This window comes from Longibaculum muris (genome assembly GCF_004343035.1).
GTDB lineage: Bacteria > Bacillota_I > Bacilli_A > Erysipelotrichales > Coprobacillaceae > Longibaculum > Longibaculum muris.
The window spans coordinates 1-57,671 of the sequence record NZ_SMCQ01000016.1; the positions used below are offsets into that span (position 1 = coordinate 1).

The following is a 57,671-nucleotide window of genomic DNA, read 5'->3' on the forward strand; positions in this document are numbered from 1 at the left end:
GTCTCATTTTTCTTCTTTTTAAGGCAAAAAAGTTGAAAAAGTTTTTGATACACTCTTATTATAGCACAAAGCAAACATTTATCAATTGCTTAAAGTAAATATTTCTTGATGTCAATTCTTAAGAAAGGAATATATAAATAAAAATAAATATCTTATTGCGTGTTTAAACACAATCTTGTATAATTGTATACAATAAAGGAAGGGTGATAGAAAATGAATTTAGCATATAAAATTTTAAATTCGCATTTAAAAGAGGGGAAACTTGTACCAGGAGAACAAATTTGTATTCAAATTGATCAAACTTTGACTCAAGATTCAACTGGAACAATGGCTTATTTACAATTAGAAGCTATGGAAGTTGGACATGTAGCGGTAGATAAAGCAGTAGCATATATTGATCACAATATGTTACAAACAGGATTTGAAAATATGGATGATCATGAATTTATTAGAAGTGTTGCTAAAAAACATGGCATAACTTTTTCTAAACCAGGGAATGGGGTTTGTCATCAATTACAATTAGAGAATTTTTCTAAACCAGGACAAACTTTAGTTGGTAGTGATTCTCATACACCAACTTGTGGTGCTATGGGGATGATTGCTATTGGAGCTGGGGGATTGGATGTAGCAGTAGCAATGGCAACTGGGAAATATTATTTACAATGTCCATCAGTGATTCAAGTGAATTTAACAGGTAAGAAAGCACCATGGGTCAGTGCTAAAGATATTATTTTAAAAGTTTTACAAGAATTAAGTGTAAAAGGTGGAGTGAACAAAATTGTTGAATATACAGGAGAAGGAATAGCAACTTTATCTTTAACTGATCGTGCAACAATTTGTAATATGGGAGCAGAGCTAGGGGCAACAACTTCTGTTTTCCCAACTGATGAAAGAACTTTGGATTATTTAAAACAACAAGGACGTGAAGCTGATTTTAAGGAAATGAAAGCTGGTGAAGATGCAACTTATGATCAAAGATTAGATATTGATTTATCTACTCTCGTTCCAATGGTTGCAAAACCACATAGTCCTGATGCAGTTGTTGATGTGAAAGAATTAGAAGGGATGCACATCAATCAAGTTGTGATTGGTTCATGTACAAACTCATCTTTTGCTGATATGATGCGTGCAGCTAAAATTTTAAAAGGAAGAAAAGTCGCAGAACATGTTTCTTTGGTTATTGCGCCAGGATCGTCAAGTATTTTAGCGATGTTATCAGAAAATGGTGCATTAGCAGATATGATTCATGCCGGGGCAAGAATTCTTGAATGTGGATGTGGACCATGTATTGGAATGGGGCAAGCGCCTTTATCAAAAGGGATTTCTTTAAGAACTATTAATCGTAATTTTAAAGGACGTTCAGGAACAAATGATGCAGGAGTTTACTTGGTATCACCTGAAATTGCTGCTTTATCTGCAATTAAAGGATATTTATCATGTGAATTTGAAGATGATATGTATTTAGATGAAGTGCCAAGCACACCATTTATTAAGAATACAAATTTCTTTATTAATGAATATGATCCACAAACTGAAGTTTATATGGGGCCTAATATTAAACCAGTGCCTAGAGGGGATAAATTAGTTAATGAAATCAAAGGGAAAGTTGTTTTAAAAGTTGGAGATAATATCTCAACTGATCATATTGTTCCTTCTGATTCTAAATTATTGCCATATCGTTCAAATGTGCCACATTTAGCAAAATTCTCTTTCTGTAAAGTTGATGATCAATTCTATAATCGTGCAATTGAAAATGGTGGTGGATTTATTGTTGGAGGAGATAATTATGGACAAGGGTCTTCTCGTGAACATGCGGCTTTAGTTCCTAATTATTTAAAGATTAAAGCAATCTTTGCATTATCTTTTGCCAGAATTCATAGATCAAACTTAATTAATAATGGGATTTTACCATTGGTTATTGATCAACAAGGCTACGATTTCTTTAATGATCAAGATGAATATATTTTATTAAATGTTAAAGAAGCCGTAGAACAAGGAAAAGATGTTGTTGTGAAAAATCAAACAACAAATGAAACAATTACAGCCAAATTAACATTAGCACCAAGAGAAAAAGTCATGATTCTACAAGGTGGTTTGTTAAATGCTATTAAAGAGTTAGGGGGAGATTTTTAATGAAAGCTGTATTAATACCAGGGGATGGAATTGGTCCAGAAATCGCTAAGAGTGTCGAAAATATTACCCAGGCAATGAAACTTGATATTGAATGGGTCACATATCGTGCTGGGGCAGAATACGCTGCCAAAACAAAAGAAGTTTTTGAACCAGGATTGGTAGATGCCATCAAAGAATACAAATGGGCATTAAAAGGTCCAACAGCAACACCAATTGGAACAGGATTTAGAAGTGTCAATGTCGCATTAAGACAACAATTTGAAACTTATGCCAATGTTAGACCAATCCGTTCATTTAAGGGAATCAATTCTAAATATGAAAATATTGATTTGGTTATGATTAGAGAAAATACTGAAGATTTGTATAAAGGCATTGAATATATGATTAATGATAATATGGCAAATGGTGTGAAATTAATTACACGTGAAGCAAGCGAAAAGATTTGCCGTTATGCCTTTGAATATGCTAAAATAAACAACAGACATAAAGTAACAGCTATTCATAAAGCTAACATTATGAAATATACAGATGGACTCTTTTTAGAAGCTTTTAGAGATGTAGCAAAATGTTATCCAGAAATTGAAGCTCAAGAAGTCATTGTGGATAATATGTGTATGCAACTTGTTTTAAGACCCGAAACATTTGATGTTTTGGTTGCTCCTAATTTATATGGAGATATTGTTTCTGATTTATGTGCTGGATTAATTGGAGGATTAGGTTTTGCACCAAGTGGAAATATTGGTGATGAATATCGTATATATGAAGCCGTTCATGGAAGTGCTCCAGATATAGCGGGAAAGAATATTGCTAATCCAAGTGCTTTATTATTAGCTTTTGCATTAATGTTGGAAGATTTGGGAAAATTAGAAGAAGCAAATCGTTTGAGAAATGCTTTAGCTGCAGTTGTAGAAGAAGGTCATACGATTACACCAGATATTGGTGGAACAGCATCAACCAGTGCATTTACCCAAGCGATTATTGAAAAATTATAGGAGGAAAGTCGCATGCCATCTCATAGTCTGTTTGATCAAGTAACACATGGTTCATTGGGAAATAAGATTTTTGATATTTTAAGGGATCGTATTTTAAATGATGAATATGAACATGGACAAAAATTAAATGAATTAGCTTTAGCTAATGAGTTGAAAATAAGTAGAACACCTATTAGAGAAGCTTTAAAACAATTAGAATTAGAAGGTTTGGTTGAAAGTATTCCTAACAAAGGTGTTTATGTAAAAGGTTTTTCACCAAGAGATATTGATGATATGTTTGAAATTCGTTTGGCTTTAGAAGGGCTTGCTATTCAATTAGCCATTGATCGCATGGATGAAGTTCATCTTGCTAAGATTAAAGATGTTTTTGAATTAATGGAATTTTATACAGGTAAAAATGAACAGGATAAAATTAATGATTTAAATATTCTTTATCATGAAACTATTTATCAGGCAACTCAATCACAATACTTTGAACAATTATTAAAAGATGTTCACTATTATGTTTCAGTAACAAGTCGTCACTCTATTACTCAACCAGAAAGATTAGAAACAGCTTTAAAAGAACACCGAGCAATCTTACATGCAATCATGGCTGGGGATAAGGAACAAGCTAAAGAAACAATTCAAAAACATATTCGAAAAACACAAGTTTTAGTTCGTAAATATTATGCACAAAAGAATAAAAAGTAAAAAATAAACCCAAAAGATGAAATACGCTTTTGGGTTTATTTGAAATAAGCTTTTATTTTCACACGATAACTGATATAAAGTAAGATGGCAGCCCCACTCCAGGCAAATACTTCTGCATAATAAATACCATCTTGTCCAATAAATAAAGGAAGAAATAAAGCAATACCAATTCGCATGATTAATTCAACAATTCCTGATAACATTGGAATAAATGTATTTTCCATGCCTTGTAAAGCACTTCGATAAGTATGTAAGACATAAAGAATAGGGAGACATATAGCCATAATTGATAAGTAACGAAAAGCAATAGAAAGGACAACTTCGATTTGATGAACACTACCAGAAATAAAGAGTAATAAGATGGATTTACCAAAAATTAACATCATAATAGAGATAATTAAAGAAGTCGTAAGGGATAATAAATTGGCTTGAAAAACACCATGTTTCATACGTTCATATTGTTTAGCTCCTAAGTTTTGACTATTGAAAGTTGTAATTGCATAACCAAATGATATAGCAGCAACTTCTAATAATCCATAAAGTTTATTGGTTGCTGTAAAACCAGCAACAAATAAGAAACCAAAACTATTCACAACGGATTGAACAACGATACCTCCAGCAGAAATAATGGCATTTTGAAAAGCTAAAGGTGTGCCAATTTGAATGAGTCCTTTCATTGTTGGATAATCAAAAGAAAAACTTTCTTTATGAATTGTAAAAGGAAGTTCTTTTTTTAAAACATCATAACAATACAAAGCGGCAGCCATTTGCGCAATCAAAGTTGCAATGGCAGCACCAGCAATCCCAAAATGAAAAACACAAACAAATAATAAATCTAAAATAATATTGATAATAGCTGCACTCACCATAGCAATCAATGGTGTATGACTATTTCCTAATGCTCTTAAAATACATGAAAAACAGTTATAGAACATAACAATCAATACTCCAGCTGACATAACTCTTAAATAAGTTATAGAACCTTCTATAATATTATCCGGTGTTTTGAGTAAATGAAGTAATGGAGTAATAATAACTTGAACACCAATTGTTAATATAATTCCTAAAACAAAACAAGCTATTAAAATCATTGCCATAATTTTTTCCATACGTTTAAAATCTTGAGCACCATAAGCATAAGAAATACGAATAGAAAAACCTTGAGTAAAACCCATGACAATGCCTAACATAGCCCAGTTAATCCAGTCTGCAGCTCCTAAACTTGCTAAAGCATCAACCCCTAAAAACTGTCCAACAATCATTGTATCAACAAGGGTATAAAGTTGTTGTAAAATATTTCCTAACATCAATGGCATGGCAAATAAGAAAATCAATTTCATTGGTTTTCCAACAGTCATATTCTTCATGTTTCATTCCTCCCGCTTTTTTGTAAAAATAATCTATCATAATAAGAAAACGAAGTCTATAAAAAAATAAAAACAGTTAAACTGTTTTTAGATTTTGTATTGGATTTGATAATTGTGAATGCGCGTATTATAACGGGCATGAGAGACTTCAACGACTTTTCCATAAATATCATGAGAGATTCTCTTTCTACCTAAAACTGGACCATTTTCTAAATGTAAAGCCTTTAAAATATCAAGGGGTGGAAATTCTACAAAGAAATCATCGTTAAAATCAGCAACCGAATGATTATGTTGATAAAGATACATATATAAAGAAAAATCATTCAGTTTTTGTTGATCAGGAACTTGAATATCACCAGGGAGATAATGTGTAAAATGAATATATGGTTCTCCATCCAAGTAATAACAACGACTAATCTTTAAACATTGTCGTCCATAATATTGGAATAAATCATCTTGAGGATTGAGTGTGATATATTCAAATTCAGTATTTTCTTTAGTCACTTGATAACCTTGTTGATTTAAGATTGATGAAAATGATTGTCCATTAGATAATTTATTAAATATACTATTACTAATCACTGTGGTACCTTTACCACTTTTTTTTGTAACATAACCATCATTCTCTAATAATTCAATAGCTTTTCGAATTGTTATTTTACTGACTTTAAATTGCTGTTCAAGTTCAGTTTCAGTAGGTAAAAATGAACCAATTGGGTAGATTCCATTAATAATAGAATCTTTAATCACTTCCATAATTGAATAATATAAAGGGACTTTTTCGTTCATAAATATATCTTCCTTTCACTTAAGTAAACCTATTATAACATAGAAAAATATAAAAATGGTAAAAATTATAAAAAATATAACATTATAATCTTTACAAATAAACATTATAATGTTATAGTGTATACGTAAACAAAATAGGCGAGGAGAAATAGTATGGAAAAGTTTATGAAAATGATTGAAGAAAAATTGATGCCTGTGGCGCTTAAGATTAGTGGGCAGCGTCATATGCAAGCGGTAAGACAAGGGGTTGTCGCAACTTTACCGTTAACGATTGTAGGGTCTTTCTTTTGTATCCTATTGAATATTCCAATTGATGGTTATTCAGAATTTATTGCCCCATATCTTAACATTATTGATGTTCCATTTCGTTTTACTGTAGGGATCTTAGCATTATATGCAGCTTATGGAATTGGAGCTTCACTTGCTAGATATTACAAACTTGATCAATTAGGTTGTGGTATGTTAGCGACTGTTGCTTTCTTGGTTTCAACAGTTGTTCCAGTAAAAGTGACTGCTGGTATGCCAGAAGTTATTGCAGATGGAAGATATTTATCAATTGGTGCATTAAGTGCAAGTTCTTTGTTTGGAGCTATCGTCGCATCATTGGTTGCTGTAGAAATTTATCGTTTATGTAAAGAAAAGAATATTGTGATTAAAATGCCTGATGGAGTACCACCTGAAGTTGCTAATTCATTTAGTGCTTTAATTCCAGCAGCAGTTGTTATTCTTTTATTCTGGGTTATTCGTTATGTCTTTAATTTTGATATTAGTGCAACATTAAGTAATTTGTTAATGCCATTAAAAGATACTTTATCTGGTAACAGTTTAATTGGTGGATTGATTACAGTTACATTAATTACTTTCTTCTGGGTACTTGGGATTCATGGTCCAGCTATCATGTCACCAGTTATTAGACCAATTTGGGATATGACAATTGCTGAAAATATGGAAATCTTTGCTGCCGGAACAGCAGCTAGCCAATTACCAAATATCTTTACTGAACAATTCTTACAATGGTTTGTATGGATTGGTGGTGCAGGAGCAACACTTGCATTGGTATGTTTATTCTTAAGATCTAAATCTCAATATATTAAGAGTTTAGGTAGATTATGTTTAATTCCTGGTATCTTTAATATTAATGAACCAGTTATCTTTGGTGCACCAATTGTTATGAATCCAATCTTAGCAATTCCATTTATTGTCGCACCAATCATTATGACAATTGTTTCTTATTTATTTACAGTTTCTGGTTTAGTTCCATTAATGATGGCCAAATTGCCATTTACTTTACCAGCACCATTAGCAGCAGTCATGTCAACAGATTGGTCAATTATGGCTGGTGTCTTAGTTATTATTAACTTTATTATTGCATTGGTTATTTATTATCCATTCTTTAAAATGTTTGAAAAACAACAATTAGAAAAAGAAGAAGCATCTTTAGAAAAAGCATAGAAAGGAAAGACATTGTCTTTGGTAAAGTAAAATGATTCAAATCTCAACATTTATTGGTATATTAGCTTGTTTCTTTATTACAACATTATTGAGTGAAAAATATTATCAAAAGCATCAAGTTCAAACCAGATTATTAAAAATGATTCTTTATATTATGTTATATATGTTCATCTTATTAACTGTTGTTGTTTTATTCCCACAATGTTTTATTATTCTTGTTTATGGAAGTGTCATTATGGCAAGTTATTTCAATATTTATAATCGTCATCGTAAGATTCCTGGGGAGGTGGAAGCATGAAAAGGTCATTAGGGATATCTATCTATCCTGAACACAGTACTGTAGAAAAAGATAAAGCTTATTTAAAGTTAGCCAGTGAATATGGTTTTACAAGAGTCTTTACTTGTTTATTGTCAGTTAATAAACCAAAAGAAGATATTGTTCGTGAATTTAAAGAGATAATTGAATATGCGACTGATTTAGGATATGAAGTTATTTTGGATGTTGCTCCAGCAGTCTTTGATCAACTAGGAATTTCATATGATGATTTAAGTTTCTTTCATGATATGGGAGCCACTGGGATTCGTTTAGATGTTGGGTTTGATGGAGCCAAAGAAGCTATGTTAACATTTAATCCTTATGAATTAGCGATTGAAATCAATATGTCAAATAATGTTGCTTACTTAGATAACATTTTGACATATCAGCCTAATGCTCCATTTTTATATGGATGTCATAACTTCTATCCTCAAAAAGGAACAGGTTTAGATTATGATTTCTTTGTCAAGTGTTCATCACGTTTTAAAAAACATGGTATTAGAACAGCTGCTTTTATAAATTCTCATAGTGCAACCCTTGGTCCTTGGTCAATCAATGATGGATTATGTACATTAGAAATGCATAGAGATTTACCCATTGATGTACAAGCCAAACATTTATTTGCAACAAATTTAATTGATGATGTGATTATTGGAAATGCTTATGCATCACGTGAAGAATTAGAAGCTTTATCAAAAGTCAATCGTTATCAATTAGAGTTAAGTGTTGAAGTTTTAACAGATTCATCAACGATTGAAAAAGATATTATGTTCAATGAACAACATTTTAGACGTGGTGATATGACTAAACAAGCAGTGCGTTCAACTGAAGTGAGAAAGAAACATACTCAAAGTGATATACCACTTCATGATCATATGCAGACTTTTCAATGTGGAGATGTTGTGATCGGGAATAATAATTTTGGGAAATATAAAGGAGAACTTCAAATTATCTTAGAAGAATGTTATGATGAACGTAAGAATAAAGTGGGAAAAGTTGTTGATGAAGAATTATTTTTACTTGATTTTGTAGATGCATGGACAAAATTTAAATTGAAAGAGAAATGATGAATGTGAAAAATTATGTAATCAAACAAGCAAAATTAGTCAATGGAAAGAGAATTGATATTTTAGTTGAGAATGGAATCATTAAAGAAGTGGCTCCACATATTGAATCAAACTATGAAATCCTTGATTTTCAAGATGATTATGTGAGTGCAGGGTGGATTGATATCCATACCCATTGTTTTGACAAATTTGAAATCTATGGGGATAAGCCTGATTTAATTGGCTATCCTCATGGTGTTTGTACGGTAGTAGATGCTGGGACTGCAGGCAGTGATACAATTGATGAATTATATCAACAAGCCCAAAAGGCAAAAACTAGAGTATTCTCTTTATTGAATATTTCTTGTACAGGAATTTGTGCACAAAATGAGTTATCTGATTTATCTCGTTTAGATAAGAATGCGATTATCAAAGCATATCAAAAATATCCTGATTTTATTGTTGGTTTGAAAGCTAGAATGTCTAAGAGTGTATTAGGCGATTCTGGAAATCAACCATTAGTATTTGCGAAAGAAATGCAAAAGCAAGTTCATTTACCATTAATGGTGCATATTGGAACAGCACCAAGTTTATTAGAAGATGTTGTTAATATGTTAGATGCTAAAGATATGATAACGCATATTTTTAATCCTAAAGATAATGGGATTTTGAAGAATCATCAAATTAAAGATTGTGTATATCAAGCTAAGAAAAAAGGTATTCTTCTTGATTTAGGACATGGTAGTGATAGTTTTTCATTTGAAGTTGCATCAAAAGCTTTTGAACAAGGTATTGAAGTCAATACAATTAGTAGTGATATTTATTTTAGAAATAGATTAAATGGTCCTGTTTATAGTCTAGTGACAACTATGAATAAGATGTTATATGTAGGTTATTCATTGGATAAAGTTATAAATTGTGTGACTCATAATGCAGCAAAGGCTTTGAATTTATTAAATTTAGGTGATATAGAGGTTGGAAAAATTGCTGATTTTACAGTTTTTAAAGTTGTTGATCAAGATGTGAAATTAGTTGATTCAATGAAACATGAAGTGATATCACATCAACAAATTATTCCAACACATACAATTGTAAAAAATGAAATCTATACAATTGGGGAGGAAGAGTAATGAATATTTATTCAAAATATCATGTGAGTCGTGTGATTAATGCTTCAGGAAAAATGACTATATTAGGTGGTTCACGTGTTCAAGATAAAGTCATTGAACAATGTGGAATAGGCGCTGGTAACTTCTTTGAAGTCAAAGATTTATTAGATAAAACTGGTGAATATATTGCGAATTTGTTAGATGTTGAAAGCAGCTATATTGTTAATAGTGCTTCTGGAGGAATTGCTCAAGCGATTGGCGCAGCCATCTGCCAAGATAACTATCAAAAGATTATGAATCTTTATGATCCGACAAACAATAAACGTGAAGTTGTGATTTGTAAAGGACATAATGTGAATTATGGAACAGCAGTTGAGGTGACAATGCGTTTAGGTGGAGCTAAAGTTGTTGAAGCAGGTTATGCCAATGAATGTACATTAGATAGTATTAAAGCTTGTATTAATGAAAATACAGTGGCTTTATTATATATTAAGTCACATCATTGTGTCCAAAAAGGAATGCCTGATGTTCAAGAATTCATTGACTTAGCCCATGCCTATGATTTACCGGTTATTGTTGATGCAGCAGCTGAAGGTGATTTAAAGAAATATTATCAAATGGGGGCTGAATGTGTTATTTATAGTGGAACAAAAGCATTATGTGGTCCAACTTCTGGATTGATTGTAGGTAAGAAAAGTTATATTGATCTGATCAAGAAACAATATGCTGGAATTGGAAGAATCATGAAAGTTGGTAAGGAAAACATTATTGGACTTACTTATGCGATTGAAGAATATATGAATCAACCACAATTAACAATTGAACAACAAAAAGATCGACTTAAAGAGTTTAATCATTTGTTAAATCAATTAGATGGTGTACAAGCTAAGTGTGTACAAGATGGTGCTGGTAGACCAATTATAAGAAGTGAAATTACCTTTACTCATCAAGATGCAAAGAAGATTGCACAAAGTTTAAAAACGGGTGAAGTGCATATTTATACACGTGATTATAAAGCAAATCTTGGACAAATAGAAATTGATATAAGAGATGTTGATGATGAGGAATTGATGATTATTTATCATCGTATTCAAGAAATTTTGGAGGCATAGAATGGAAAAGAAACCAAATTATTTAAATGATCGTATTTGTTTAAATGTTTTAACAAATAGTTTAGAAAATGCAAAAGCATTATATGATATAACAGAAGGACATATTTTATTAGGATTATTATCTAAAAACTATCCTGATAATGCATCAGCAATTGAAGATATGTTAAAATATGCTGCTATTACTGATAATTGTATTTCTGTTGGTTTAGGAGCAGGGGATCCTAAACAATCACAAATGGTAAGTGAAATTTCAAAATATATTCAACCACGTCATGTGAATCAAGTTTTTACAGGAGTTGGAACAACTCGTGCATTACTTGGACAAAATGATACAGTGGTTAATGGATTAATTTCACCAACTGGAACAGTTGGAATGGTTAAGATTTCGACAGGTCCATTAAGTAGTGAAGGACAAGATGCGATTGTGCCAGTGGATACAGCAATTATGATGTTAAAAGATATGGGATGTTCATCAGTTAAATTCTTCCCAATGAAGGGTTTGTCAACAAAAGAGGAATATAAAGAAGTTTGTCTTGCTTGTGTTAGACAAGATTTTATGTTAGAACCAACTGGTGGAATTGATTTAGATAACTTTAAAGAAATTTGTGAAATTGCTTTAAATGCAGGAGTAAAAAAAGTTATTCCTCATGTTTATTCATCAATTATTGATAAAGAAACAAAACAAACACGTAAAGAAGATGTTAAAAAATTATATGAAATCATGAAAGAATTAACAAAGTAGGTGAAGATAATGAAGATATTAGCATTTGGAGAAGTTATGATGCGCATGATGCCATCGGACTATAAAACGTTAACTCAAGTCAATGAATTAGAATTTTTGTTTACTGGAACAGGCGTTAATATTTTATCAGGGTTATATCAAATGGGTGAAGATGTTTCACTTTTAACAAGATTACCTGATAATGCAGTAGGCAAAGCGGCCAGTGCTAATATTCGTAAGCTTGGTATCAATGATCACTATATTGTCTATGGAGATAATCATATAGGAATCTATTTTTTAGAAAAAGGGATTGGAAATCGTGCGAGCCAAGTGACTTATTTGAATCGAAAGGATAGTTCTTTTGGACATAGTCAACTATCAGATTATGATTTATCTTGTTTAGATGGTCAAGATGCACTTCATATTTGTGGTATTTCATTAGCAATGAATAATAATGTTAGAGAAGTTGCTTTTAAACTTGCAAAAGAGGCGAAACGTAGAGGCATCAAAGTTATTTTTGATTGTAACTTTAGACCAAGTTTATGGAATGAAAATGAAAGAAAAAATGTGAAAAGTATTTATGAAGATATGTTACAGTTAGCTGATATTGTATTTGCTGGATATAAAGATGCGACACTTTTGTTAGAAATGAATGTTGATCATAACCTCCCTTTGAAACAACAATTAGAATTGCTACTCAAACAAATGTGTCATGATTATCATATTGAAGCTATCTTAGGAACGATTCGTCAAGATGAAACATTATCTGGTTATATGATGTCAAAAGATGTTTTTACCATGAGTCAAGAATATTCATTAACTGTTTATGATCGTGTTGGTGGAGGAGATGGCTTTGCAGCAGGGGCTATTTATGGTTATCTTCATAATATGCCAAGTGCTAAATTGGTTGATTATGCGACTGTTAGTGGTGTTTTAGCGCATACAACATATGGTGATAGTCCTATTGTTAGTCGAGAACAAATTATTGATTTTATGGAAAATGGAAGATCCGATATTAAAAGATAGCAGTGACTATCTTTTTATTTTTTGATTATAAGTCATTTTAAATGGATATGATGATTATATAAGTTAACGTTTTAAAAATATTTTCAATTGATGAAAATAATGTGCAATTTTTTAATCAAGGCTTTATACTGTAGATGTAAAAAACAAGGAGGACGAATTCAATGGAAAAGAAACCTGTAAAAATTGTAACAATTGGTGGAGGAAGTAGTTATACTCCAGAATTAATGGAAGGATTTATCAAAAGATATGATGAACTTCCAATCAGAGAAATCTGGTTAGTAGATATTGAGGACGGAAAAGAAAAAATGGAAATCGTTGGGGCAATGGCTCAACGTATGTGGGATGCATCTCCATATGATGTTAAAGTTCACTTAACTTTAGATCGTAGAGAAGCATTAAAAGATGCAGACTTCGTTACAACTCAATTCAGAGTTGGGTTATTAAATGCTCGTATCAAAGATGAAAGAATCCCATTCTCTTATGGAATGCTAGGACAAGAAACAAATGGTGCCGGAGGAATCTTCAAGGCATTCAGAACAATCCCAGTAATCTTAAGTATCGTAGAAGATATGAAAGAATTATGTCCAAATGCATGGTTAATCAACTTCACAAATCCAAGTGGAATGGTAACCGAAGCAGTCATGAAATATGGTAAGTGGGAAAAAGTGATTGGATTATGTAACGTACCAGTTGGAGCTATGATGAAAGAACCAGAAACAATTGGAAAGACATTAGATCAATTAACTTATAAGTTTGCTGGATTAAACCATTTCCACTGGCATAAAGTCTATGATGAACATGGAAATGAAGTGACTCAAGATATCATTGATGCAATGTATGAAGGAAAAGATGGAGGGCTACCAGCTAATATCGCTGACGTACCATTCTTCAAAGAACAATTAGATACAATGAAGATGATTCCATGTGGATATCATAGATACTACTATCGTCAACAAGAAATGTTGGCACATGGATTGGAAGAATTCAATGATCCAGAAAAAGGAACACGTGGACAACAAGTAAAACAAACAGAAGCAGAATTGTTTGAATTATATAAAGATCCAAACCTAGATCATAAACCAGAACAATTGGCAAAACGTGGAGGAGCACATTACTCAGATGCAGCATGTGAAACAATCGCATCAATCTATTCAAATGCCAATAGACACATCGTCGTTACAACAAAGAATAATGGAGCAGTCCCAGATTTACCAGCAGACTGTGCCGTAGAAGTTTCAGCATACATTGGAGCAACAGGGGCAAAAGCCATAGCTTTTGGAGAATTACAACCAGCTGAAAAAGGATGGTTACAATGCATGAAGAACATGGAACACTGTGTAGAAGCAGCAGCAGTTACAGGAGATTATGGAATGGCATTACAAGCATTTATCTTAAATCCACAAATTCCTGCTGGAACAAATGCAAAACGTGTATTAGATGAGTTGTTAATAGCACATAAGAAATACTTACCACAATTTGCTAAAAAGATTGCAGAACTAGAAGCAGAAGGTGTTACAATCAAAGATGATGTAGCAAGAGAATTAACTGAAAAAGGTTTATAATAATAAATAACTATTCATAAATAAAACTTATGAATAGTTTTTTTGTTATATAGGTTTTCTATTCACTTGGGATAAATGTGCTTTGAATAACTATTTACTAAATGTAATAACTGGTGTAAGAAAAATCCTTGATATCATCAGTCTTAAGGTTAAGAGTTTTTTCATATGAGTATGTGAATGTGAAAATTGAAATCAAGAGACCCACCAAATGTATGTATTTATAACGGTGTTGAATATAGGACAAATGGGAAAGACAAGATGGAAAATAGAAAACAAAAGTTCTAATGATCTTAAAAATCATGGACATTATTTGAAACATGCATTCAGCTATGATGAAAATGCAGTGAAGGTCCATCTTGCGATAGTCCTCATATCACAGCTGATTATAAAGTTGGTGGAGCATTATCAAAAAAATCAAGATTTGAGACAATAAGACAACTTGGTGAGGAAATAAAAAAAACTTAGAAATGCTTCTAAGTGGAACTGATATAAAACTGGTTGTCCCATGCTGATATTATAGAACATATAGACAAATGATGAATTTTAAAAAAATAAGATTTTTATGTGCTTTAAAATCATAGTTAAATGTAAAAAGAGATGTATGATGAAAAAGCTTGGAAAAGAAAATTTAATCTGTAGTGCTGAGCCCTTTTATAAGAACTTGAAGCATTCAAAATTTAATGCTATACTTGATTAAAGGATGATTCATTTATATTGGTGGTGAAATATTATGTGTATCAATAAGAAAAGGAAAAATAAAGTATGGCTCCATGCAAAGCCAGTATAATGAGCGACATTTGCATGGAGTAAATATAAGTCGCTAATATAATGTTGCTGGCTTTGCTACTTGACTTTATCAATCAAGGAGGAAGCCTGCATATGAAATACATTAATGCAAATACAATTCTGCCTGACGCATTGATCGAAGAATTGCAAGAATATGTGCAAGCTGGTTATATCTATATACCTGCTAAGGACGAACAACATAAATCTTGGGGAGAATTGTCTGGTTATCGAAAAGAACTTTATGAACGAAATGAAATCATCATAAAGAAATATAAAAATGGTGTTTCGATTGAGGAACTTGCGGAGGAATATTATCTTTCGGTATATGCCATAAGGAAAATAATATATCAGAAATGATTATGAAGAGCTGCTGAAAAAGTAGCTCTTTTTTCTACTAATTGTTTCTGTATTGTTTGGTGTATTGAGAATAGTTTTGTTGATGCGTAAAATTATAATATAGTATTTTCAACAGGAGGATTACAAAAATGACGAACACTAAAATTTTATATCCACGAACAGGTGATATGCAGACTATTTATTTAAAAAATGCAATTACCAATTCAAGCATTACCGTGGGAGATTATACCATGTATAACGACTTTGTGAATGACCCTACAAATTTTGAAAAGAACAATGTTCTTTATCACTATCCGATTAACCACGATAAACTCTTTATAGGAAAGTTTTGTTCGATTGCTTGCGGTGCAAAATTTCTTTTTAATAGTGCAAATCATACAATGGCTTCTTTATCCACATATCCGTTTCCCTTGTTTTTCGATGAGTGGGAACTTGAGAAAACAAATGTCATGGATGCGTGGGATAACAAAGGAGATATTGTTGTCGGCAATGATGTATGGATTGGTTATGAAGCGGTTATTTTGGCAGGTGTTACAATTGGTGATGGTGCAGTTATAGGTGCTCGTGCTGTCGTTACGAAAGATGTACCGCCTTATACCGTTGTGGGAGGAGTACCAGCAAAGCCTATCAAAAAACGGTTTAATGATGAAACCATTACAGAATTACTTAAATTGAAATGGTGGAATTGGTCAGAAGAAAAAATTTCTCAGAATATTAAATCAATACAATCCGGAAATATCGAACGAATTAGGAGGATATAATTATGTGTACAAGATTTGTTCATAATGGAAATGATACCATTGTAGGATTTAATTTTGATATAGATCTTACAGTTTGGACACATACCGTTATTAGAGAAAAAGATAGATTTTACATTGGTATTAAAATGCCAGATGGCAATTATCACTCCTTTCATGGAATAAATAAAAATGGAAATGTTGGTACATTGCTCTATGTAAATGGGAATGAGAATGGGAAATATATTGCTAACAAAAAATGCTGTACTATTTCAGAACTGACCGAAAGTTTTATTAAAGGTGCGATTACGCTTGATGATGCACTTAATATAGTGAAAAACAATAAGATTGTATATGCTCCTGATGCCACGATGCAAGCTATGCTTTCGGATAAGTATGGGCGTGTACTTATTATTGAGCCAGGATTAGGATACCGATTAGAACAGACACGATATTCACTTATTACTAATTATTCTGTATTAAGACCTGAAATAACAAAACCTTATATCGTACCTGGTGATGATAGATTTGAAAGAGCTGACGAACAGCTTAAAAAATGTGGAGATAACTTTTCAGTTGTTGAAGCCTTCCACATATTAAAATCCGTAAAACAAGAAGGAATTTGGGCGACAAGAGTCTCTTTTGTATATTCGGTTAGCGAAAACAATGTTTGCTATGTTCTAAATAATGATTTTGAACACATTTTAGAATATCAATTCAAAAAAAACCAGGATTGTTCTGATATCTCAAAGAAAAAGGTTAAATAACAAGAAAGATAACGATGGAGAACCAATGGATAATCTGCTTATATTACAAAGGTAAGACCCATGATAGAATAAGAGAGGATATTGTTGTGATAAATTATCCTCTCTATTGTTCGAAATGCAGGAAGGAAATATTGATTAAAAAGAATTAACAAGTAACAATTATTAACGAGTTAGACACGTTAGATACAGAGTCGATGAACTTGTGAGTAATCATAGTTTGTCAGCTCTTTTTATATAAGAAAGGCCCAAATGGACGCATTTGAGCCTTTGTCCATAAGTTTAGTTTGTCAAAAATATTATAAGTTAGGAATTTATGGACAATATCTATTTTAATAAAATTAGTTTAAATAACAATGAGTTTTTATTTTATTGAATAGTTGTATTCAAAATTTTGTAATAGATATCTTCGATCTGTAATAAAAAAATCAATATCATTATCATCATTAATATAAAAATAAAAGATATTATTTTACTTTTGATTAGTTATTGTCAAATAAAAATTTATAAAAATATAAATACAGCATAAAAAAACCAACCACTTAATCAGCAATTGATATCAAATATATGAACGATATAATGTAAGAGAACATATTGAAAGAGGAGAAAACATATGGATGCTTTTGCTGATAAGCTAGGGCGAATTGGAGCATGGTGTGGCCAAAATAAATATTTAGGTGCCATTAAAAATGCTTTCCAAAATTTTATGCCAGCAACAATTGCTGGAGCAATTGGTGTTTTATGGTCTAATGTTATTGTTAATGCAGATACAGGACTTGGACAAATATGGTCACCAATTATGGGATTAGAATTTCTTAATCCAATTTTCAATGCTATTAACTTTGCAACAATTTCATGTATTTCTGTAGGTATTGTTATGCTTGTAGGACATGAAATTGCTACAGCTAATGGTGAAACTGGAGCTTTTCCAGTGGTCTTATCTTTTATTTCATGGCTTGTTGTTACACCTACAAATTTCTATTTTTGGGAAAAAGTAGGGAGTGAAGGAACAACAATTGCTAATGGAGCTGTTTTACCATCAGGTAGTGAAGCAATTACAAATTTTACAGGAATTGGTTCAAATTATTTAGGAGCTACAGGACTCTTTACAGCTTTGATTGTGGGTATTGTAGCAATGGAAATATTTGGCTTTTTAAGAAAACAAGACGCTTTGAAAATCAAGATGCCAGAACAAGTTCCACCTGGAGTTATGCGTGCTTTTGAGGTATTAATTCCAGCTTGTATTATGTTAGTTATTGTGGGTGCTATTGGACATTTCATTTATTTGGGTACTGGCTTATATTTGAATGATTTAATTAGTACTTATATTCAAGGTCCATTAATGAAAGTTGTTGGAGAGAATATTATAGCTGTTTTATTTTTATATTTACTTGTTTCATTATTCTGGTTAGTTGGAATTCATGGTGCAAATATGATTTCAGCTGTTAAAGATCCATTCTTTAGACCATTACTTATTGCTAATATGACAATGTTTCAAGAAGGTGCTAAATCAGGATATCATACAATTAACGTAACTTTCTTACAAATGTTTGGAGAAATGACTGGTTCAGGAATTACTGGGGCACTAGTAGCTGCTATTATGATTTTTGGAAAAAGAGAGGACAATCGTGCAATTGCTTCATTATCTCTTGTACCAGGTTTATTTAACATTAATGAAACTGTGGTATTTGGAATTCCAATGGTTTTAAATCCTATTTTAGGTATTCCATTTATTCTAGCTCCACTAGCTAGTCTTTTGGTTGGTTATTTCTTAATAACTATTGGATTCTGTCATCCAATAGTTATTGAAGCACCTTGGACAACGCCACCACTCTTATTTGGTTTTATTGCAACTGGTGGAAGTATAACTGGAGCTATTACACAATTAATTAGTTTTGTTACTTGTATATTTATTTATACACCATTCTTAATATTCTATGAAAGATATCAAAATAAACAAGCTAATTTAGTTGAATAAAATGATATCAATATATTTGCAATTGAATGAAATCATTCAAAAGATGCCAGTAATGGCATCTTTTTTTGCATGGAGTAGCTAAGAGGGTGTGACAATATTGATGTCTATTAGCAAGGGTATATAATAATCGTATCAATATTATAAGGGAGGAAAAAATATGGATACTTTTGCTGATAGGCTAGGGCGAATAGGTGCATGGTTTGGTCAAAACAAATATTTAGGTGCCATTAAAAATGCATTCCAAAACTTTATGCCTGCGACAATTGCAGGAGCAGTCGGTGTTTTATGGACAAACGTTTTAGTTAATGATACGGTTGTTCAAGGAAATGCCCAAGGATTAGGTGGTATCTTTAAACCAATTATGGTTTTAGCACCAATCAATACTGTATTCGCTGCAATTTCATTTTGTACAATTTCCTGTATTTCTGTAGGAGTTGTCATGTTAGTAGCCCAAGAAATAGGTGAAGCTAATGGTGAAACAGGGGCTTTCCCTGCAGTACTTGGCTTTATTGCTTGGGGTGTTGTTACACCAACTGCACATGCAGTAACGACTTTAGCGAGTAGTTTAACTGATAGTGCAGGTAATGCAATTGCTATTGGTGATGTTTTAACAAAGGGTGGTGTTGCTGATCTTAGTAAAGTTGGTACTTTCACTGGATTTGGTGCTGATTATTTAGGAGCTACTGGTTTGTTTACAGCACTTATTGTAGGAATTGTAGCATTGGAAATTTATAATGCATTCCGTAAGATGGATTCATTAAAAATCAAGATGCCTGAACAAGTTCCACCTGGTGTATCTCGTGCATTTGAGGTTTTAATTCCAACATTTTTAACTTTGGTTGTGGTTGGTCTTATTGGTTGGCTTGTTCAAATTACAAGTGGTCAATATGTTAATGATTTAATTAAGACAGCAATTCAACAACCATTGTTAAATATTATTGGAGATAACATTGTTGCTGTTATGTTTATGTATGTTTTGATTTCATTATTCTGGTTAGTTGGTATTCATGGTAATAACATGTTATCTGCTGTTAAGGAACCAATCTTCCGTCCAATGTTATATGCCAATACTGCATTATTCACAGAAGGAAAGACAATTGCTTTGACACCTGAAATTAAAGCACATGGATATTACACAATGAACTTAACGATGATGCAGATGTTTGCTGAGTGGGGAGGTTCTGGAGTTACTTTAGGTTTAGTAATTGCTATCTTTATCTTCTCTAAACGTGAAGATAACCGTGCTATTGCAACTTTATCAATTGTTCCTGGATTATTTAATATTAATGAGACAGTAACATTTGGTATTCCACTAGTATTGAACCCTATTCTAGGTATTCCATTTATTTTAGCACCAGTTGTTTGTATCTTTGTTGGTTGGTTATTAGTAACAATTCATTTCTGTCCGTATATTGTTCTAGAAGTGCCTTGGACAATGCCACCAATTCTATTAGGATTCCTAGCAACTGGAGGAAGTATTATGGGTGCTATTTCACAGATTATTGTTATTGTTGTTGCGACATTAATTTATATTCCATTCTTATTGGTTTATGAAAATTATCAAAATAAACAAGCAAGTCAAGCAAGTTAAATCATGAAGAATCTCTCTATTTTTAGAGAGAATTCTTCTTATTAAGAAGTTTTTATGATTATTTGTTGTCAATACAATGAAAAGATGAAATGTTATATGAATATTTCATGATTTATAGTGAATCAAATGTCGTCTATAAATAAGACCCTTAAAATATTTTTGACAAAGATATAAATTTATTTTGATTTTCTAGTTATGATATTTTAATATTCTACCATCTTATCCTTATCATTTTATTGAAGATATAAGATATGATTCATTCTATGAATGATATCTAGCATGAAAGATGTCAGTAATGACATCTTTTTTGCATGGCTAAACCAACAATTTCAAGGAATATTGATGTCTCTATGAGGGGGTATATAATGATGATATCAATATTATAAGGGAGGAAAGATTTATGGATACTTTTGCTGATAGGCTAGGTCGTATTGGGGCATGGTTTGGTCAAAATAAATATTTAGGTGCCATTAAAAATGCATTCCAAAACTTTATGCCTGCAACTATTTCTGGAGCTATTGGTGTTTTATGGACAAATGTTTTAGTTAATGATACAGTTGTTCAAGGAAATGCTCAAGGATTAGGTGGCCTTTTTAAACCTATTATGGTTTTAGCACCAATTAATACTGTATTTGCAGCTATTTCATTTTGTACAATTTCTTGTATTTCTGTAGGAATTGTTATGCTAGTTGCTCAAGAAATAGGTGAAGCTAATGGTGAAACAGGGGCTTTCCCTGCAGTACTTGGTTTTATTGCTTGGGGTGTTGTTACACCAACAGCACATGTGGTAACTGGTTTAGCAAGTAGCTTAACGAATGCTGCTGGAGATGCTATTTCCATTGGAGATGTTTTAACGAAAAGTGGTGTTACTGATCTTAGTAAGGTTGGAACTTTCACAGGATTTAGTGGTGATTATTTAGGAGCCACTGGTTTATTTACTGCACTTATTGTAGGAATTGTGGCATTGGAAATTTATAATGCATTCCGTAAGATGGATTCATTAAAAATTAAGATGCCTGAACAAGTTCCACCTGGTGTTGCAAGAGCTTTTGAGGTTTTGATTCCAACATTTTTAACTTTGGTTGTGGTTGGTCTTATTGGTTGGATTGTTCAGACTATAACTGGTCAATATGTCAATGATTTAATTAAGACAGTGATTCAACAGCCATTGTTAAATATTATTGGAGATAATATTATTGCTGTTATGTTTATGTATGTATTGATTTCATTATTCTGGTTAGTTGGTATTCATGGTAGCAATATGTTAGCAGCTATTAAAGAACCAATCTTCCGTCCAATGTTATATGCCAATACTGCATTATTCACAGAAGGAAAGACAATTGCTTTAACACCTGAAATTAAAGCACATGGTTATTATACGATGAATGTAACAATGATGAGTATGTTTGCTGAGTGGGGTGGAGCAGGAGTTACTTTAAGTTTGATTATTGCTATCTTTATTTTCTCTAAACGTGAAGATAACCGTGCTATTGCAACTTTATCAATTGTTCCTGGATTATTTAATATTAATGAGACAATGACATTTGGTATTCCACTAGTTTTAAATCCAATTCTAGGTATTCCATTTATTTTAGCACCAGTTGTTTGTATTTTTATTGGTTGGTTATTGATTAATATTCATTTTTGTCCATATATTGTTCTAGAGGTTCCTTGGACAATGCCACCAATTTTAATGGGATTCTTAGCAACAGGTGGTAGTATTATGGGAGCTATTTCACAGATTATTGTTATTGTTGTTGCAACATTGATTTATATTCCATTTTTGTTAATCTATGAAAGATATCAAAATAAACAAGCCAATGAAGCACAATAAAAAAGAAGATTTCTCAATATAACAATGAAGCTATAAAGAGAAATCTTTTTTCTATGAAACATTTCTAGATAAAATTAAAGCATATATTAAATCAATAATATATTCACTCGCAAATACTTTATCAATAGGATTAACTTCATGATCCTTGTTTGTAGAAAATACCAAACTATCACTACATATGTCCACTAAGCTATTATCATCTTTACTAGTAATTGAAACTGTATAAGTATGATGATTTGATAAAATTTCTGCTATTCTTATCATACTTTTATTAAATGGTGTCAATGAAATCAGAATAGAAACATTATTTTTAATATCAAGTTTATCAATATAATCAATATTAAATCCATTTTGATAAGAACAGTTAAGACCTAAAGATTGTAAATGAAAGGCCATTTGTTGAGCAATTGTATTAGAAGAACCAATTCCATAAACATGAATAGAAGAAGCACTCATAATACGGTTACATATTCTAATGACTTTATTTTTATCTAATAAAAGATTTGTATTAACCATTGTTTCAAAATATAAAGAAGAAATGGTAGTTTGGGTATCTTCATATGATGAATAAAGATGAGAAGTAAGAGGGGTCGTAAAGTTTAATGTTTTAAAATATTCATTTCTTTCAATCATAAGACTAGTTAAAAATTCACGAAAAGTAATAAATCCTAATTTCTTACATAAACGACTGACTGAAGATTGCGAGGTGAAACTGACTTTTCCTAGTTCTTCACAAGTTAATTGATTAATATAATGGGATTTTTCTAAGAGATAATGAGCAATTTGTTTTTCAGATTCAGTTAAATTTTTTTCATCTAATAGTTTTTCTATTATCATTTTATCACTTCTTTCAAGATAATATTTTTAATCCAAATTTATTATATTCTTTTTTATAGAATTATCTACTTTGATGATTATAAGGTAAGATTTTTTTGTTTTATAAGTGTCCATCTATTGTCTTTTTTAGTATAATAATAAATGGAAATATTGGTAAAAGATGAGGGACTACTATTTAGAAAATGATAAGAAGGGAGTGAGTGAATTGTTGTTTACTTATAAGCAAATTGCAAGTCTTAATGAAACAGAAACACATATCTATCAATATGTAATAAAAAATATTCCAGAAGTTATAAAGATGAGTGTGAGGGATATTGCAGATGAAGCACATGTTTCAACTGCGACAGTGATTCGTTTCTGTCAGAAATTAAATTGTCAGGGGTTTGTAGAATTTAAAACAAAATTAAAGTTGTTTCATGAGGGAATGATATTACCACATACTGATGATGAAATTGATATGATCCTTGATTTCTTTGAATATGCAAAGAGTCAAGAATTTCAAAATAAGATTAAAAAATTTGTTCAATATGTACAAAAAGCCGATTCTATTTTCTTTTTAGGAATTGGAACAAGTGGTTTATTAGGAAAATATGGGGCAAGATATTTTTCTAACATTGGTTATTTTAGTCATGGAATTGAAGATCCTTATTATCCTCCACCAATTGATAATGGACGTAATTTATTATTGATTGTCTTAAGTGAAAGTGGGGAAACAAGGGAAATTATTGATCAATTAAAAATGTATCAAGCTAAGAATATAAAAATTGTAGCAATAACAAATAAAGCTGGTACCACAATTGATCAAATGGCGGATTTTAGTATTTATTATTATGTTAAGGATATGATATTACCTCAAACATATAATATTTCAACTCAAGTACCAGTTTTATATATCTTAGAAAGGGTAACAAGAGAACTACAAAACAGTGAAGAAAAGGCTTTACCACTTAAATTTTCAAGTAGGAATATTTGATTAAAAATAGAAATTGTTACATAAAATGTAACCCGTTACATTTTACTTCTTCCTCATAGTCATAGAAAATATTTTGTGATATTTTATATGTAGATGTAACCGCATACATAAATATATATTGTGATTAGATACAAAGAAGAATTGGCCACTTTTCTTTGCGTCGAAAATAATAGCGGTTGTCAAATATGAGGAAAGGAAGAACATAAATGAAAAGGAAACTTTTTAAAAAGTTAAGTGTATCATTGTTGACATTAACAATGATGGTTGGAATGGTTGCTCAAACTCCTGTTTATGCTGCTAATGAAGCATTAGATATTAAGGATGAAAGCACTTATGCATTAGTTGATGTAAAAAGTCAATTAGCTTTAAATGTAAAAGAAATTGGCTGGCAAACACATACAACTGTAAATGGAGAATTTATTGAAGAAGGCAGCAAGATAACTAATGCTGAATTATTTCAATTTGTCAAAGTTTCTGATCAATCAGGGTTAGAAGCTGATGAAGTGAGAGTTAAGATGAATTATGTTGGACAAGAGAATGCAGTTTATCCAATGAGATCTGAAAGTGAAAATGATTTCTTATTTGCTGATTCAGATAAACGTCAAGATTGTTGTGAATATATTATTAAAAAAATTGGTGAACAATTAGGAACAATCAGAGATACGTCTAGAAATTATTATTTTAGTATTGGTGATGCTCATAAAATTAAGCGTGTTGCTGATGAAAAAGAGGCACTAGTTTTCCGTTTTGTAGAAAATCCTACAGTTACTGATTTTAGTTTATATATTGAACATGTAGAAACTGGAAATTACGTCAAGGCCAATGGCGTTGATACTGCTTTAACAGTGGATGGTAAAAAAGTAGATGGAAAGATTGCTGATGATTTAAGATGGACTCCAGTTTTTGGTAACTGGAATGGGCCAAGTGTCACTTTTAATTCTAAGCAATATCCAAATACTCGCTGGAAAAGTGGAAGTGTTTCTGAAGTTAAACAAATTGCTGGTGCTGAACATGGTGGTTGGGAATCTATTAGAGTTGTACCTAATGGTAATGGAACAATTTCATTTAAAGCAACAGATGATGGAAAATATTTTACTGTTAGCGATAATAAGATTGTTAAAACAGGTAATGCTGAAGAACATGATAAACAAGGTGAATTTATTATTCGTACTGTTGATGCTCCAAAAAAGGTTGAAGATGTTAAAGTCAGCCAAATTACGGATACAGAAGTCACTGTTTCTTGGAAAGACGTTCAAGATACTTTCTATACTGGTTATAAAGTTGTAGCTACACCTTCAGTGACATCTTCAAGTGATGTTGTGACTTCAAAAGAAACAACTGATACATCATTAAGATTAACTGGATTACAACGTGGTGTTGAGTATACAATTACTGTTCGTACAGTGAATGCAGATGGACCTTTTGCAACAAGTGAAAGTGTAAAGATTCAAACTAAGAATGGACCTTTACCAGCACAAGTTGTTGGATTAGATTGTCATAAAAAGGATAATGATATTCAAATTACATGGAATAAGGTTGAAAAAGCAACTGCTTATGATATTTATCGTGCACGTTCAGCTTTTGATAAAGATGGTTATCAAAAAGTTGGACATGTTGAAAATGTTACAGAATTTATTGATAAGACAGCAAATGAAAATCAATATGAAAATTATTATAAAGTTGTTGCAATTAATGAAAATGGTGAATCTGATATTTCAGATGAATACGTTTCATTAGAAACTCAATTATTTGGTGAAAATGTATTTATTTTAGCTGAATATGATGATACAGCTAAGATTGATGCATTAGTACAAAAAATATTTATTCAACAAAATGATTTATCAAAAGATGCACAGTTTAATACAAATAGATATTCAATTTATTATAAACCTGGAAACTATGTTGATACATCTTGTGTACCAGTTGGTTTTTATACACATATTGGTGGACTAGGAAAAACACCTTATGATGTTAAATTAAATAATATTGAGGTACCAGCTTACTTAGATGGAAGAAAAGGCAGCGGAAATTATTGGGATGATGGTTCAACATGGCGTAATGCAACTTGTAACTTCTGGCGTTCTGCTGAAAACTTATCAGTAGTTGGTACTGGAAAAGCAACAACTGTTCCAGAAACAACACCACTTTGTCCAGGTGCTTCAAACTGGTCAGCTGATGCTTTTAGTTGGTCAGTAGCTCAAGCTGCTCCACTTAGAAGGGTTTATTCTACTCGTAATGTGAAATATGATTGGTCTTTTGGATGGGCTTCTGGAGGCTATACAGCTGATTGTTATTTTACAGGTAATGCAGATACTGCATCAGGACAACAATATTTTACAAGAAATTCAATAATTAATGGAACACTTGATGGAACAACATTGAATAACTTTAATATGGGTGTTCAATCAGATAATTTACCAACAACAAGTCCTTTAGTTAAAGGAAATGGTTATTCAAATTGGGGAGAAGGTGAAATTGGTAAAGCTCAAAAAGTACTAACAAATGTCGAAAAGACACCTAAAGTTAGAGAAAAACCTTTCTTATTCTTAGATGATGATGGTGAATATAAGATTTTTGTCCCAGCTATTAGAGAAAATAGTAGAGGTATTAGTTGGGGTGAAGGTAAAGCTAATGACGGTATGGGAGAAGGTAAAATATTATCATTAGAAGAATTCTATATTGCTAAAGAGGGAGATAGTGCGGCTAAAATTAATGAACAGTTGAAAAATGGTATGAACATCTTCTTTACTCCAGGAGTTTATCATGCTGAGGAAGTTATTAAAGTCAATAATCCAAACACAATTTTATTAGGTACAGGAATGGCTTCAATTATTCCTGATAATGGTGAAGGAGCAATGAAAATTGCTGATGTTAGTGGTATCATAGTTTCTGGATTTGTTTTTGATGCTGGGGCTTCTTCTCAATATTTATTAAAAGTTGGTGATGAAGGAAAGCATACAAATCATTCAGCTAATCCAACTTTACTTTCTGACTTATTCTTTAGAATTGGTGGAACGACTTCAGAATTAACAAAAGCAGAAGATGCTTTAATTATTAATAGTGATGATGTTATTGGTGATCATTTCTGGATTTGGCGCGCTGATCATGGTGCAGGTGTTAAATGGTATGGAAATGAATCACAACACGGATTAATTGTTAATGGTGATAATGTGAATTGTTATGCATTATTTAATGAACATTTCCAAAGTTATCATACTTTATGGAATGGGGATAATGGAGCAACTTATTTCTATCAAAATGAAACAGCTTATGATCCAATAAGTCAAGAAGCTTGGATGTCACATGAAGGTACTGTTAATGGATATTCTTCATATAAGGTAGCTAATAAAGTTAATAAACATTATGCTGTTGGTTTAGGTATTTATAATGTATTTATTAATACAGGTGAAGATTATGATTCTTCTAAAGTACAAATTCAATTAGACAATGCAATTGAAGTTCCAAATAAGAAAGATGTATTAATTGAAAATGCATGTGTCCAAACATTTGCAAATGATGGTAGTGCACTTCAAAAGATTAATTCTATTGTAAATGGTGTTGGTAATGGAGTAAGTAGTGGTATTGATAAAGATACAGGAGAAAAAGGAGAAGGTTGGTCTAGACAATTCTTATTAAGTTATCAAAATGGTACTGCTACATTTGGTGCAAAACCAGATGAAGGTCAAAAAGGACAATTTATTGGTCTTGTTACAAAGGATAATATTCCTCAACCAATGAATGAACCTGGTGATGTTGATTTTAGTGTATTATTAAAATTAGTTGATGAGGTTAAAGAAAATTATCATAAAGAAAATTATACAACTGAATCTTGGGCAGCTTTACAAGATGCTTTAGCATTAGCAAGAGTACAAATAGAAGATCGTGGAGAACATTGGGCAATTCAGTCTGAAATAGATGCTACGATAAAAGCTATTCAAGATGCTGTAGAGGTATTAGAATTACTTCCTGTAGATTTAACTGATTTAGAAGAACTTTATAATCAAAATAAAGATAAAAAAGAAGAAGATTATACTGTTGAATCTTGGAAGGTATTCAAGGATGTTCTTGAAAAAGTAAAGGTTGTATTAGCTGATCATGAAAATCTAACAAGTTTAGAAGTTGAAAGTTTATTAAAAGAATTTGAAAATGCAATTGATCAGTTAAAATTAGTAGAAAAAGATAATTCTAATGGAGAAGATCAAGATAAAGAAGAACCTAATGGTGGAAATCAAGATAAAGATGATGATATTAATAGTCAAGTAACACCAAATAACCCTGATAAAAATGAGCCATCAGGAGTAAATCCAGATAAATCACAAGGTGTTGAGACGAAAGATGCAACATTTATTCTTCCATATGCTATTTTAGGAGTATGTGCTGCATGTGCATATGTATCTATTAAAAAATTTGAACACAGATAACAACAAAAACGTGGTGTGATATTACGCCACGTTTTCATTTTTAATGATTGATAGCAATCGATGGAAGTATCACAGCTTATATATTAAATCCAATGAACATTTTATTGAAATTATAAAAAACAAGTATTATAATATTGGATATTTTATCAAATGGAAAGAAACTGGCTGCATGAGCTACTCAAATATACCATGGAAAATAATTTTCATTGTTAATACTGGAAGTTGAACTTATCAAAAAGCACTTTATTCATTAGATGAAAATGCATAGTATACTAATTGACAAGCTATAACAGGTTCTCCAAGTTTTTTGTTATATTATAGCAATTAATGATTTGATATATGGTTAGAATGGTTAAAGGAGGAGTTAAAACATGACTGAATTAGAAAAAATGAAGCTAGGGATGTTGTATGATGCAAATAATAATCCTGAAATTGTAAAGAAAAGATATGAGGCATTTGATTTGTGTTTTTATCTTAATCAAACATTACCAACAGATATGGAAAAGAAAAATAATCTTATTAAACAAATACTTGGTTATTTACCAGAAAATCTAGAAATAGTTACACCTTTTTATTGTGATTATGGGAAAAATATTCATTTAGGAAATGATGTATTTATTAATTTGCAATGTTATTTCATGGATGGAGCTGATATTACAATTGGAAATCATGCCTTTATTGGACCATACTGTGGATTCTATACAGCTGCGCATCCTATAGATTATTCAAATAGAAATAAGGGCTTAGAAAAAGCATTGCCAATTGTTGTTGGAGATAATTGTTGGTTTGGGGCCAATGTCTCAGTGATGCCTGGTGTCACTATTGGTTCAGGTTGTGTTATTGCAGCAGGTTCAGTCGTCACACATGATATACCAGAAAATAGTATGATTGCAGGAGTTCCAGCAAAAGTTATAAAAACAATTATTCAAGAATAAAAAGATATTTTTGTGTCCAGTCTATATAATAATAGAATAATATTTTTTAACCAAAATTGTTCAATAATTGTCAAAAAAATAAAAAAGAACAATGAGATTTTGGTTAAATTATTCATTATTACCAATAGATATTGTTTTGAAGTCAATAATTCACTAGAATATGATTTGTCAATAGAGTTCCCTTAAAATGTTTTTGACACAACTGATATAAAAATAACTTTATTGATACTCCAAATGTTAAACATTTGGTCTTTTTTTATTTTGATTATGAGCCTTTTTTAAATAAGATATTATCTTTCTTATTTGGAAAAGGTTTATAAATTATGATATAGTATATATACTATATTTAAGGATGTGATAATGTGATAACTCCATATCATTTAAATAAGACAATTAAAGGCGATTATCGTATGATTGTTATTAGTGATATACATGGACATTTAGATCGATTTAAATCATTACTACAAAAAGTAAAATATACACCAGAGGATTATTTGATTATTTTAGGTGACTTTGTAGAAAAAGGTGATCAAGTGATTGAAACAATTCATTATGTAGAAAGGTTAAAACAAAATCCTCGAACTTATGTTCTTATGGGAAATTGTGAATGGGCATTAGATGCATTATTGACAATTCCTGAACTTGCTAGTCAAATTCCTCAATATCTGAAACGTATTTCAGCTAATGGTTGTATTAGAGAGGTTTATCATAAACTTCATTTAGATGATGGAAAAGAAACGATGCTTGGTGTTCAAAAGCAAATTGCTGAATATTTAAGTGAAGAATTGAAATTTATTTCTCATTTACCAGTTACTTTAAAAATAAATCAATTTTTATTTGTTCATGCAGGTATTGAAAAAAGAAAAGATTATAAGAATAGTTCATTATCTTCATTGTTAGAGATGCAATATTTTCTTGACCAAGGACATGTCTTAAATGAAATGGTTATTGTTGGACATTTACCAACCTCTAATTATTCAACTCATACAATTGATAATCAGATTATTATAGATGAAAAGAAAAAAATAATATCAATAGATGGTGGAACAGGAGTTAAATCAATATCTCAATTAAATGCCCTTATTATTGAAAGTAAAGATAACCAAATAACCTATCAAAAAGAATATGTTCAACCTTTACCTTATTCCCTTGTTTATCAAGAAATACAACAAGAAGCTCATGATATTCATAAAATATCTTTTCCTTATTTTGAAGTTCAAATTCAAAAAAGAGAATCACAATTTAGTCTTTGTTATCAAAAAGAAACAAATCAAACTTTATGGATAAAAAATGAATTCTTATATCGTAAACATGGAAAAGATTATTGTTTAGATGATTATACTGATTGTATGTTGTCAATACCTAGTCAAGCTAAAGTAAAAGTTATTGGGATTTATGATAAGTATGCATATGTGATTTATCAAGATCAAGTTGGTTGGATAGAATTAAAATATTTATGTATGAAATCATGATTTTGGTAAAAACTATATATGGTGATGAAAATGAATGAAGAAACATGTATAGAAGAATTGTTGAATGGTTTAAATATGGGGATGATAGCAATTGATCATTTACTTGATAAGATAGAAAATGAGAAATTAAGAGAAATTGTTATTCATCAAAGAAAGAATTATGGTGATTTAAAAAATAAGGTTCATCAAACTTATCCTCATGCTGAGGATAAAACAAAACGAAAGTTTATGTTAGAATCAATGATTGAAATGAAAACATTATTAACTGATGATGCAAAAATAGCCAAGATGTTAACTGAAGGAAGTAATCAATCAGTTATGACAATGACGCATTTATTAAATAGAGAACAAGATATTGATCAGACATTAAAGAGTTATTGTGATGATTTTGAAGATATTTCAAAAAAATACATAGAAGAATTGAAAGAATTTTTATAAAAAAGAACAAATTTGTTCTTTTTTTTATTATGGGGTTGTAAAAAATAGTCAATGAAGTACAATTAAAATATAGCCATTGACCAAATGAGTCAAAAAGGAGAAAGGTATGGAAAACAAGTTCTTAGAATTGCCAAAAGAAAAGCAACTTCGTATCATTAATGCTGGAATGGAGTACTTTGGACAATATGGTTATAAGAATGCCAAAACAGATGATATTGCTACAAAAGCAGGGATATCAAAAGGGCTATTGTTTTACTATTTTAAAAATAAAAAGAGTTTTTATTTGTATTTATATCATTTTTGTGAAAAGGTATTGAATGATTATATTGAAGATGAGTATTTGAATCAATTAACTGATTTTTTTGATATTATTGATTATGGAGCAAGAAAAAAATTAGAAATGCTTACAGAGTATCCATATATCAATCATTTTATAATGGAAGCTTTTTATTCACAAAAAGAAGCTGTTAGTGAAGAAGTTCAGCAGTTAATTCAAAAAACTATGAATCAAGCATTTGATCAGTATTTTCATAATGTTGATAAAAGTCGTTTTAAAGATGGGATAGAGTTTAAAGAAATTTATCAGATGCTTGTATGGATGAGTGAAGGTTATCTATTAGATAAAATGCGTACAAATGAAGCTATTGATATAAAATTGATGATGGAAGATTTTAAAAAATGGGAAATCATGTTTAAAAAGATATGTTATAGGGAGGAATATCAATGAGTGTTATAAAAGTGAGTCATATAACTAAGGATTATGGGAATCAAAGAGGTGTCTTTGATGTGAGTTTTGAAATGAATGAAGGGGAAGTCTTAGGTTTTTTAGGACCTAATGGAAGTGGGAAAACAACCACGATTCGTCAATTAATGGGATTTATGAAACCGGACCAAGGTGAAGTGACAATACTTGGAATGGATTGTTTTAATGATTCAGCGAAGGTTCAAGAAAAGGTTGGATATCTGCCAGGAGAAATTGCTTTTATGGAAGATATGAGTGGTTTAGAGTTTATTCGTTTTATGGCTAAAATGAAAAATATGAAAGATATGAGTAAAGCTGAAGAATTGATGAAATTTCTAGAATTAGATGCTCGTGGAAAAATGAAACGTATGTCTAAGGGAATGAAGCAAAAGATTGGTATTGTGATTGCGTTTATGCAGGATACGCCGATTTTGATTTTAGATGAACCAACTAGTGGATTGGATCCATTAATGCAAAATAAGTTTGTTGAATTAATCCAAAATGCTAAAAAAGCAGGCAAGACGATATTGATGTCCTCACATATTTTTGAAGAAGTTGAAAATACTTGTGATAGAGTGGTCATGATTAAAGAAGGACATATTGTTGCGACTAAGACAATGGATGATTTGAAAAAGAATCGTTTAAAACATTATGAAATTCATTTCTTTGATGAAAGTGAAGCAATTGCTTTTAGTCAAAAATATCCACAAAGTCAAAGAGATAAAAAAATTATTCATTTAATGTTAAAAGGACATACAAATCAATTATTACAAGATTTAAGTGAATATGATATTGATGATTTTAATGCAAGACCACAGTCTTTAGAAGAATTGTTTTTACATTATTATGGGGGTGAACAATAATGTCAATGGTATTGTTTAAAAGAGAATGGAAATCTAATTATAAGATATTTTTAATTTTTATAGCAATTATGACATTGTATGAATCAATTATTGTAGCTATGTATGATCCAAAACTTGGAGAAAGTTTAAATATGATGGCAGAATCGATGCCCCAATTATTTGCAGCTTTTGGTATGACTGATCCTGGTTTAACTTTATTAGATTTTCTAACGAATTATTTATATGGTTTTATTTTAATTATTATCCCCCTTGTTTATATCATGATTATGTGTCATCGTTTAATGGCAAGATACATTGATAAGGGATCTATGGCTTATTTACTAGCAACCCCACATAAGCGAAGTGATATTTTTATAACTCAATTATGTGTTTTATTAAGTGGGGTTATAGGTTTGATAGTTTATTCAGTTGTTTTGATTTTAGGGTGCAGTTCAATGATGTTTCATGAATCCATTGATATAGCGAAGTTCTTAATGACAAATGTTGGTTTATTAGGAGTGCATTTCTTTTTTGCTAGTTTTTGTTATTTAACAGCATGTAGCTTTAATGAAGTGAAGTTATCTATTGGAATTGGAGCTGGGGTAGGAGTCATTTCTATTCTTATTCAAATGTTATCACAAGTAAGTGATAAAATAGAATTTTTAAAATATTTCACACCTTTGACATTGTTTGATGCGAAGGGGTTACAGGTTTATGATCAGCAATCATTGCTTTGTATGGCTGGATTATTTGCTTTAGCGGTGATATGTATTGTGATTGGATGTATGAATTTTTCTAAAAGAGATTTACCATTGTAAAATAGCATAACAAATAGGCTATGATATTTTTAGTCAAAAAAACCAGAAGGGAGCTTCTGGTTTTCTTTTGAAAATAAATCACAATAACATCTTATTTAAGAAATAGGATAGAAATAAATGAAAAAACTCCAATGAGGAGTTTTACATATCAGCAATAATTTGTTTAACAAGTTTTACAAGATTTTCTTCAGCATTATTAGCAGCTTCCATCACTTCTTTATGATCAAGTTCACTATTTCCAAGTCCAGCAGCTTTATTTGTGACTAAAGAAATTCCTAAAGTTGTCATCCCAGAATGTCTTGCAACAATAGCTTCAGGAACAGTTGACATTCCTACCATGTCTGCACCAATTGCTTTTAATGCTCTAATTTCAGCTGGGGTTTCAAACATAGGTCCTTTAAAGAAGCAATAAACACCTTCTTTAAGCTGAACATTTGTTTTTTGAGCAGCAGTTTTAGCAATCGCTTGTAATTCTTTTGAATAAACTTCAGTCATATCCTTGAAACGAGGACCAAATTCATCAAGATTAGGACCACGTAAAGGACTAGGTGCCATAAACCCAATATGGTCAGAAATAAGTGTAATTTGACCAGGATTTAAATCATCTCTAATACCACCACAAGCATTAGTAACAAATAAATATTTAATTCCAAGTTTGGCAAATACACGAACTGGTAAAGTGACAATATCCATATCATGTCCTTCGTAATAATGGAAACGTCCTTTCATGGCACAAACTGTTTTTCCAGCAATTTTCCCAATATAAAGCTTTCCTTCATGACCAGGAATTGTAGATTTTGGAAAGAAAGGGATATCTTGATAATCAATAATAACTGGATTTTCAATTTCATCAGCCAAAGGTCCAAGTCCAGATCCTAAAATAATTGCAATATCAATAGGGTGACTGTATTGTTCAAAAATATACTTGTATGCTTCATTAATTTGTTTATACATATATACAAAACCTCCTAGGCTATATTATAACAAAATATTTATATAAAAGAAAAGACCTTTCGGTCTTATTCTGTCATTAAAATAGAAGCTTGTGTATATGTTCTTGAAAGTAATTCATTATTTAATGAATATAAGGATTTAGGATCGTGTCCAAACAACTCAAATTGAGTTAATAAATCAGTCGCATTCTTTTCTTCTTCACCTTGTTCACTGACATACCAATCCAAGAATTTCATTGTACGATAATCTTTAACTTGGTGAGCAGCATCATAAATATTATGAATAAGACTTGTTACATATCTTTCATGTTCTAATCCAAATCTTAAAGGATCATCAAGCTTATCTAAAACTTTATCTGGCTTATCAATGGCTGACAAAGTCACCTCAAAATCATTATCTTGTAAGTATTGTAAAATACCTATAGCATGATCCATTTCTTCTTTTGCCTGAACATTATACCAATTGGCATAACCATTTAAACCTTTATGAGCATAAAAATTCGCAAAATCTAAATACAAATAAGCAGAATACATTTCTTTATTGATTTGATCATTTAACAAATCAGCAACTTTACTATCTAACATATCAAATCCTCCTTTTCTATATTGTACACCTTCTAAAAAATTATAACAATGATAATGCTGTTTCGATAGACTTCTTCCTTATAAGTTTGGTAAAATAGAAGAAAGAGGTGATATTTATGGGCTTTAAAGAATCTTTCTCATTAAAGGATAATGAACTCAATGAAAAAAGAGTTTTTAGAGATGCTATTCATGATTATATTCATGTTGATCATTTGATTATTTGGCGTTTAATTAATTCTCAAGAGGTTCAAAGATTAAGGAGAGTTAAACAATTAGGTGGAACTTATCAAGTTTTTCAAAGTGCTGAACATTCACGTTTTGTTCATTCTTTAGGTGTTTATCAAGTTGTAAGAAGAATGTTAGAAACAGAATGTTTAGATGATGTGCTAAGTGATTATGATAAATTATGTGTGATGTGTGCTGGTTTATTACATGATATTGGTCATGGGCCTTTTTCTCATTCTTTTGAAGGTGTTTTTCAAGGAAATCATGAAGATATGACAGTGAGAATTATTTTAGAAGAAAGTGAAGTTCATGATATTTTAGCATCGGTTGATGAAAGTTTGCCTCAAGATGTTGCTTCTATTATTCAACATACTCATCCTAATCAAATTCTCATCCAAATGGTTTCAAGTCAATTAGATGCCGATCGTATGGATTATTTATTACGCGATTCATATATGACAGGAACAACTTATGGGAAGTTTGATATGTCAAGAATTTTAAGAACAATGCGTATATGTGATGGAAAAATCGTTTATAAAGAATCTGGTGTACAAGCGATTGAGAACTATATTTTAGCAAGATATCATATGTATTGGCAGGTTTATTATCATCCTACAGCAAGAAGCTATGAACATTTATTACAAAGTATTTTTGCGCGTGTAAAGGATTTGTATGCACAGAAATTTGAATTTAAGACAAATTTACATTTTTTAATTCCTTTTTTAGAAAATAATATTACAGTTGAGGCTTTTACAAAATTAGATGAGGCTGTTGTTTTATATTATTTTAGTGAATTTATGAATGAAGATGACTTTATATTAAGTGATTTATCAGCACGCTTTTTAAATCGTCATTTATTTAAATATAAAGAATTGAAAGATATGACTAAATTAGCTAAAATAAAGGCATTAGCTGATTCATTGGGTTATGATTCACATTACTATATTATGAGTGATAATCAAAAACAAGTTCCTTATTTACATTATGGGGAAAGTGGAGAATTAAGTGAAATTGAAATCTTAGATCGCGAAGGTCAACTTTCACCATTACCTAGTAAATCAGAGATTGTTTCAGCTATTTTAAATTCAAAGAAATTTAAGTCAGATCAAAAAGTATTTTTCCCAAAGGAGATTAAAGATGAAGTATCAGTTTTATGAAAATTTACCAGCTCAAGCTAAGCTGATTAGAGAAAAGGTTTTTGTTGAGGAACAAGGCTTTGAAAATGAATTTGACAAAAGAGATTCAGCATGTTTACATCTTGTTGTTTTTAAGGATGATAAGGCAGTTGGATGTGCAAGAATGTTTGATGATCATGGTCAGATGACATTAGGAAGAATAGCTGTTTTAAAAGAAGCAAGACATTTACATATTGGTAGCTTTATCTTGCAAACATTGGAATTAAAAGCGAAAGAGCTTGGTTATCATGAGGTTGTTTTATCAGCACAATTACGTGCTAGTGATTTTTATCGTAAAAATGGCTATATAGCTTATGGTGATGAATATCTTGATGAACATTGTCCACATGTACAAATGAAAAAAGAAATAGCATAAAAAAGCAATCAAATTATTCCGATTGCTTTTTTTGCGAAAAGAAATATTGACTTTGAAAGAGAAGTATTATAAAATATATCCGACATATGTCGGTAATAAGGAGGACAAGAGATGGCAAGACCAAAGCGTTGTCGTAGAGTTTGTTTTGAACCTGTATTTAATCAATATGGACCTTATGGCATGAAGGATAATGAAGAATTGATACTCAATGTTGATGAATTTGAAGTTATTCGTCTCATTGATTTTGAAAAAAAGACCCATGAGCAATGTGCGAAACAAATGGATATTTCTCGAACAACTGTTACTGAGATTTATGAACAAGCACGTTATAAGATTGCAGATAGTCTTGTCAATGGAAAATGCCTTCATATTACAGGAGGACATTATCGATTATATGAAGATTTAATGAAAAGAAAAGGAGAACAAATTATGAGAATTGCAGTGACTTATGAAGATGGAAAGGTTTTTCAACATTTTGGACATACTCAACAATTTAAAATCTATGATGTTGATAATCAAAAAGTTGTAAAAAGTGAAGTTGTTGATACTATGGGAAGTGGTCATGGAGCATTAGCTGGTTTTTTAACAAATTTAAATGTAGATGTTTTGATTTGTGGAGGAATTGGTCAAGGAGCTAAAAATGCTTTAGCATCAATGAATATTAAGTTATATGGTGGTGTATCAGGAGAAGCTGATGATGTTGTTGAAGCGTTATTAAATGATCAATTAGAATATAATGAAAATGTGCAATGCAGTCATCATGAACATGGTCATGATCATAGTTGTGGAGAACATCATTGTGGAGAAGATAAACATCATTGTTCAGGGCATTAAAAAATGAGAGGATTTCCTCTCATTTTTACTTTGTTAGCATTTTTCTAGCTTGAATAATAATAGTTGGTAATAAAGCAAAACTATAAATACATAATAATTGAGTAAAAGAGATTGTATGAATCATAAATAAACTATGCATGAATGGAACAAATAAAATAATGTGTAATAAAGTAAATCCAATAATAAATGCACCAATACTTGCACGATTTGAGAATAAACCGATTTTTGTTAATGGTTGATCACTACGACAATTGAAGCCATGTAATAAACGTGCTAAACAGATTGTTGCAAAAGCCATTGTTGAAGCAGTTAGAGGATCACCTTTTAATCCCATTAAATAGGCACACATTGTACATAAGGCAATAATAATACCTTCATAGCTAATTTGACTTAAAGTTTGTTTATTTAAAATAGAATCATTAGAATTTCTAGGTTTTTCTTTTAAAACATCATTACGACTTGCTTCCATTCCTATTGCAATTGCAGGTAAAGAATCAGTAATCAAATTCATAAACAATAAATGAACAGGGAAGAATGGTGTTGGTAGTAATAATAGTGATGCAATAAATACACAGATAATTCCTGCGAAGTTACCAGACAATAAGTAATTAATTGAGTTTTTGATATTACGATAAACATTACGACCAGTAATAACAGCTTTAACAATCGTTGAGAAGTTATCATCCGTTAGAATCATACTGGCAGCATCTTTAGAAACTTCAGTTCCTGTAATTCCCATTGCCACACCAATATCACTTTGTTTTAAAGCTGGGGCATCATTGACACCATCACCTGTCATCGCAACAATATCGCCACGTTTTTGCCATGCTTTAACAATACGGATCTTATGTTCAGGAGCAACCCTCGCATAAACACTAATACGTGTTAATTTTTCATCTAACTCAGTTTCACTCATTTTTTCTAATTGTTGACCTTCAATTGATAAATCACCATCTTCATAAATACCAATTTTTTTCGCAATACTTCTTGCTGTAACAACATGATCACCCGTAATCATAATAGGTTTAATACCCGCCATTTTACATTTTGCTACAGCATCACCACTTTCTTCGCGAGGTGGATCCATTAATGAAATTAAACCAATAAATGTTAAATCATGTTCATCATCTAAAGTTACTTGAGTTCCCTTATAATCTTTATAAGCAAAACCTAATACACGTAAACCTTCATTAGCATATTCTTGATTTTTAGCAACTATTGCATCCATATGTCTTTTTGAAAGAATTTCTTTATGTCCATTAATTAAAATAGTTGAACATCTTTGTAAAATAACATCAGGAGCTCCTTTTGTATAAATATGATTCAATGAAGAAATACTCATTAATTTACGATCTGAATCAAACGGAAGTTCACTTTTACGAATTGCTGTATTTTTAAAGCTTGTATCATTTTGGGTATGGGCATTCACTAAGTCAATTAAAGCAAGTTCAGTAGGATCACCAATTCTTTGTTCTCCATTAATAACAGAGTTGTTACAAAGTAAGCAAGCTTTTAATAAAACATTATGATCATGATTATGACTATCTAAATCTTTGATTTCTAATAATTGATTATAAACATAAATTGTTTGAGGTGTCATTTTGTTTTGAGTTAAGGTTCCGGTTTTATCACTACAAATCACAGAAACACAACCTAAACTTTCCACTGAATTTAAATTCTTTATAATCGCATTTTCTTTAACCATCTTTTGAGTGCTCATTGATAAAACAATTGTGACAATAGAACTTAATGCTTCAGGAATTGCTGCCACGGCTAAAGCTACTGCTATCATCAATGAATCAAGTAAAGACTGTTTAGCTAAGAAAAGATTTAAGGCTAAAACAATTGCACAAATGAACATAATCGCAATAGATAACTTCCCACTAAATTCATCTAAACTCTTTTGTAAAGGTGTTTTTCTTTCTTTCGCTTCATTTAACATAGAGGCAATTTTTCCAATTTCGGTTTGCATACCAATGCTTGTGACGACATAACGTCCTGTTCCATTTGTTACTAAACTTCCAGAAAAAGCCATATTCTTTTGATCACCTACAACGACATCCTGATGAATGGTATCCGTTATTTTATCCACACTTTCAACTTCACCAGTCAAAGCACTCTCGTTAATTTGTAATGAAGATGATTCAATAATACGACCATCTCCACTGACAATATCACCAGCTTCAATTTGAACAATATCACCAATTGTTAAATCAGTTGAATCAATTTCTTGTAATTGACCTTGACGAATGACTTTAACTTGAGGAATAGAAAGCTTTTTTAAACTTTCTAGTGACTTTTCAGCTTTTAATGTTTGAACTGTTCCTAAGACAGCATTAACAAAAATCACAACAACAATAACTAAGGCGCTTTCTAATTGTCCACTAATTCCTGAAACAATTGCTGCAATAATTAAAATAATAACTAATAAATCTTTAAATTGTTTAAGAAAAATCATTAACGGACTATCTTTTTTCTTTTCATCTAATTCATTTTTACCAAATTGTAAATGACGTTTATCAACTTCCTCTGGTGATAATCCTTGTTTAGATGTTTGACATTCTTTTAATGTCTGTTCAATGTTTTTTTGATAATACATATATATCCTCCTTCATTTAGAACCTCAGCAAACAAAAAAGACAAGCTCGCTAAAGATTCCATTATCTTTAACGAGTCTTGTCTTTAAGATGCACCAGAATAGTTTTCTATCCGCGATTGTTGATGACATCACACATATTGTGAGACTACTCCCTCATTAGCCTTATATTAACATACTCGTAAAAATATGTAAATAGCGAATATTTATCTTTTTTTTGTTTATATAATAATAAGTATGCTCATTTTAACATAGCTAAAACGCGAATGCTGTAAAACGAAAGGAGAATTTTTAATGCAAGATTGGATTATGATGCTGATGGAAGAATATGGTTATATCAGTTTGTTTCTATTGATGATTATCGAAAATGTCTTTCCACCCATTCCTTCAGAAGTTATTCTTACTTTTGCTGGATTTATGACTTCGATGACTTATTTGAGTATTTTTGGAGTGATCATTGTAGGAAGCTTAGGTTCATTTATTGGTGGATTTTTATTATATTTAATTGGGAGATTATTAACTCCTCAAAGGTTAACTCATCTTTTAGAAAGTCCTTGGATTAAATGGTTGCATTTTAAAAGTGAAGATATTTATAAAACACAAGGTTGGTTTGTTAAACATGGGAAAAAAGCAGTATTTTTTGGTAGACTTGTTCCAATGATACGAAGTTTAATCTCTATTCCGGCAGGGATGGCACAAATGCCGGTCATTACATTTTCCCTTTATACGCTTTTTGGAACATTGCTTTGGGATACGATTCTTGTTTTATTAGGAACTTATTTAGGGGCAAATTGGTCTTTGATTTCGATGTATATGAATAAATATGATATGATTTGGAAGGTTATTTTAGTTGCTTTAATACTTTATTGGATATTTAAAAAAGTTTCACGTAAAGATAAATCGTAATCACATAATTTTCACACATTTTACTTGTAGAATAGAAAACATCATGTAAGGAGGAAAGTTCATGAAATTAAAGGAAAAGAAAATCTCAAAAATGAGTATTGCATTTTATATTGTAGCAGGATTATTATTTGTAAGTTTTTTATTAACAATTTATAATGTTTCAACTTATATCATGCAATTATTAGATTCAGGACAAGTGACATTGACAGATAGTTGGTTAGAAGTGATTTTATATTATGTCAATAATACTGCTGTATTTTTAGGATTGAGTGTTTTGGTTTTTGGTTGTGGATATATTATTCAATTATTAAAACAAAAGAATGTTCAAAAACAAGAAAGTTTAGAAGCAGAGGAATTGATTGAAAAAGTTAATCAAGATGAAGAAAAAAGCACTGAAGATGAAGAAGCTGTTAAAGAAGAAGTGTTAAGCGAGTAGTGAAGGGAAAGATATCTTTCTCTTTTTTTGATTGAAAGATTATTGAGGGCTTCTTGAAATGTTGAAGTTTATAACAATTTAATTTCAGAAAATAAATTTAAAGACCAATAAGCATGTATACTTATTGATCTTTTTTTAATGGATTGATTTGATTTTTGTTTTGTTCTTTTTGTAAATCTAGTAATGTATTGGCACGTTCAAGGAGACGGATTTTATTAGCTAGATTTAATTCATCAGCGATGTTATAGATTTTAAAATGATAGTCATCTAAGAATTTAATTTGGTTATTTTTAGATAGAGGAGCACTATTGTTTGTACGACATAATAAATAATCAGTGGTTGTATCTAAGACATCAGCAATCTTGGAAAGGATATCTGCTTTAGGAATATTGATATCATTTTCATACTTAGAAAGCATAGATTTTGTAATACCAATTTGGTTAGCTAAATCACTTTGTTTTATGTCTTTATCTGCTCTTAGATTAAGAATTCTAGAACCAATTGTATTCATTATATCTCCTCCTTATCTATCTATGGATATTATATAAGAATTTCATGTAAACACTTTAAAAGTATCTTAAATTACGTTTTTGTTGTTATGCAGTTTCTAAAATTATTCCAAAAAATCACAGGAAAATAACAAAAAATAATAAAAATAGAAAATATTTATTGTTAAAGTTTCTTAAAGTATATATAATTATGATGAGAGGTATAAAAATAGAAATATTTTATGTTATCTTTTGTGAGAATAGAAACAGGAGGGAAAGTATGAAGACGAAATGTCAGAAAATATGGGGACTCGTTTTGTCATTGTTGTTAGTTGTTCCATTAATAACAATGAATCCAGTAAAGGCAGAAAATGTTTCCCATAAAGTATTTGAATTATCAGCACCTGAAAAGGCAAGTGTAGGGCATACTATTGATGTCGATTTAAGAATGTATCCTAAAGATAAGTTTGCAGCATTTGATTTGTATATTAATTTTGATGAAGAAGCTTTAAAATATAAGTCTGCAAAATTAGGTATGGGTAGTTTGGGAATTTCAGTGGAGTATAATCAAGTTGCACCTGGAAAACTTAAAGTTGCAGTTGCTAAAGGTGATGAATTTGAAAGTAATATAGACGATTCTATTTTAATAACTTTTAAAATGGAAGTCTTAAATACAAAAGAAGCAGTTGGAACTCATGGTATTCAATTAGAAGTTTATAAATCAACTGATGTTAATGGTGGAAAGCTTGATTTTGTTAATGAAATTAAGAATACACAAATAACAATTGATGCACCATTAAAACAAATATCATTAAATAAAAAAAGTTTAGTGATGGATAAAGGGAATACTGAGACATTGGTTGTGAGTAAAATTCCTGAATTTACAACGAATACTGATGTTGTTCAATGGTCAAGTGAAGATAGTGAAATTGCAAGTGTTGATCAAAATGGAAAAATTACTGCCCACAAAGGTGGAAAAACAACAATTAAAGCAGCTATTGGTGAATTTGCAGCAACTTGTGAAGTGACTGTTACAATACCTTTAGAAAGTTTGTCTATAGATAAGCTTGATAGTGCTATTGATGTTGGAAGTAAACAACAGTTAGTTGTAAAATATTTACCATTAGATACAACAGTAAATAAAAAAGTAACATGGAAAAGTTTAGATACTACGATTGCTACTGTAGATGAAAATGGAATTGTTACAGGAGTGAAACGTGGAACTGCAACTATTCAAGCAACAATGGCGGGTATGAGCACTACTGTTGAAGTAAAAGTAAAACAGCCATTGGTTGGAATTAAAATTGATCAATCAGATTTTACTCTGATTAAAAATAAAGAAAAGGCTTTAACAGTGAGTGAGGATCCATCAGTTCATGATGATGTTATTGATCAAAAAGTTTGGAGTTCTTCTGATGAAAAGATTGCAACTGTTGATCAAAATGGAAATGTAAAAGCAATAAAAGAAGGGGTAGCTGTTATTTCAGTAACATATTATGTTGGAAATAGAACAGTAACTTCTTCTGTAAAAGTAGAAGTTAAAGAAATTCATGTTACAAGTGTGAGCTTAGACAAAACAAAAGTTGAATTGATTAAGGGTGATGAAGGTGATTTAAAAGCCTCTTATGCACCACTAGACACTACTGATGATACAACAATTCAATGGAGTTCATCAAATGATAAGATTGTTACAGTTGATAAAAATGGACATATCAAAGCTATTGCTGGGGGAAAAGCAACAATTACGGCAGTAATTGCAGGTAAGAAAGCAACTTGTGATGTTGAAGTGAGTGTTCCTTTAAAGGGAATTACTATTGAATGTAAAGCGAATGTAATGGAAGTTAAAGATACACAAACATTGACTGTTAAATATGATCCAACAGATACAACAATAGATAAAACAATTACTTGGAAATCAAGTGATAAATCTATTGCTACAGTGGATCAAAAAGGTGTAGTTACTGCGTTATCAAAGGGAACAGTTGATATTATTGCAACGGTTGCAGATAAAACAACAAATATAACATTAACGATTAAACAACCATTATTAGAAATTCAGATTGAACAAAATGATTTTACACTTATTAAGAATGAGACAAAAGAACTAACAGTTAAAGAAAGTCCTTTAAATCATGATGATAAAATTACTAAAAAAGAATGGTCAACTTCTGATGCAAAAGTTGCAAGTGTTGATCAAAATGGTAAAGTAACAGCATTGAAAGAAGGAAAAGCAACAATTACGGCTACTTACTATGTAGGGGAAAAGAGTTATAAAGCAACAGTTATTGTAACTGTTAAAGAAATTCATGTAGAAAAAGTTATCTTAAATAAAACAAACTTAAATTTAGGAAAAGGTGAGAAAGCTACATTGACTGCTACATATACACCACTTAATACAACAGATGAGACAGTAGTTAAATGGACATCATCTGATTCAAGTGTTGTAAAAGTCAATCAAAATGGTGAACTTGAAGCAATTAAAGGTGGAAAAGCAACAATTACAGCTACAATAGCTGGACAAAAAGCAGAATGCCTTGTTAAAGTTAATGTTCCATTAACAGGTATTGAATTAAATGGAGCCAAGACAGTATTAAAAGGACAAACTGCACAATTAACAATTCAAAAAAATCCTAGTGATGCAACTGATGAATTAACAAATATTCAATATCAAACAAGTAATGCATCGATTGCTAAAGTTGATCAAAATGGAAAAGTAACTGGTCTTAAAGAAGGAACTGCTGATATAAGCGTTATTGGATATGTTGGAAATAAACGTTTTGAAGCTATTCATACAATAGAAGTGAAAGAAATTAAATTAGAATCTATTGAAATTAATATAGATTCACCAAGAATTGTTATAAATGAAGCAAAACAAGCGGAAGTTAAATATAATCCTAATGATACAACTGATGATAAAGCTGTCATTTGGTCTTCATCTGATGAAAAAATTGCTACTGTTGATCAAAATGGAAAGATTAAAGGATTAAAAGTTGGTAAAGCAATTATTCAAGTTGTTTCTAAATTTAATGATGAAATTTTTGATGAAATGGAAATAGAAGTTTATGAAATTCCAATGGAATCAATTCAATTGGATAAAGAATCTATAGAATTAACAGTTGGTGATTCATATCAATCTTATGTAACAATTTTACCTGAAAATACAACTGATTCTAAAAAATTAACATGGTTATCTTCTGATGAAGAAATTGCTACAGTTGATTCAAAAGGAAATATCAAAACACTTAAAAAGGGAAATGTTGTTATCACAGTATCTGCAAAAAATGGTGAGATTGTTGCAACCTTAAATGTTAAAGTTGTTAACAAAAAAGGAAAGCCATCTTACATTGTTGATAATCAAGATATCCAATTATCTGTACCTCAAGATCAACTTCAAGACATTTATCAAAATGTTCCAGAAGAATTTAAAGAAATTGTAAATGATGGTGGAAAATTAGATATTATTGTTAAATCTCAAAAAGTTGAAAATAAAGAAGCTCAAATACAATTAAATAATCAATTATCTCAACAAGGACTTCTTAAAGAATATCAAGTAGGAACATGGTTGAATATTGATGTTTTAGCTCAAGTAACTTCATTTGATGGAGAAAAACAAAGTGATGAATTAACAAATTTATCTAAACCATTAAAAATAACAATTGAGATTCCAAAAGATCTTCTTGGTAAGAATCGTGAATATACAATTGTTAGAATTCATGATGGAAAAATAGAAGTTTTAAAAACTCAATTATCTGCTGATAAAAAATATTTAACATTTGAATCAGATAAATTTAGTGAATTTGCTATTTTGTATAAAGATGTAGAAATAAAAGAAGAAACAAATTCACAAAAAGAGAATGATAAAGCAGTTCATACTGATGATACGACACTTATTGGTATGGAGTTAATGGGAATGGTTATTTCAGGAGTAGTTATCGCATTAAGTTATAGAAAGAAAAAATATTTATAATAACAGGCTAGGGTAGGAAACTACCCTCCCCTATATGGGAGGAAAATATGAAAAAAGTTATTAGTGTTGCACTTGCTTTCATTATGGTATTGACTTTAGTTCAATTACCAATGAACGTCCATGCAAGTGGTTTAGAACCATTAAGTGAAGCAATTGATAGTGAAGAAAAACTTACATTAACGCTTTATGGAGAGTATTTTGATGAAGGTGTAAATCTTAGCTTAGAAGTCACATCTCGTGATGACTATCAATTAACAGAAGCCAATAGTTCTGGAAATGTAAGTATTACTTTTCAAGATATTGAAACAAAACAAACATATACACAAGAAATGTCATATTATACAAATGATTTAACTTCAAAGATATATGTCAATGGCAAGTTAGAAAAACTTGGATTTGGAGAAAATCGAAATGTTATTATATCTGCTATTGAAGTCAATCAGATAAAATATACAAACCTTAATGAAGCACAATTTACTTATTCAGATAGAATCGTACCGCACATTGTATCAATAGAATTGGATAAGAATAATAAAAGTGTTTATACAGAAACAGGCGAGTATTCATTTATTATTACTACAGATAAAAATTATAATAGATGGCCAAATGCTAATTTAAATGTTGAAGATGGAAATGGACATTCTAGAAATGTTGGTATGTCTGTAGAGCCTATTAGTGATATACAATATAAATTAACTTATCATATAGATGCTCAGACAGCTGTTAAAGGTCAATATTCTTTTGAATCACTAAATTTTGGTGATTTGTATATTGAAAAAAATTCAGAACTTTATCAATCTTTAGGATTAGATAAAATCTCTTTTAAAGTTGATTTTGGTAGTGATGATTTTAATGCACCAGAATTTGTTGATATTAAATGTAATTTGGATAATGGCGCAACAGTCACTAAAGGAGATAGAGTAATTTATACTATTAAATTAACAAATGATGAGGACATTGATTTAGAAAATTCCTTTATGTGTATATCAGGACGCAATCTGAATTTAAAGAGTATTGGGAATCATGAGTATACTATAGAATTTATTTGTGATGAAAAAACAGAAGCTGGTGATTACCAATTATCATCATTAAGCTTATGTGATGAAAATGGGAATAGAAATGATATTGATAGTAATGCATTTGGTAATCCAAGTTTTACTGTTGTTCAAGATTCAGAAGTAACATATGAAGAACTAAAAATGACCAATATAAAAAAAGAACCTTCTGATTTGATATACCTTAATAAAAACAATCCAGAATATAAAATTACTATCGAATTTAATCATACCATTAGTTATACATATTTAACATTTAATTGCATGAATAGTAATCAAACATATCGAGTGGTAGGAGATATTGATGGAAAAACAGCGACATATACAATTCATTATGATGAAAATATGATAGCTGGTTCATATAATATACAACACTTATATGCAACAAATGGATTCCAAGATATAGATAATTATGGTGATAGTGATTTAAGAAATTTAGGATTTATTATTCAAAGTGAAGATAGGGCCTATTTAAATTCTTTATCACTTACACAAAATAATAAACAAGTAAAACCAGGTGATAAATTAGATTTCCAATTAGATTTTACAAAATTAGTCAATGATGTTAATCTACAATTTGTTAATAAAGATCATCCAAATGTAAGAATTACATTTGATGAATATGATTTTCAAGCATTAAAGGGGACAGTAGAGGGATATATCAATGACACTTATGGGAATGGAGTCTATCAATTAGAAAATATAAATTTTAGAAGTAATGGAGAATATTTCAATCTTTCTTCGCATGAAAATATTTGGAGTTCGTTGAAGTTAGATCAAATTCAATTTGAGATTATTAATAGCCATGATGATTTTGAAGCACCAAAAATAACAAGTGTTCAAATTGATGATTCTCAAGATTTTAATATAACTTCAAAAAATGATACTTGTAGTTTTAAAATAACAACAAGTGAATTAATAAATGTAAATAATTCTAATTTCAGTCTTTCAACAAACAATTCTGAATATTTAGCAAGTCGAATTGAGTTGATTGATGAATCTAAATGTGAATATTTAGTAACAATCTTTACAACAAACCGCTCATTTGATGGGGTTTATTCGATCAATAATTTTAACTTGAGAGATGCTCATGGAAATGAGAATTATTACTATTCTCATCAAGGTAGTGATGATACCAATATTCAAAAAATATTTGGAATAAAAGTTAATGTTTCAGCAGGTATTACTGAAATGAACGATGTGAAACTTTCACATTTCAATTATCAAATTCAAGATATTTATTCAAAAAATGGTAAGGTCTCTATTTCATTAGAAACAGATCAAAGTGTTTCTGGTATAAGTATGAATTTAGAAAATATAACCTATGCAAGATCTAGCTATATAAGTGGAGAGGCAACAAATAACGAAAGAACAAAATGGTTATTTGAAATCGATATTAATGAAATGACATTGAATGGTCAATACAGATTAGAAAGAATCAATATTAATCTTAATGATCAATCAAATGAAATTTATCGTAGCTCTGAAGAATATTCAGAAGTATTTGAAAAAGTAAAATATTATGTAGAATGTGGACGTCAATATGAAAGAGCTCCAAAGATTAAGAAACTTGTTGCTGATAAAAATAATTTGACTAATTATAGTTCAGATGGAAAAGCTATTTTCTATTTAACAACTTCAGCTGATATCAATATAAATCATTCAAATATTCAATTTGCAATAGAAGGTTATGTTAATAAATATGTTAATGTAAGTTATAAAATAGAAAAAACAGCAGATAAAGAGTATAAAATTACTTGTCAAATTGATCATGAAACATTTAATGGTGATTATTATATTCGAAGCATAAATTTGAGTGGTATATATGATAATTCTAATGATTATAATATATATGATAATGGTAGAGGATATTATTATTTGTCAGGATTAGGATTTAAAGTGTCATGTGGTATATCTGATTTAGATGCACCAAAGTTATTAAAAATGTATGGTCATTCATCTAATAAAGAAATATATAAAGAAGCTGGAGAATATACTTATTATTTCCAATTTGATGAGGATATTTCGTTGAATTCAAGTCAATTTGTTTTAGCAGATGAAAATGATAAAGAATATTGGAATAATTTTATTTCTTTAGGTAATCATTTGTATGCTGTTAAATTATATTTCGGAGAAAATGGTCAATTAAAAAATGGTCAGTATCATTTTTCTAATCTTCAAATTAGTGATAAATATGGAAATCATGTGGGTTATCCTAATGATTATGAAAATAATTCAACATTAAATGTATTTGCTAATGAGTTAGATAGTATTCAATTTAAAGTTGATTTGCCTCAAGAAGAAGTTGAAGAATTAAAAATTATTTCTGTAACTCCTGAAGATAATCTTGTTTTCAATGAAGTAGGAGATAAACTCATTTTTAAAGCTGTATTCAATAAAGAAGTCGGTTTTAGTAATATTAATTTTATTAATGTGGCTGGTGATTATATTAATGCCTATGAAATGTCAGTTAAGCCAGTAGAAAATGGTTATGAATATACTTATGGTGTAAATATTACCGATGCTAAAAAACCAGGAGTATATCACATTGATGAATTTGAGGTTTGGGATGATGGTAAACCTTATCAAGTAGATCCATCTTATTATTCAACTATTCAATTTACAAATAATGTTGAATGTAATATGCCATCAATTGATAATGTATCTTCGATTAAATTTAATGGTCCAACAGAATTAAATAATATTGATGAAAAATTATTAGTAGATGTTACTCTTAATAAGAAAATCAATAATTTATCGCTTGATTTTGAATGGGAAAATATTAATGATGAATATTATACAGATACTTATTCTTCATTGATTAATATGGAAGAAAAAGATGGTTTATACATTTATCATTATGAATTTAATGCTTATAATTTTAGTCCATTAAGTCAATATCAATTAAGTAGAATTATCTTTGAATATGATAATGAATATTGTTTTGATATTGATAATCAAGATACACATTGGAAATTATGGAATCTTGATTCAGTAAAAGTAAAAACATTATATGAAAATGAAAGTCACGATGATGTTGGATTTAATATTACTCCAGTTACAACAAATCAATCTATTTATAAAGAAACTGGAACTTATTCATATATCGTTGAATCAGATCAAGAATTTAAATTAACATCAGCAGATATTCGTTCATATAATTATAATTTTACAATCCCAGATGTTACAATTCAGCAAATAGATGCACATAAGTGGCAAATAGATGTTGAAATTAGTAGTAATCTTAAAAATGATATCTATTATTTACGTTATATAACATATCAAGTTGATGGTGATGAGATGGAATGTAGTTTTGAACCAGAACATTGCTTTGAAGTCGCTTGTGGTATAGAAAATCATGTACCTTTAAAGGTTGTTAATATTTCTGATATTCAAAATGAAGAAAACTATAATGCTAGTGACAATAAGGAAATTAGTTTTGTAGTAGAATTTAATAAAGCTATTCAAGATATTAAGGTATATTTTGGAAATTATGAAGATAAACTTTATTGTAGTGAGGTAGCACAATTAGCAGATACAAAATATAAAGTTTATATGAGTGTTGATGAAACATTCAAAACTGGTGAATATTCATTCTTGTCTTTAAAAGCAACAGATGAAGTGAATGAGTCCATTTATTTAGATGAATATAATGAGTTTTTACCAGACGGACATTTAGGATTCAATGTTACAAATGAATTAGATCAAACAGAGAGTGAATTAAAGATTGACGTTGTTGGTCAAAAAACAGAATCTAATGAAACCATTGAAAGAAATGCATGGGCAAATGAAAAAGTAGAATTGAATATTAATATTCAGTCAGATAATGATTCTAAGATCACATATTTAGTGAGCCGAGATGGAAAGAATTTTGAAGAATATAATCCAGAAACAGCTATTGATAATGGTGAACATAAACTTTATATAAAAGCTGTAGATGAAAATAATCAAGAGTCAAATATTGTTGTTGTGAATGTTAAAGTCGATGAAGAACGTCCTTTATCTGAAATCGTTGATATTAGTCCGAAATTGAGATCAGTGATTCAAAAAGTGGGTAGAAAGATTAATATTAAAGCAACTGATGAATTAAGTGGTGTTAAGAGTGTTGAATACAAATTAGTCGCTAAAGGTCAAAATGAAGCAAATTGTCCATATACAATTGGAACAACTGCAACAGTACCTGCTAACTTCGAAGGACAATTAATTGTTAGAGTTACTGATAATGCTGGTAACCAAACAGTTACACCATATGATTTTGAAAGATTAGCAACATTAGAAATTCATTTAAAAGGTCAAACAGATAAAATTGTTGAAAAAGATCAATTATCAATTGATTTAACAATTGATGATAATGATAATATTCAATATGTTGGAATCAAGCGAGATGGTAATGATTATGAAGATATTACTTCATCTTATAAAAATGGTTATGAAGTCACAAAGAATGGTACTTATACAGTTCGTGTAGTAACTCAAAAGGGTGCCGAAGATGAACAAAAGATAGTTTACAATTGTCTTGATACTAATCCTGTATACTTAACATTAATTGGAAATAATCAAGACAAAGTTATGAGTGATCTATTAGAGATTGTATTTAAAAACACAGATATAGTGAAAAAGGTAACAATTCAAAAAGATAATGAAACTCCTCAAGATATTACAAGTACTTATCAGCAAAAGCAAACAATCATTGAAAATGGAACATATACAGTTACCGTTACAACAACATCTGATCAAGAATTTACTCAAAAAATCACTTATAATAATATCTATGTTCCAGATATGACTTTGAAATTTGATATTGATTCTAATCAAGATGAAGAATATCTTACTGAAGATACAGTATCATTCATTATTAGTCCTAAAAATACAGTTGTAACTTCTTTAAAAGTTTATAAAGATGACGTATTGGTAAAAGATATTAAAGATTCATACCAAGATGGTTATAAGATTACTGAAAATGGAAAATATGAATTTAAATTAACAACAAGTGATGGTCAAGAAGCTACAAAAGCAATCACTTATACAAATATTGATAATTCACAACCAGAAGTGACTTTAAGTGGTAATACTGAAAGTACAGAAATGAGAGATAAGCTTACAATTCATGTAAAAGCTGATCAATCAGGAATTGGCCTTGTGAAGATTCAAAAGAATAATCAAGCTGAAGAAAATATTACTGACAGTTATCAAAATGGATATTCAATTGAAGATAATGGTACATATAAGGTTGTAGTGGTAACAAAATCAGGTAAAACTGCTTCTGCAACAATTACTTATACAAAATTAACTGCACCATATATTCATTTGAATGAAATGTCACTTCGTTTAAAACCAAATGAAACATTTGAATTAAAGGCTGAAACAAATATTCCAGATGCAAAATTAATTTGGACAACTTCTGATGATAGAATTGTTAATGTTGATGAAAATGGAAATGTTACTGCCATTGCTAATGGTTCAGCAACAATTACAGTAGAATGTTCTGGTTATAAAGTTGAAGTGAAATGTGAAGTGGTTGTTTCAGACATTTCATACATGTTAGGAGATGTCAATAGGGATGGTGAGATTACTTCAGCGGATGCACAATTAATTTTAAGATACTGTGTTGGAAAAGTTGAACTAGATGACGAACAATTGATATTAGCTGATTTAAACAGTGATGGTGAAATTACTTCAGCGGATGCTCAAAAAGTATTAAGAATTTGTGTTAATAAAGAATAAAAAAGACTTGAGAATGAATAAATCATTCTCAGTCTTTTTCTATGAATTTTTAAACCAATAAATAATGCCATTTTCCAGATAATCTCCTGAAATAGGATTGATAGGAATCTGTTGTAATTTCTTTGTTGGTTTATACCAAACATCCTCTTTTTGTAAACTATTTGCCATAGTTTGAAAAATAACCTTAGGAATTTTAGAATCAGATGCCATATTCATTTCACGATTATCATCATAACCTGTCCAACTTAAAATTGTATAATTGGGATTATAGCCAGCACATAAAGAATCAAAAGAGGTTGAACCTGTTTTCACAGCAAACTTCGTTTTGGTTGGATAGTTGGCCATTGTTGCTGAAGCATAAGTACTATATCTTTTATCAAAAGGTGCAGTTAATAACTGATTTAAGATTAGACAAGATTCTTTGTTGAGTAATTCTTTATTTGTTGGTTTATATTCATATAGAATATCTCCATTATTATTTGTAATCTTGGAAATTGTATGAACATCGTTATAAATCCCTTCATTAGCAAAAGTTGTATACATCTTAGATAATTCGTAAATATTTGTATTCAATGTTCCTAAAGCTAAAGAAGGATGTGGGGAAATATGAGTAAAACCAAATTTCGATAAAGCATTAACCAAAGCCTGTTCACCTAAAAAAATATGTGTTTTTACTGCATAAATATTATCACTCACAGCAATTGCCTGAGCTAAAGTAATATCTTTATAAGCATATTTCTTATTAAAATTAGTCGGTGAATAAGTTTTTCCATTATCTAATTTAAAAGTTGTAGGCTCACTCTTAAACTTTGTTGTGGGAGAAAAGCCATTTTCTAAAGCTACATAATAAAGCAAAGGTTTCATAGTTGAACCAATTTGACGGGCTGCATGAGTTGCACGATTGAACTGTGAAGTTTCATAGTCTTTACCACCAATCATAGCTAAAACACCTGATTGATGATTGTCAACAATTAAACTCGAAACTTCTAATTCATCACGATCTTTCATTAATTGAGAGACTGTTTGATTTAATTCATCTTGTACAGATCTATTTAAGGTTGTTTGAACATTTAAGCCTTGATTAATATAATCTTCACTATAGAAACCTAAATCTTTTAATTCCTGGATAACAGTATCTTTAAAATAAGGATAAGCATTGATTAAAGATGAAGAACGGTCTTGATTGAGTTGAAATGGGGTTTGTAAGGTTTTACTAGCGACTTGTTGAGTAATATATTTTTCTTCAACCAGTCGATCTAAAACAATCTTTTGTCTAGCTTTAGCACGTTTCATATTTTTAAATGGTGAAAAGTATTCTGGACCATTCACAACACCAGCTAATAAAGTTGATTCATTCAAATCTAAGTCTTTTGGATGCTTATTAAAATAATAACGAGCAGCATTTTTAATTCCATAAATCCCATGACCAAAGTAAACCGTATTGATATATCCTTCTAAAATTGTATTCTTATTATAATGTGCCTCTAAACGGGTTGTTAAGAAAGCTTCATTAATCTTTCTTGACCAAGTCTTATCATTGGTTAAAAACATTAATCTAGCATATTGCTGACTAATTGTACTTGCTCCTTCAGCCTTCTTGCTTTCTAATAAATTCGCTTTAATAGCACGCATAATCCCAACCGGATCAAATCCACGATGTTGATAAAAACGATGATCTTCAATCGCTACAATACTTTTAATAAAATCATTTGAAACATCTTTTAAAGTCACATCATTACTTTGTTGATTAGACTGATAATAGAGTTGATTTTGATTATCATATAATTTAATATAATGTCCTTGTCCTAGAATTGGAGCAGGCATCATATAACTAGTTGTGTAGACAATAATCATAAAAACAAAAAAAGCAATGACAATTCTACGTATCCATTTTATAAAAATTTTCAACTCTATCACCTCATCTCTCATTTTTAACAAAAGTATGTTATAATATTCACTGGTGATGGAAAATGTATCAAACAAAAAATATTCATTATAAAGCTATCTTTAAACAAGATGGTCAAAGCGAAACAATTGAATACAAAGCAAAAGGAATTTTACATAATGGTGAAAAGACATTAGTAAGTTTTGAAACAGAAGCGGGTAAGATAGATATGAGCTATGATGAAAATGGAGTCAGTTTAAGTCATGGAGATTCTTTATTGTATTTTGATTTTCATAAAGATCATTGGAATCAATACAAATTACCTTATGGTAGTGTTCCTTTAAAAACAAGATTGCTTAAATTTGAAGCAAATGAAGAAAGAATCAAGATGAAATATGAATTACATGATCAAAGAGGATTGATTTCAACAGTTTATATTTTAATGACTATGATTCCTGATAGTTTTCAGGAGGGTGCATGAAACTTTTAAAAGTCTTTATCAGTCGTATTTTTATCTTTGGAATGTTGATTATTTTACAAATGATCTGGATTGTCTTGATGACAAGTAGTGTTTTAGCATCATATCAATGGCTTAATACAGCTTTAAAAGTTTTAAGTATGGCGGTTGTTTTATGGCTTGTCAACAAAGATGAAAATTCCTCTTATAAATTATCTTGGATTATTCTTATTTTGGTGTTTCCAGTCTTTGGTGGACTTTTATATTTAATGATTGGAAATAAGAAACCAAGTCGTCGCTTGCGTCATAGGATTCAACATGTGATTGATGATATTCAAGATGAATTGATTATGGAAGATGAAATGAGTGATAAAGATGAACAATTTAAAAAAGATGGTTTAACTTATTTAGCTGATTTAGGGTTTGGAACATATACCAATACTCAAACCAAATATTATGCTTTAGGTGATTATTGTTATGTGGATTTATTAAGAGATATTATGAATGCTAAGCATTATATTTTTATGGAGTATTTTATCGTTGCTAGAGGGATGATGTTTGAAACAATCTTGGAATTATTGAAACAAAAAGTTCAAGAGGGTGTTGAGGTACGTTTTATTTATGATGATGTCGGAAGTTTAACGACTGTTTCTTATCGTTTTGAAAAGAAATTAGAACAAGCGGGTATACAATGTGTTGTTTTTAATCCTTTTGTACCAATGTTGTCAGTTGCGATGAATCATCGTGATCATCGTAAAATTTGTGTGATTGATGGCTATATTGGTTATAGTGGTGGATTTAATTTGGCCGATGAATATATTAATGCAAAGATGCGATTTGGGCATTGGAAAGATACAGGCATTCGTATAGAAGGTAACGGAGTATGGAATTTAACGACAATGTTTTTGACAACTTGGAATGCTTATAAGCATCAAGATCAATCTTATGTTCAATATCGTCCAACTTTTAATCAAAAAGATACACTTTTAAATGATGGGTATGTGGTCGCTTATGGAGATTCACCTTTGGATGAAGAACGTACGGGCGAAAACATTTATTTAAATATGATTCAGCAGGCTAAACATGAAATTTTAATCATGACTCCTTATTTTATTATTGATGAAACAATGATGAAAGCTTTAATTTTAGCTCGACGTAAAGGAGTCGTAGTAAAAATCATTACCCCTGGGGTTCCTGATAAGAAAAATGTTTATCGTGTCACGCGTTCTTATTATTACCCATTAATTCAAGAGGGTATTGAGTTTTATGAATATAAACCAGGTTTTTTACATGCTAAAATGGTTTTATGTGATCAAAGAATTGCAACGGTAGGAACAATTAATTTTGACTATCGCAGTCTCTATTTACATTTTGAATGTAATGTCTTATTAACCCAAAAACAAACGATTTTAGATATCTCAAAAGATTTTAAAGAAACACTTGCTTTAAGCGAAAAAATAGATTTAAAATATAGTCGACGCTTTAGAGGAATTTATGAAGCAATTTTACGATTATTTGCCCCTTTGATGTAAGAAAAATGTTGACTATATCGTCAAATATGATATTGTATTTAAAGTATGATAAAAAGCGTAAAGGAGGATACTATGGCTGTTAATAAAATAGAGCTTTCTTTAAAGAAAGTCTTACAAAAAGCAATTATTGATTTAGGATATGTAGAAGATTATAATCTTGAACAAATAGTCATTGAAATCCCAAAAGATAAAGCTCATGGTGATTATTCAAGTAATATTGCAATGCAATTAACAAAAGTCTTAAGAAGAAATCCAAGAGAAATTGCTCAAGGGATAGTCAATGCAATTGATAAAGATATGGGGAATATTGATCATGTAGAAATTGCGGGACCAGGATTTATTAATTTGTTTTTAAAGAAAGATGCTATGACATCTATCTTAAAGGAAGTTTTACAAGAGAAAGAACATTATGGAGAAACTGATTTTGGACAAGGAATCAAATATAACATTGAATTTGTTTCAGCTAATCCAACTGGTGATTTACATTTAGGACATGCTAAAGGGGCAGCAGTAGGTGATAGTATTTGTCGTATCATGAGTGCTGCTGGATATGATGTGACTAAAGAATATTATATTAATGATGCGGGAAATCAAATCACGAATTTAGCATTATCTTTATATGCTAGATATTTAC

45 protein-coding genes (1 of these 45 running past the window's edge) are annotated in these 57,671 nt (G+C 30.3%); 37 read left to right on the forward strand and 8 right to left on the reverse strand.

All coding sequences use genetic code 11. From position 1 onward, the window contains the following. Positions 1-213 precede the first annotated feature (213 nt). Genes EDD60_RS10680 through EDD60_RS10690 form a run of 3 tightly spaced genes read left to right on the forward strand, consistent with a single transcriptional unit; the run spans position 214 to position 3,818 of the window. Positions 214-2,133 (forward strand): aconitate hydratase, encoded by a 1,920-nt coding sequence (locus tag EDD60_RS10680; RefSeq protein WP_132226400.1) that lies wholly within the window; start codon positions 214-216, stop codon positions 2,131-2,133. Continuing rightward, positions 2,133-3,125: an isocitrate/isopropylmalate dehydrogenase family protein gene (locus EDD60_RS10685; RefSeq protein WP_066443544.1), complete on the forward strand. Its 993-nt coding sequence runs from the start codon at positions 2,133-2,135 to the stop codon at positions 3,123-3,125. Before EDD60_RS10680 ends, EDD60_RS10685 begins: the two co-directional genes overlap by 1 nt. Before the next feature lie 12 nt (positions 3,126-3,137). Further along, positions 3,138-3,818, forward strand: a complete 681-nt coding sequence (locus EDD60_RS10690) for a GntR family transcriptional regulator (RefSeq protein ID WP_066443541.1) — start codon at positions 3,138-3,140, stop codon at positions 3,816-3,818. Between the two features lie 35 nt (positions 3,819-3,853). Here EDD60_RS10690 and EDD60_RS10695 read toward each other — a convergent pair whose 3' ends face one another. Further along, positions 3,854-5,185, reverse strand: coding sequence for an MATE family efflux transporter (locus tag EDD60_RS10695; RefSeq protein ID WP_132226401.1), 1,332 nt, complete (start codon positions 5,183-5,185; stop codon positions 3,854-3,856). Between the two features lie 87 nt (positions 5,186-5,272). Next, a complete protein-coding gene (locus EDD60_RS10700) occupies positions 5,273-5,974 on the reverse strand; it encodes a GntR family transcriptional regulator (protein ID WP_066443538.1) in 702 nt (233 codons plus the stop codon). Positions 5,975-6,127: 153 nt separating this feature from the next. On the opposite strand from EDD60_RS10700, the gene EDD60_RS10705 reads away from it, so the two are divergent. The 16 genes from EDD60_RS10705 (at position 6,128) to EDD60_RS10780 (ending at position 22,365) form a co-directional block, all read left to right on the forward strand. Further along, complete coding sequence (locus tag EDD60_RS10705) at positions 6,128-7,426, forward strand: PTS sugar transporter subunit IIC (RefSeq protein ID WP_066443535.1); 1,299 nt, start codon at positions 6,128-6,130, stop codon at positions 7,424-7,426. A 31-nt stretch (positions 7,427-7,457) separates the two neighbouring features. Next, positions 7,458-7,724, forward strand: coding sequence for a hypothetical protein (locus tag EDD60_RS10710; RefSeq protein WP_066443533.1), 267 nt, complete (start codon positions 7,458-7,460; stop codon positions 7,722-7,724). Continuing rightward, the gene (locus tag EDD60_RS10715) at positions 7,721-8,809 is read left to right on the forward strand and encodes a DUF871 domain-containing protein (protein ID WP_066443532.1); all 1,089 of its coding nucleotides are present in this window, start codon (positions 7,721-7,723) and stop codon (positions 8,807-8,809) included. Before EDD60_RS10710 ends, EDD60_RS10715 begins: the two co-directional genes overlap by 4 nt. Before the next feature lie 5 nt (positions 8,810-8,814). Next, positions 8,815-9,918 carry an amidohydrolase/deacetylase family metallohydrolase gene (locus EDD60_RS10720; RefSeq protein WP_207905318.1) on the forward strand — a complete coding sequence of 368 codons (1,104 nt, stop codon included), beginning with the start codon at positions 8,815-8,817 and terminating at the stop codon, positions 9,916-9,918. Continuing rightward, positions 9,918-11,009 (forward strand): DgaE family pyridoxal phosphate-dependent ammonia lyase, encoded by a 1,092-nt coding sequence (locus tag EDD60_RS10725; RefSeq protein ID WP_066443528.1) that lies wholly within the window; start codon positions 9,918-9,920, stop codon positions 11,007-11,009. The genes EDD60_RS10720 and EDD60_RS10725 overlap by 1 nt, the downstream gene beginning before the upstream one ends. 1 nt (position 11,010) lies before the next feature. Continuing rightward, the gene (gene dagF, locus EDD60_RS10730; RefSeq protein ID WP_066443525.1) at positions 11,011-11,751 is read left to right on the forward strand and encodes a 2-dehydro-3-deoxy-phosphogluconate aldolase; all 741 of its coding nucleotides are present in this window, start codon (positions 11,011-11,013) and stop codon (positions 11,749-11,751) included. A gap of 9 nt (positions 11,752-11,760) precedes the next feature. Next, positions 11,761-12,756 carry a sugar kinase gene (locus EDD60_RS10735; RefSeq protein WP_066443522.1) on the forward strand — a complete coding sequence of 332 codons (996 nt, stop codon included), beginning with the start codon at positions 11,761-11,763 and terminating at the stop codon, positions 12,754-12,756. Between the two features lie 161 nt (positions 12,757-12,917). Further along, the gene (locus EDD60_RS10740) at positions 12,918-14,318 is read left to right on the forward strand and encodes a 6-phospho-beta-glucosidase (protein ID WP_132226402.1); all 1,401 of its coding nucleotides are present in this window, start codon (positions 12,918-12,920) and stop codon (positions 14,316-14,318) included. 208 nt (positions 14,319-14,526) lie between these two features. Next, the gene (locus EDD60_RS10745; RefSeq protein WP_066450847.1) at positions 14,527-14,751 is read left to right on the forward strand and encodes a hypothetical protein; all 225 of its coding nucleotides are present in this window, start codon (positions 14,527-14,529) and stop codon (positions 14,749-14,751) included. Between the two features lie 446 nt (positions 14,752-15,197). After that, entirely contained in the window at positions 15,198-15,461 is a 264-nt protein-coding gene (locus EDD60_RS10750; RefSeq protein ID WP_082787470.1) for a CD3324 family protein, read from the forward strand. Between the two features lie 128 nt (positions 15,462-15,589). Then, positions 15,590-16,222, forward strand: a complete 633-nt coding sequence (locus EDD60_RS10755) for a CatB-related O-acetyltransferase (RefSeq protein WP_066450839.1) — start codon at positions 15,590-15,592, stop codon at positions 16,220-16,222. 2 nt (positions 16,223-16,224) lie between these two features. Further along, the gene (locus EDD60_RS10760) at positions 16,225-16,965 is read left to right on the forward strand and encodes an Ntn hydrolase family protein (RefSeq protein WP_066450836.1); all 741 of its coding nucleotides are present in this window, start codon (positions 16,225-16,227) and stop codon (positions 16,963-16,965) included. A 14-nt stretch (positions 16,966-16,979) separates the two neighbouring features. Next, positions 16,980-17,114 (forward strand): cysteine-rich KTR domain-containing protein, encoded by a 135-nt coding sequence (locus EDD60_RS10765; RefSeq protein ID WP_082787469.1) that lies wholly within the window; start codon positions 16,980-16,982, stop codon positions 17,112-17,114. Positions 17,115-17,575: 461 nt separating this feature from the next. Continuing rightward, on the forward strand, positions 17,576-18,940 hold the full coding sequence (locus EDD60_RS10770; protein WP_132226403.1) for a PTS sugar transporter subunit IIC: 1,365 nt from the start codon (positions 17,576-17,578) through the stop codon (positions 18,938-18,940). 157 nt (positions 18,941-19,097) lie between these two features. Further along, on the forward strand, positions 19,098-20,531 hold the full coding sequence (locus EDD60_RS10775) for a PTS sugar transporter subunit IIC (protein WP_132226404.1): 1,434 nt from the start codon (positions 19,098-19,100) through the stop codon (positions 20,529-20,531). 400 nt (positions 20,532-20,931) lie between these two features. Next, entirely contained in the window at positions 20,932-22,365 is a 1,434-nt protein-coding gene (locus tag EDD60_RS10780; protein ID WP_132226405.1) for a PTS sugar transporter subunit IIC, read from the forward strand. A gap of 51 nt (positions 22,366-22,416) precedes the next feature. Here EDD60_RS10780 and EDD60_RS10785 read toward each other — a convergent pair whose 3' ends face one another. Then, a complete protein-coding gene (locus EDD60_RS10785; protein ID WP_066448096.1) occupies positions 22,417-23,202 on the reverse strand; it encodes a MurR/RpiR family transcriptional regulator in 786 nt (261 codons plus the stop codon). A gap of 208 nt (positions 23,203-23,410) precedes the next feature. Here EDD60_RS10785 and EDD60_RS10790 point away from each other — a divergent pair, with 208 nt between their 5' ends. From EDD60_RS10790 to EDD60_RS10825, 8 genes are all read left to right on the forward strand, one after another. Then, positions 23,411-24,175, forward strand: a complete 765-nt coding sequence (locus EDD60_RS10790; protein ID WP_243646665.1) for a MurR/RpiR family transcriptional regulator — start codon at positions 23,411-23,413, stop codon at positions 24,173-24,175. A gap of 206 nt (positions 24,176-24,381) precedes the next feature. Then, a complete protein-coding gene (locus EDD60_RS10795) occupies positions 24,382-28,596 on the forward strand; it encodes a fibronectin type III domain-containing protein (RefSeq protein WP_066448091.1) in 4,215 nt (1,404 codons plus the stop codon). A gap of 371 nt (positions 28,597-28,967) precedes the next feature. Beyond that, complete coding sequence (locus EDD60_RS10800) at positions 28,968-29,531, forward strand: sugar O-acetyltransferase (protein ID WP_066448090.1); 564 nt, start codon at positions 28,968-28,970, stop codon at positions 29,529-29,531. A 362-nt stretch (positions 29,532-29,893) separates the two neighbouring features. Beyond that, positions 29,894-31,003, forward strand: a complete 1,110-nt coding sequence (locus EDD60_RS10805) for a metallophosphoesterase (RefSeq protein ID WP_066448087.1) — start codon at positions 29,894-29,896, stop codon at positions 31,001-31,003. Positions 31,004-31,033: 30 nt separating this feature from the next. Next, positions 31,034-31,441 (forward strand): hypothetical protein, encoded by a 408-nt coding sequence (locus EDD60_RS10810; RefSeq protein WP_243646666.1) that lies wholly within the window; start codon positions 31,034-31,036, stop codon positions 31,439-31,441. 106 nt (positions 31,442-31,547) lie between these two features. Beyond that, positions 31,548-32,168: a TetR/AcrR family transcriptional regulator gene (locus EDD60_RS10815; RefSeq protein ID WP_066448083.1), complete on the forward strand. Its 621-nt coding sequence runs from the start codon at positions 31,548-31,550 to the stop codon at positions 32,166-32,168. After that, complete coding sequence (locus tag EDD60_RS10820) at positions 32,165-33,046, forward strand: ABC transporter ATP-binding protein (RefSeq protein ID WP_066448081.1); 882 nt, start codon at positions 32,165-32,167, stop codon at positions 33,044-33,046. The genes EDD60_RS10815 and EDD60_RS10820 overlap by 4 nt, the downstream gene beginning before the upstream one ends. After that, positions 33,046-33,843 carry an ABC transporter permease subunit gene (locus EDD60_RS10825; protein ID WP_066448079.1) on the forward strand — a complete coding sequence of 266 codons (798 nt, stop codon included), beginning with the start codon at positions 33,046-33,048 and terminating at the stop codon, positions 33,841-33,843. Before EDD60_RS10820 ends, EDD60_RS10825 begins: the two co-directional genes overlap by 1 nt. Positions 33,844-33,984: 141 nt before the next feature. On the opposite strand, the gene EDD60_RS10830 is transcribed toward EDD60_RS10825, so the two are convergent. After that, a complete protein-coding gene (locus EDD60_RS10830) occupies positions 33,985-34,797 on the reverse strand; it encodes a purine-nucleoside phosphorylase (RefSeq protein ID WP_066448075.1) in 813 nt (270 codons plus the stop codon). A gap of 65 nt (positions 34,798-34,862) precedes the next feature. Next, positions 34,863-35,381, reverse strand: coding sequence for a ferritin (locus EDD60_RS10835; RefSeq protein ID WP_132226406.1), 519 nt, complete (start codon positions 35,379-35,381; stop codon positions 34,863-34,865). A gap of 116 nt (positions 35,382-35,497) precedes the next feature. On the opposite strand from EDD60_RS10835, the gene EDD60_RS10840 reads away from it, so the two are divergent. The 3 genes from EDD60_RS10840 (at position 35,498) to EDD60_RS10850 (ending at position 37,991) form a co-directional block, all read left to right on the forward strand. Further along, a complete protein-coding gene (locus tag EDD60_RS10840) occupies positions 35,498-36,763 on the forward strand; it encodes an HD domain-containing protein (protein WP_066448071.1) in 1,266 nt (421 codons plus the stop codon). Continuing rightward, complete coding sequence (locus EDD60_RS10845; protein ID WP_066448069.1) at positions 36,744-37,157, forward strand: GNAT family N-acetyltransferase; 414 nt, start codon at positions 36,744-36,746, stop codon at positions 37,155-37,157. The genes EDD60_RS10840 and EDD60_RS10845 overlap by 20 nt, the downstream gene beginning before the upstream one ends. A gap of 111 nt (positions 37,158-37,268) precedes the next feature. Next, positions 37,269-37,991 (forward strand): DUF134 domain-containing protein, encoded by a 723-nt coding sequence (locus EDD60_RS10850; RefSeq protein ID WP_066448065.1) that lies wholly within the window; start codon positions 37,269-37,271, stop codon positions 37,989-37,991. Between the two features lie 25 nt (positions 37,992-38,016). On the opposite strand, the gene EDD60_RS10855 is transcribed toward EDD60_RS10850, so the two are convergent. Further along, positions 38,017-40,590, reverse strand: coding sequence for a cation-translocating P-type ATPase (locus EDD60_RS10855; RefSeq protein WP_066448061.1), 2,574 nt, complete (start codon positions 40,588-40,590; stop codon positions 38,017-38,019). Between the two features lie 291 nt (positions 40,591-40,881). Here EDD60_RS10855 and EDD60_RS10860 point away from each other — a divergent pair, with 291 nt between their 5' ends. Continuing rightward, on the forward strand, positions 40,882-41,493 hold the full coding sequence (locus EDD60_RS10860) for a DedA family protein (RefSeq protein WP_066448058.1): 612 nt from the start codon (positions 40,882-40,884) through the stop codon (positions 41,491-41,493). 61 nt (positions 41,494-41,554) lie between these two features. After that, entirely contained in the window at positions 41,555-41,929 is a 375-nt protein-coding gene (locus EDD60_RS10865) for a hypothetical protein (RefSeq protein WP_066448054.1), read from the forward strand. A 121-nt stretch (positions 41,930-42,050) separates the two neighbouring features. Here the strand turns inward: EDD60_RS10865 and EDD60_RS10870 are convergent, their stop codons facing one another. Further along, positions 42,051-42,440, reverse strand: a complete 390-nt coding sequence (locus EDD60_RS10870) for a helix-turn-helix domain-containing protein (protein WP_066448052.1) — start codon at positions 42,438-42,440, stop codon at positions 42,051-42,053. A gap of 257 nt (positions 42,441-42,697) precedes the next feature. On the opposite strand from EDD60_RS10870, the gene EDD60_RS10875 reads away from it, so the two are divergent. Both EDD60_RS10875 and EDD60_RS10880 read left to right on the forward strand, forming a co-directional pair. Then, a complete protein-coding gene (locus EDD60_RS10875) occupies positions 42,698-46,384 on the forward strand; it encodes an Ig-like domain-containing protein (RefSeq protein ID WP_165973146.1) in 3,687 nt (1,228 codons plus the stop codon). Between the two features lie 47 nt (positions 46,385-46,431). Beyond that, positions 46,432-53,163: a dockerin type I domain-containing protein gene (locus EDD60_RS10880; protein ID WP_066448049.1), complete on the forward strand. Its 6,732-nt coding sequence runs from the start codon at positions 46,432-46,434 to the stop codon at positions 53,161-53,163. 39 nt (positions 53,164-53,202) lie between these two features. On the opposite strand, the gene EDD60_RS10885 is transcribed toward EDD60_RS10880, so the two are convergent. After that, the gene (locus EDD60_RS10885; protein ID WP_066448047.1) at positions 53,203-55,071 is read right to left on the reverse strand and encodes a transglycosylase domain-containing protein; all 1,869 of its coding nucleotides are present in this window, start codon (positions 55,069-55,071) and stop codon (positions 53,203-53,205) included. A 62-nt stretch (positions 55,072-55,133) separates the two neighbouring features. Here EDD60_RS10885 and EDD60_RS10890 point away from each other — a divergent pair, with 62 nt between their 5' ends. From EDD60_RS10890 to argS, 3 genes are all read left to right on the forward strand, one after another. Next, on the forward strand, positions 55,134-55,529 hold the full coding sequence (locus EDD60_RS10890) for a DUF1934 family protein (protein ID WP_066448045.1): 396 nt from the start codon (positions 55,134-55,136) through the stop codon (positions 55,527-55,529). Continuing rightward, entirely contained in the window at positions 55,526-57,037 is a 1,512-nt protein-coding gene (gene cls / locus EDD60_RS10895) for a cardiolipin synthase (protein ID WP_066448043.1), read from the forward strand. The genes EDD60_RS10890 and cls overlap by 4 nt, the downstream gene beginning before the upstream one ends. A gap of 72 nt (positions 57,038-57,109) precedes the next feature. Beyond that, positions 57,110-57,671, forward strand: the 5' portion of a protein-coding gene (gene argS, locus EDD60_RS10900; RefSeq protein ID WP_132226408.1) for an arginine--tRNA ligase. 1,100 nt of this gene lie beyond the right edge of the window; the window shows 562 of its 1,662 coding nt (coding positions 1-562); its start codon is at positions 57,110-57,112; the stop codon falls past the right edge of the window.

What these genes read in the sequence shown, in the direction of transcription:
- EDD60_RS10680 (WP_132226400.1), top strand. Translation starts at nt 214, where the DNA reads ATGAATTTAGCATATAAAATTTTAAATTCGCATTTAAAAGAGGGGAAA.
- EDD60_RS10685 (WP_066443544.1), top strand. Translation starts at nt 2,133, where the DNA reads ATGAAAGCTGTATTAATACCAGGGGATGGAATTGGTCCAGAAATCGCT.
- EDD60_RS10690 (WP_066443541.1), top strand. Translation starts at nt 3,138, where the DNA reads ATGCCATCTCATAGTCTGTTTGATCAAGTAACACATGGTTCATTGGGA.
- EDD60_RS10695 (WP_132226401.1), bottom strand. Translation starts at nt 5,185, where the DNA reads ATGAAGAATATGACTGTTGGAAAACCAATGAAATTGATTTTCTTATTT.
- EDD60_RS10700 (WP_066443538.1), bottom strand. Translation starts at nt 5,974, where the DNA reads ATGAACGAAAAAGTCCCTTTATATTATTCAATTATGGAAGTGATTAAA.
- EDD60_RS10705 (WP_066443535.1), top strand. Translation starts at nt 6,128, where the DNA reads ATGGAAAAGTTTATGAAAATGATTGAAGAAAAATTGATGCCTGTGGCG.
- EDD60_RS10710 (WP_066443533.1), top strand. Translation starts at nt 7,458, where the DNA reads ATGATTCAAATCTCAACATTTATTGGTATATTAGCTTGTTTCTTTATT.
- EDD60_RS10715 (WP_066443532.1), top strand. Translation starts at nt 7,721, where the DNA reads ATGAAAAGGTCATTAGGGATATCTATCTATCCTGAACACAGTACTGTA.
- EDD60_RS10725 (WP_066443528.1), top strand. Translation starts at nt 9,918, where the DNA reads ATGAATATTTATTCAAAATATCATGTGAGTCGTGTGATTAATGCTTCA.
- dagF (WP_066443525.1), top strand. Translation starts at nt 11,011, where the DNA reads ATGGAAAAGAAACCAAATTATTTAAATGATCGTATTTGTTTAAATGTT.
- EDD60_RS10735 (WP_066443522.1), top strand. Translation starts at nt 11,761, where the DNA reads ATGAAGATATTAGCATTTGGAGAAGTTATGATGCGCATGATGCCATCG.
- EDD60_RS10740 (WP_132226402.1), top strand. Translation starts at nt 12,918, where the DNA reads ATGGAAAAGAAACCTGTAAAAATTGTAACAATTGGTGGAGGAAGTAGT.
- EDD60_RS10745 (WP_066450847.1), top strand. Translation starts at nt 14,527, where the DNA reads ATGTATGTATTTATAACGGTGTTGAATATAGGACAAATGGGAAAGACA.
- EDD60_RS10750 (WP_082787470.1), top strand. Translation starts at nt 15,198, where the DNA reads ATGAAATACATTAATGCAAATACAATTCTGCCTGACGCATTGATCGAA.
- EDD60_RS10755 (WP_066450839.1), top strand. Translation starts at nt 15,590, where the DNA reads ATGACGAACACTAAAATTTTATATCCACGAACAGGTGATATGCAGACT.
- EDD60_RS10760 (WP_066450836.1), top strand. Translation starts at nt 16,225, where the DNA reads ATGTGTACAAGATTTGTTCATAATGGAAATGATACCATTGTAGGATTT.
- EDD60_RS10765 (WP_082787469.1), top strand. Translation starts at nt 16,980, where the DNA reads ATGGAGAACCAATGGATAATCTGCTTATATTACAAAGGTAAGACCCAT.
- EDD60_RS10770 (WP_132226403.1), top strand. Translation starts at nt 17,576, where the DNA reads ATGGATGCTTTTGCTGATAAGCTAGGGCGAATTGGAGCATGGTGTGGC.
- EDD60_RS10775 (WP_132226404.1), top strand. Translation starts at nt 19,098, where the DNA reads ATGGATACTTTTGCTGATAGGCTAGGGCGAATAGGTGCATGGTTTGGT.
- EDD60_RS10780 (WP_132226405.1), top strand. Translation starts at nt 20,932, where the DNA reads ATGGATACTTTTGCTGATAGGCTAGGTCGTATTGGGGCATGGTTTGGT.
- EDD60_RS10785 (WP_066448096.1), bottom strand. Translation starts at nt 23,202, where the DNA reads ATGATAATAGAAAAACTATTAGATGAAAAAAATTTAACTGAATCTGAA.
- EDD60_RS10795 (WP_066448091.1), top strand. Translation starts at nt 24,382, where the DNA reads ATGAAAAGGAAACTTTTTAAAAAGTTAAGTGTATCATTGTTGACATTA.
- EDD60_RS10800 (WP_066448090.1), top strand. Translation starts at nt 28,968, where the DNA reads ATGACTGAATTAGAAAAAATGAAGCTAGGGATGTTGTATGATGCAAAT.
- EDD60_RS10810 (WP_243646666.1), top strand. Translation starts at nt 31,034, where the DNA reads ATGAATGAAGAAACATGTATAGAAGAATTGTTGAATGGTTTAAATATG.
- EDD60_RS10815 (WP_066448083.1), top strand. Translation starts at nt 31,548, where the DNA reads ATGGAAAACAAGTTCTTAGAATTGCCAAAAGAAAAGCAACTTCGTATC.
- EDD60_RS10820 (WP_066448081.1), top strand. Translation starts at nt 32,165, where the DNA reads ATGAGTGTTATAAAAGTGAGTCATATAACTAAGGATTATGGGAATCAA.
- EDD60_RS10825 (WP_066448079.1), top strand. Translation starts at nt 33,046, where the DNA reads ATGTCAATGGTATTGTTTAAAAGAGAATGGAAATCTAATTATAAGATA.
- EDD60_RS10830 (WP_066448075.1), bottom strand. Translation starts at nt 34,797, where the DNA reads ATGTATAAACAAATTAATGAAGCATACAAGTATATTTTTGAACAATAC.
- EDD60_RS10835 (WP_132226406.1), bottom strand. Translation starts at nt 35,381, where the DNA reads ATGTTAGATAGTAAAGTTGCTGATTTGTTAAATGATCAAATCAATAAA.
- EDD60_RS10840 (WP_066448071.1), top strand. Translation starts at nt 35,498, where the DNA reads ATGGGCTTTAAAGAATCTTTCTCATTAAAGGATAATGAACTCAATGAA.
- EDD60_RS10845 (WP_066448069.1), top strand. Translation starts at nt 36,744, where the DNA reads ATGAAGTATCAGTTTTATGAAAATTTACCAGCTCAAGCTAAGCTGATT.
- EDD60_RS10850 (WP_066448065.1), top strand. Translation starts at nt 37,269, where the DNA reads ATGGCAAGACCAAAGCGTTGTCGTAGAGTTTGTTTTGAACCTGTATTT.
- EDD60_RS10855 (WP_066448061.1), bottom strand. Translation starts at nt 40,590, where the DNA reads ATGTATTATCAAAAAAACATTGAACAGACATTAAAAGAATGTCAAACA.
- EDD60_RS10860 (WP_066448058.1), top strand. Translation starts at nt 40,882, where the DNA reads ATGCAAGATTGGATTATGATGCTGATGGAAGAATATGGTTATATCAGT.
- EDD60_RS10865 (WP_066448054.1), top strand. Translation starts at nt 41,555, where the DNA reads ATGAAATTAAAGGAAAAGAAAATCTCAAAAATGAGTATTGCATTTTAT.
- EDD60_RS10870 (WP_066448052.1), bottom strand. Translation starts at nt 42,440, where the DNA reads ATGAATACAATTGGTTCTAGAATTCTTAATCTAAGAGCAGATAAAGAC.
- EDD60_RS10875 (WP_165973146.1), top strand. Translation starts at nt 42,698, where the DNA reads ATGAAGACGAAATGTCAGAAAATATGGGGACTCGTTTTGTCATTGTTG.
- EDD60_RS10880 (WP_066448049.1), top strand. Translation starts at nt 46,432, where the DNA reads ATGAAAAAAGTTATTAGTGTTGCACTTGCTTTCATTATGGTATTGACT.
- EDD60_RS10890 (WP_066448045.1), top strand. Translation starts at nt 55,134, where the DNA reads ATGTATCAAACAAAAAATATTCATTATAAAGCTATCTTTAAACAAGAT.
- cls (WP_066448043.1), top strand. Translation starts at nt 55,526, where the DNA reads ATGAAACTTTTAAAAGTCTTTATCAGTCGTATTTTTATCTTTGGAATG.